We start from the raw sequence: 56,537 nt of genomic DNA on the forward strand, positions 1-56,537 counted from the left end.
AAATGGCAAAAGGTAAGTTTGAGCGCACCAAGCCCCACGTGAACGTGGGCACGATCGGGCACGTGGACCATGGCAAGACGACGCTGACGGCGGCCATTGCCACCGTGCTGTCCAAGAAGTTTGGCGGCGAAGCCAAAGGCTACGACCAGATCGACAACGCGCCGGAAGAAAAGGCGCGCGGCATCACCATCAACACCTCGCACGTTGAATACGAGACCGCCAACCGCCACTACGCCCACGTGGACTGCCCGGGCCACGCCGACTACGTCAAGAACATGATCACCGGTGCTGCGCAGATGGACGGCGCCATCCTGGTGGTCTCCGCTGCCGACGGCCCCATGCCGCAAACGCGCGAGCACATCCTGCTCTCGCGCCAGGTGGGCGTGCCCTACATCATCGTCTTCCTCAACAAGGCCGACATGGTCGATGATGAGGAACTGCTGGAACTGGTCGAAATGGAAGTGCGCGAGCTGCTCTCCAAGTACGACTTCCCCGGCGACGACACCCCCATCATCCGCGGCTCGGCCAAGCTGGCGCTCGAAGGCGACCAGAGCGACATTGGCGAGCCTGCCATCCTCAAGCTGGCTGAGGCGCTGGACACCTACATCCCCACGCCCGAGCGCGCTGTGGACGGTGCCTTCCTGATGCCGGTGGAAGACGTGTTCTCCATCTCCGGGCGTGGCACGGTGGTGACTGGCCGCGTCGAGCGTGGTGTCATCAAGGTGGGCGAGGAAATCGAAATCGTCGGTATCCGCGACACGCAAAAGACCACGGTCACAGGCGTGGAAATGTTCCGCAAGCTGCTCGACCAGGGCCAGGCTGGTGACAACGTCGGTCTGCTGCTGCGCGGCACCAAGCGTGAAGACGTCGAGCGCGGCCAGGTGCTGTGCAAGCCCGGCTCGATCAAGCCGCACACCGAGTTCACCGCCGAGGTGTACGTGCTGAGCAAGGACGAAGGGGGCCGTCACACGCCGTTCTTCAGCAACTACCGCCCGCAGTTCTACTTCCGCACGACCGACGTGACCGGCTCGATCACCTTGCCTGAAGGCAAGGAGATGGTGATGCCTGGCGACAACGTGGCCATCACGGTCAAGCTGATTGCGCCGATCGCCATGGAAGAAGGCCTGCGCTTTGCGATCCGCGAAGGCGGCCGCACGGTGGGCGCCGGTGTGGTGGCCAAGATCATCGCCTGATCGTTGGTGAAAGGAATCTGACCCGTGAGCAAGCAAAAAATCCGCATCCGCCTCAAGGCCTTCGATTACAAGCTGATCGACCAGTCGGCCGCTGAAATCGTCGACACCGCCAAGCGCACTGGCGCCATCGTCAAGGGCCCCGTGCCCTTGCCGACGCGTTTCAAGCGCTTTGACATCCTGCGCTCGCCGCACGTCAACAAGACCAGCCGTGACCAGCTCGAAATCCGCACGCACCAGCGTCTGATGGACATTGTCGATCCGACTGACAAGACTGTTGACGCGCTGATGAAGCTGGATCTGCCCGCTGGCGTGGACGTTGAGATCAAGCTGCAGTAAGCAGCGCCAAGCGTCATCATGCGATCGAGCCCTGCCCGACGCATGATGACCTTGCCCCACAAGGCCTGGCCGTTTTGCGGTCAGGCCTTTTTCGTGGCCAGGGCAATGCCATCGGTGTCGATGGCGCAAGCTGTGCCGCATGTCGCGGACAATGTCCGCGCAAGGCGGCACACAATTTGCTCTGCCATTCACGCACTGCATTACCGGGACCCGCCATGACCATTCACGTCGCGCTCAATCACGTTACCCATTACCGGTACGACAGACTGGTCGAGCTGCATCCACAGGTCGTTCGGCTGCGGCCGGCGCCGCATTGCCGCACACGCATTCTCTCGTTCAGCCAGCGCGTCGAGCCAGCTAACCACTTTTGCAATTGGCAGCAAGATCCCTTTGCCAACTATCTGGCGCGGCTGGTGTTTCCGGAGCGTACGCGCGAATTCAAGGTCACCATCGATCTGGTCGCCGAGATGGCGGTCTACAACCCGTTTGACTTCTTCCTTGAGCCCAGCGCCGAGCATGCACCGTTCGCCTATCCCACCGAGTCGCTCCGGGACCTCACGCCCTACCGTACGCCGGGGCCCCTGACGCCGCGACTGGACGATTATCTGCAGCGTGTCGATCGCACGCCTCGACGTACCGTCGACTTCCTGGTCGATCTCAACCGCATGCTGTATGAAGACATTGCCTACACCATCCGGCTGGAGCCGGGCGTGCAGACGCCTGATGAGACGCTGCGGCTGCGCTCAGGCTCCTGCCGTGACTCGGGCTGGCTGCTGGTGGAGCTGCTGCGCCATCTGGGCTTTGCGGCGCGCTTCGTCTCCGGCTATCTGATCCAGCTGGTGCCCGATGTGAAGGCGCTGGATGGCCCCAGCGGTCCGAGCAGCGACTTTACCGATCTGCATGCCTGGTGCGAGGTCTTTCTTCCAGGAGCAGGCTGGATCGGCCTGGATCCGACGTCCGGACTGCTGGCTGGCGAAGGCCATATCCCGCTGGCATGTACGCCGCAGCCTTCCTCGGCGGCGCCGATCGAAGGAGCGGTCAGCAAGTGTGAAGTCGAGTTCTCGCACAGCATGGGCGTTACGCGCATCCACGAATCGCCGCGCGTGACCAAGCCCTATACCGAGGAGCAATGGCAGGCCGTGCTGGCATTGGGCGAGCAGGTCGAGGCCGATCTGGTCGCCGGCGACGTACGGCTGACCCAGGGCGGAGAACCCACCTTCGTGGCCGACAGCGACCGCGATGCACCAGAATGGAACATCGCCGCGCTGGGACCGACCAAGCGCGGCTATGCCAATGCGCTGGTGCAAAAGCTGCAGGCGCACTATGGGCAAGGTGGTTTTCTGCACTTCGGGCAGGGCAAGTGGTATCCGGGCGAGCAGTTGCCGCGCTGGGCGCTGTCGATCTTCTGGCGCGCCGACGGCGAGCCGGCCTGGCGCAATCCTGAACGCTTTGCCGATGAGCGCGAGCCCTCCAACTACACCAGCGAGGATGCTGAACGGTTCGTGCACGCCCTGGCAGAAACCCTCGGTCTGAGTCCCCAGTACATCCAGCCCGGCTACGAGGACACCTGGTACTTCCTGTGGCGAGAGCGGCGCCTGCCGGTCAACGTCGATCCGTTCGATGCGCGCATCGACGATGAGATGGAACGGGCGCGCCTGCGCCGTCTTGCGATGCAGGGGCTTGAGCATGTCGTGGGCTACGCCCTGCCGTTGATGCCGGGCAGCGCGGCCGGACGCAAAGAGCGCTGCTGGCAGACCGGTCCCTGGTTCCTGCGCGATGAGCGCATGTACCTGATCCCGGGGGACTCGCCGATGGGCTATCGCCTGCCGCTGGATTCGCTGCCCTGGGTCTCCGAAGCCGACTTTCCCTACTTCGTCGATCGCGATCCCTATGCGCCGCGCGGCGACTTGCCCAGCGCCAGCAGCCTGGCTGAGCGCTACGCTGCCAACGCCGCGGCCCCGCAGCGTGTGCCGCTGCAGCCAGTGCCGCAGGATGAGATGTGCGTGCGAGCAGCGCCCGCAACGGGCAACGCAGCCGCTGCGCCATCCACCGTGCAGGCAGATGAACCTGTGGTGCCGATGCCGCGCCGCTTCGAATCCGCGCACTGGGTGGCGCGCACCGCGCTGGTGGCCGAGGTGCGCGAGGGAATTCTTTACGTGTTCATGCCGCCGCTGGCGATGCTGGAGGACTACCTGGACCTGTTGGCAGCCATCGAGGCAACGGCCGAGCGCCTGGCAGTCAAGCTCGTGCTTGAAGGCTATCCACCACCACGCGATCCGCGCCTGAAGGTGCTGCAGGTCACGCCTGATCCGGGGGTTATCGAGGTCAACATCCACCCTGCGGCGAACTGGCAGGAGCTGGTCGAGCACACGGAATTTCTCTATCAGGCGGCGTTCGAGACGCATCTGTGCGCCGAAAAGTTCGCGCTGGATGGCCGTCACACAGGCACGGGCGGAGGCAACCATTTCGTGCTGGGCGGCGCCACGCCGGACGATTCGCCCTTTCTGCGCCGCCCAGAGCTGTTGAGCAGTCTGCTGGGCTACTGGAACAACCATCCCAGCCTGTCCTATCTGTTCAGCGGGTTGTTCATTGGCCCGACCAGTCAGGCGCCACGGCTGGACGAGGCCCGCAACGACCAGCTTTATGAATTGGAGATCGCCATCGCGCAGATCGCGCGCAACCGCCAGGTCCATGGCCAGGAAATGCCGCCGTGGCTGATCGACCGTACCTTGCGCAACATTCTGATCGACGTCACGGGCAATACGCACCGCAGCGAGTTCTCGATCGACAAGCTGTACTCGCCAGATGGGCCGACAGGGCGCCTCGGGCTGCTTGAGTTGCGCGCCTTCGAGATGCCGCCGCACGCGCGCATGAGCATCGTGCAGCAATTGCTGCTGCGCGCTTTGATAGCGCGCTTCTGGAAGGAACCCTATCGCGCGCCCCTGCAGCGCTGGAACACGGCCTTGCATGACCGCTTCATGCTGCCGACCTTCATCTGGATGGATTTTGAGGATGTGCTGGCAGAACTGGCGCTGCCCGAGAACGGCGGCTATCAGTTTGACGCCAAATGGTTCGCTCCGCATTTCGAATTCCGCTTCCCCCAGTTTGGCGACATGGCCGTGGCGGGCATGCAGCTGACGATCCGCAGTGCGCTGGAGCCCTGGCATGTGATGGGCGAGGAGGGCGCCATCGGCGGTACCGTCCGGTATGTCGACTCATCACTGGAGCGGTTGGAGGTCAAGGTCACCGGCATGACCGACAGCCGCTACGTCGTGACCGTGAACGGTCAGACACTGCCGCTGCAGCCGACGGGAACGGTGGGCGAGTGCGTTGCAGGTGTGCGTTACAAGGCGTGGAACCCACCGTCGGCACTGCACCCCACCATCGGTGTGCACGCGCCGCTGACCTTCGATGTCGTCGATACCTGGACGCATCGCAGCCTGGGCGGCTGCCAGTACCACGTGCAGCATCCGGGCGGGGCGAATCCATCGACCTTCCCGATCAACGCCTACGAGGCGGAAGCGCGCAGGCTGGCGCGTTTCTTCCGCATCGGCCATACGCCCGGACGCATGGAAGTGCAGCCGCCGCGACCCAGCCGGGAAATGCCATTCACGCTGGATCTGCGTCGCCATTGAAATCGGCCGCTCACGCGCTGTCGCGGTGCCGGAATTGTGAACAATGCTTGTGCCGCTGATGCAGGCGCGCATGCGGGTTTGCGCAGCTGCGCCGATTTTCGCGGAGAATTGGCAGCTTTTGCAGCTGGCCGGTCCACCGCGCAGGCGCTGGGCCAGCCAGCCGACTCTGATGCCATCACTCATACCTTCGAAGGGGGCGCTGCCAGCGCGTGTTCGTCGTCATGGCTGGCCGCGTGCCCTGCTTCAGGCGCTTGTCATCGTCGCGGCCTTGGTGGCGTGCTATTTTGCGGCGCCGCTGCTGCCCGCCCGCCTGGGCTGGGAAAACGGTGTGATCGAAAACACGCAGGTGGTGCTGCTGCTGTCAGGGGGGCTGCTGGCCGTGCGCTATGCGCTGCACGCGCTGGTGCAGCCGCAGCGCGCATTCTGGTGGGTGATCTCGCCGCTGTGGGGCGTGCTGGCCCTGCGAGAGCTCAGCTGGGGCGCGACGCTGCTGCCACCGTTGCACCTCGATCCGCTGACCGGGCCGACCTTTTCCTCCTCGCAGCAGTTGTTCTACAAGCCCCTGATCACGCCCGCCTTGCTGGTGCTGGTTGCCGGCCTGGTGGTGGTCCTGCTGGTCTGGCGTGCCTACCGCCTGCTGCCGCTGCTGTGGCAGTGCCGGGGTGTGCCATGGTCCGAAATGGCACTGGTCGTGGCGTGCATGCTGGTCTCGACCGCGGCGGAAGGGCACATGGGGCTGTCCATCCAGGGCCTGGGGCATGGTGCGTCGCAGCTGCTGGAGGAGTTTGCCGAACTGCTGGCATATCTCATGCTGCTGGTGGGACAGTGCCGGGTACACCAGGCGCTGGACCATGGCGCAGCGTTGGGCGCGCGTGCGCAAGGCCAGCCCTGACCCTCACGGAGCACGTCCTGCCCCATGCCTATGTCGCTGTTTGACAACGAACTCGCCGCCTCGGATCTGGCCGACAGCCTGATCGAGCCGCTGGCACAGCATCCGCCTGCCGGACATTTCGACACTCTGCGCGGCCGGGCTGGGGGCGATCGGCTGGCGGCGCACTGGAACATCTTTTTCGCGCAGGAAATCGAGCGGCTCAAAGGGGCCGGAGGCATTGCCGATACCGCCTATGCATTGACTGCGCGCCTGGATGAGCTGCAGCAGCAGTTGGCGCGTAACGTCGAGGACAACGGCATCACCTACAACGTGTACTCGGACGCGGTCAGTCGCACCAGGCCGTGGTCGGTCGATCTGTTTCCGGCCATTCTCACGCAGCACGACTGGCTCGGCATCCGAGACGGGGTGCTGCAGCGCGCCGAGCTGCTCAACCGTATCCTGGCCGACGTTTACGGCGAGCAGCGCCTGCTGCGCGATGGCTATCTACCCAGTGCGCTGGTACATGGGCATCCAGGTTATTTCCGCGCGGCCCATGGTATCCGTCCGGCCGGCGGGACGTTCCTGCACATTGCGGCCTTCGACCTGGCGCAGGGCCCGGACGGCAAGTGGTGGGTGATGTCGCAACGCACGCAGGCGCCCTCGGGGCTGGGGTATGCGCTGGAAAACCGCATCATCGTCGCCCGGCTGTTCAAGGATGCCTTCGCACAGCTGCACATCGAGCGGCTAGCCGAGAGTTTTTCCGCACTGGTGCGCAGCCTGGCTGCGCACAGCCCGGCCGGCGATCGGGCGCGCACGGTGCTGCTGACGCCCGGGCCCTACAGCGAAACGTACTTCGAGCACATTTACCTGGCGCGCTACCTCGGCATCACCTTGGTCGAAGGGGGCGACCTCGTGGTGCGCGACCAGCAGGTCTGGCTCAAGACCATGAAGGGGCTGGAGAAGGTCGACGTGATCATCCGCCGCCTGGACGATGACTATCTCGATCCGCTGGAGCTGCGGGCCGACTCCGCGCTGGGCATTCCCGGCATCCTGCAGGCGTGGCGCGCCGGCAACGTCGTGATGGCCAACGCGCCTGGGGCGGGGTTTCTGGAGTCGGCTTCGGTGCTGGGTTTTCTGCCCGCGCTGAGCACGCACCTGCTGGGCGAGCCGCTGAAGCTGCCGTCGGTTGCAAGCTGGTGGTTTGGCGAGCGTGCGGCCATGCACAACCTGCTGCCTGCGCTGTCCGACTACGTTATCAAGCCCACTTTCAATGACCAGGCACGCCGCTTCGTGCCGGCCATCGTCAAGCGCCTCAAGCCTGCAGAGCTGCAGCAGTGGCGCGAGCGCATCGTGGCGCGGCCGGAAGCCCATTCCGCGCAGGCCTGGATGCCGCTGTCGCATACGCCGACGTGGACAGGCGGGAGTGCTTCCCGCAACGAGCATGCGCTGGCGAGCCAGCCGCCGATCGGTATGCGCGCGATGATGATCCGTGTCTTTGCGTTGTCCGACGGGCCGGGACGCTGGCGCGTCGTGCCCGGGGGGCTGACCCGCATCGCGCCGCAGGGGCGCGAGGTGGTGTCCATGTACCGCGGCGGCAGCTCGGCCGATCTCTGGGTGATGACCGATCGGGCGCCAGCGACGCGCACGGCGGCAATGGGTCACCACCGCGTCGACAACGCCGTCACCAGCCGGGCCGCGGAAAACCTGTTCTGGTTCGGGCGCTACTCGGAGCGTCTGGACAATGGTGTGCGCCTGGCGCGCATTGCGCTGGAGTCGCTGGGCAACACGGAGCTGGACCTTTCTGGCAGGACCATGGACTGGCTGCATCAGCTGGCGGTTGAAAATGGCCTTGTGAACGAGGCGACCGCCTCGCCGCGCGTGGCGAGGCTGCTGTTCGAGCGCGCGCTGGTGGCGTCGCTGCCCGACCGGCGCGCCGAGCTCGGCGCCTACAGTGTTGCCACCGTGCTCGATGCCCTGCAGCGCGCGGCGTTTGCGGTGCGTGAGCGCCTGGCTCAGGAGCAGTGGAGCCTGGTCAACCTGGCCCAGCAGCAGTTCTACGCCACGTTGGGCAGCGGGTCGCCACAAACGCGGCAGGCGCTGCAGGCGCTGGTGCAACTCACGGACCAGTCCATGGCCATGACTGGCGCGCAGCTGGACCGCATGACCCGCGACGACGGCTGGCGCATGCTTTCGCTGGGGCGACAGGTTGAGCGCATGGCGACGTTGGGTGCAGCGTTGGCCAGCGCCTTTGCGTGTGGAGTCGTCAACGATGACGCCGGGTTTTCTCTGCTGCTGAGCTTGTTTGACAGCACCATCACCTATCGCTCGCGCTACCAACAGCACCGCGATGCCTATGCCCTCGTCGAACTGCTGGTGCTGGAAGATGAAAATCCCCGCTCCCTGCTGTGGATGTCCAACACCATCATGGGCCGCCTCAAGCGGCTGCCCGGCATTCCTGCGGCCGCCTGGCAAAGTGACGGTGAGCTCGATGGCCTGCCCCATTGCTGGGATGCCCGGCATCTGCTGGCGCTTGCCGATGCGAATGCGCACCAGGCGCTGGCTGCGATCATTGCGCAGGCCGCGCAGGCCGCCCAGCGGCTGTCGGACAGGCTGACGCAGCAATACTTCGTGCATGCGCATGCGCTGACCCAGTCGGTCGGCAGCTGAGCGCGCATGGATCGCAATCGTTACGGATCAAAGAGCAGGCCCCCATGCACCTATCGGTCATTCATGAGACCCGCTACCGCTACGAGGAGGCGGTGCTGCAGGCCCACCACATGGCGTACCTGCGCCCCATGGAGGAAGCCGGCCAGCGCCTGCACGCGTTCGACCTGGAGATAGCGCCTGCGCCTTCGGCACTGGCCTGGAGCACCGATCGCTACGGTCAGCAGCGCTGCTACTTCGAGCTGACCGAGCCTCATGAGGAACTGGTGGTGACGGCACGCAGCAGACTGACGACGCAGCCGCTGCCCGCAGCGATGGTCGGCAAGCTGCCGCACGTGCAGCTGCCCGCAGGCATGCCCTGGGAGGAGGCGGCGCGTGCCATGCAGTACGTGGCGGGCCAGGCGTATGACGCGGCGCGTGAATATGCGCAGCCCTCTGCGCTGGCGCCGGTGCACGATGCCTTCGCGGACTATGCGCGGCAATCGGAGCTGCGCGGCCTGAGCGCCCACCAGGTGGCCGCCGAGCTGTGCCATCGCATCTACCGCGAGTTCAGGTATGAGTCCGAAGCCACCGATGTGAGCACCCCACCGCTGCAGGCGTTGAAGCTTCGTGCCGGGGTGTGCCAGGATTTCGCGCAGGTGATGATTGCCGCGCTGCGCTCACTGGGGCTGCCGGCCCGATACGTCAGCGGCTATCTGCTGACCGAGCCACCGCCCGGGCAGCCGAGGCTGATTGGCGTCGATGCCTCCCACGCCTGGGTCAGCGCCTATTGCCCGCAAGCCGGCTGGCTGGAATTCGACCCGACCAACAACTGCCTGGCTGGCCAGCAACACGTGCGCCTGGCGTATGGCCGCGATTACGGCGACGTCGCACCGCTCAGAGGGGTGATTCGTGGTGGCGGCGCCCATACGTTGAAAGTGGCAGTGACTGTCATGCCGGCGTAAGAAAGGTTCTGTGCGCTGTTGCCCCGGCCCGACGTGCGCTGTGGCGCGCGCATGCGGCTCCTTGCCGGAGGCGCCGCAGTGCGGCATGTACCGTCGCAATGACAACCCCTTGTGCATATAGAAAATCCGTGCCATAATCGGCGGCTTCGTCTTGGCTATCTGCTTGCTGCGAATGCAGTCGTGCGGGGCGCTTTTTCGGAGATTTTCATCAACCTTCTTCCATGCGAGCAGCGTATTAGCCGGTGCTGCACCGGTTGCTGGCGCAACGCAGTTGCCAATTGCAGTAGCTGCGGTGGGAGTTTTGGAGTAATAAACCATGAGTCTGAGCAACTCCCTCGGGTTGCTGGGCCGCAAGGTGGGCATGATGCGTCTGTTCACTGATGACGGGGCATCCATTCCCGTCACGGTGGTGGATGTGTCCAACAACCGTGTGACCCAGATCAAAACCCAAGAGAATGACGGTTACACCGCTTTGCAGGTGACCTACGGGTCGCGCAAGGCCTCGCGTGTGACCAAGCCGGTGGCTGGCCACCTCGCCAAGGCAGGCGTTGAGGCGGGTGAGATCATTCGTGAATTCCGCGTGAGCGAGGAAACTGCCAGCCAGTATGCGCCCGGTGCGGTGCTGCCTGTTGCTGGCCTGTTTTCCGCTGGCCAGAAGGTGGATGTGCAAGGCACTTCCATCGGTAAGGGCTATGCGGGCACCATCAAGCGTCACAACTTTGGTTCGCAGCGTGCCTCGCACGGTAACAGCCGTTCGCACAACGTGCCTGGCTCCATCGGTATGGCGCAGGATCCCGGTCGCATCTTCCCCGGCAAGCGCATGACGGGCCACATGGGCGACGAGACGGTGACCACGCAGAACCTGGACATCGTGCGTGTTGACGAGGCGCGTCAGCTGCTGCTCATCAAGGGCGCCGTTCCCGGCTCCAAGGGTGGTTTCGTGACGGTTCGTCCTGCTGTCAAAGCTTCCGCGAAAGGAGCCCAATAATGCAAGTCGAGCTCCTGAATGAACAAGGCCAGGCTTCGACCTTCGAGGTGCCTGAGGCTTTGTTTGGCCGCGATTACAACGAATCGCTGATCCATCAGCTGGTGGTGGCCTACCAGGCCAATGCCCGTCTTGGCACGCGTGCCCAGAAGGACCGTAGTACGGTCAAGCATTCCACCAAGAAGCCGTTCCGTCAGAAGGGAACCGGCAATGCCCGTGCCGGTATGACATCCTCGCCGATCTGGCGTGGGGGCGGCAAGGTGTTCCCGAACACGCCCGACGAGAACTTCGCGCAGAAGGTCAACAAGAAGCAGTACCGCGCAGGTATTGCCTCCATCCTCTCCAAGCTGGTGGCCGATGGCCGCCTGTCGGTGGTCGAGGATTTCAAGCTGGACAGCCCGAAAACCAAGGCTTTCGTGTCCAAACTCAAGAACCTGAAGGTCGATTCCGCGCTGGTGATCGCCGACGAGGTCGATGAAAACCTGCATCTGGCCTCGCGCAATCTGGCCAACGTGTTCGTCATCGAGCCACGTTACGTGGATCCGCTGTCGCTGGTGCACTTCAAGAAGGTGTTGGTGACCAAGGGTGCCGTCGACAAGCTCAAGGAGATGTTCGCATGAGCCGCATCAACCCGACTCCCAAAGAGCGCCAATTCACCGAAGGTCGTCTGTACCAGGTGCTGGTGGCTCCCATCGTCTCGGAGAAGGCCACGTTCGCGGCCGAGCAGTCCAACGCGGTGACCTTCAAGGTGCTGCGCAATGCCACCAAGGCTGAGATCAAGGCAGCTGTCGAGCTGCTTTTCAAGGTCGAAGTCACGGGTGTCTCCGTTGTCAACATCAAAGGCAAGACCAAGCGTTTCGGACGCACCATTGGCCGCCGCGACCACGTGCGCAAGGCCTATGTGCGCTTGAAGGAAGGCTCTGAGCTGAACCTGTCCGGGGAGGCTGCGTAAACCATGGCTATCATCAAACTCAAACCGCAGACTCCTGGTCAGCGCGGCATGGTGAAGATCTCCCGTGCCCACCTGCACAAGGGGCCTGGTTATGCCCCGCTGCTGGAGCCGCAGTTCCAGAAGGCAGGGCGCAACAACAACGGCCACATCACCACCCGTCACAAGGGCGGTGGCAGCAAGCACCACTACCGCGTCGTCGACTTCCGTCGCAACGACAAGGATGGCATTCCGGCCAAGATCGAACGTATCGAATACGATCCGAACCGCTCTGCCCATCTGGCGCTGGTGCTGTATGCAGATGGCGAACGCCGCTACATCATCGCTCCGCGTGGCGTGGAAGTCGGAGCCACCATTGTCTCGGGCTCGGAAGCGCCGATCAAGGCCGGCAACACCTTGCCTATCCGCAATATTCCGGTGGGTTCGACCATTCACTGCATCGAGCTGCAGCCCGGCGCAGGCGCGCAGATTGCCCGCTCGGCCGGTACCTCGGCCACGCTGCTGGCACGCGAAGGCGTGTATGCGCAGGTTCGCCTGCGCTCTGGTGAAGTGCGCAAGGTGCATATCGAGTGCCGTGCCACCATCGGTGAAGTCGCCAACGAAGAGCACAGCCTGCGCCGTCTGGGCAAGGCAGGTGTGAAACGTCACATGGGCATCCGCCCGACCGTGCGCGGTATGGTGATGAACCCGGTCGATCACCCGCTGGGTGGTGGTGAAGGTCGCTCCAAGGGCGGCAAGCACCCGGTCGATCCGTGGGGCAACCTCACCAAGGGTTATCGCACCCGCAGCAACAAGCGCACGCAAACCTTCATTGTGTCGCGTCGTAAGAAATAAGGGTAGGTGCCATGACACGTTCACTCAAAAAAGGTCCCTTCGTGGATCACCACCTGCTGGCCAAGGTCGAGAAGGCCGTTGCTGGCAAGGACAAGCGCCCGGTCAAGACCTGGTCGCGCCGCTCCATGGTGCTGCCCGAGTTCATCGGTCTGACGATTGCCGTGCACAACGGCAAGCAGCACGTGCCCGTCTATGTGACCGACCAGATGGTCGGCCACAAGCTTGGTGAGTTTGCCTTGACGCGTACGTTCAAGGGCCACCCGGCTGACAAAAAAGCCAAACGTTAAGGAGTAACCACCATGTCTGAAACACGTGCTGTGCTCCGTGGCGTGCGCCTTTCTGCGTACAAAGGCCGCCTCGTGGCCGATCTGATCCGCGGCAAGAAAGTCGATCAGGCCCTCAACATTCTGCAGTTCACGCCCAAGAAAGCGGCCGTGATCATCAAGAAAGTGCTGGAGTCTGCCATCGCCAATGCCGAACACAACGAAGGCGCGGACATCGACGAACTGAAGGTCAAGACCATCTTCGTCGAGGAAGGCACCACGCTCAAGCGCTTTACCGCGCGCGCCAAGGGCCGTGGCAACCGCATCAGCAAGCCGACCTGCCACGTCTACGTGACAGTGGGCAACTAAGCAGGAAGGACGACTATGGGACAGAAAATCAACCCAACCGGTTTCCGCTTGGCGGTGAGCCGTGACTGGTCCAGCCGTTGGTACGCCAACAACCGCGACTTTGCGGGCATGCTGGCCGAGGACATTGAGGTGCGCCAGTACCTCAAGAAAAAGCTCAAGAACGCGCAGGTCTCGCGCGTGCTGATCGAGCGTCCCGCCAAGAACGCACGCATCACCATCCACTCGGCCCGCCCGGGTGTGGTGATTGGCAAGAAGGGCGAGGATATCGAGAACCTGAAGAAGGAACTCACGCGCATGCTGGGCGTGCCGGTTGCGGTGAACATCGAGGAGGTGCGCAAGCCCGAAATCGATGCGCAGCTGATCGCCGACAGCATCACGCAGCAGCTCGAAAAGCGCATCATGTTCCGCCGTGCGATGAAGCGCGCCATGCAGAACGCCATGCGTCTGGGTGCCCAGGGCATCAAGATCATGTCGGCAGGCCGTCTCAATGGCATTGAAATTGCCCGCACCGAGTGGTATCGCGAAGGCCGTGTGCCACTGCATACGCTGCGTGCGAACATCGACTACGCCACGTCCGAAGCTTCCACCACCTACGGCATCATCGGTGTCAAGGTGTGGGTCTACAAGGGCGATACGCTGGGCCGCAACGACCTGCCTGCCGCCGAGCCGCGCGAAGACGAGCGTCGCCCTCGTGGCCGTCGTCCCGCCGGCGACCGTGGCGATCGCCGCAATGACCGTGGTGACCGCCGCGGACGTGGCAGCAATGCTGCGCCTTCGGATGGCAGTGACAAACCCGCAGAAGCCATTTCTGCATCTACCGCCGTTAAGCGCGCACCTGAAAGCGCGCCCGCGACAGCTGCGGACGGACAAGGAGAATAACCATGCTGCAACCTGCTCGCCGCAAGTACCGCAAAGAGCAAAAAGGCCGCAACACCGGTATCGCAACCCGTGGCAACACGGTAGCGTTCGGTGAGTACGGCCTGAAGTCGACCGACCGCGGCCGTCTGACGGCACGCCAGATCGAATCGGCACGTCGTGCCATTACCCGCCACGTCAAGCGCGGCGGTCGCATCTGGATCCGCGTGTTCCCCGATAAGCCGATTTCCACCAAGCCCGCTGAAGTGCGGATGGGTAACGGTAAGGGCAATCCGGACTACTACGTCGCCGAGATCCAGCCTGGCAAGGTGATCTACGAGATCACGGGTGTGCCGGAGGAACTGGCACGTGAGGCATTCCGCCTGGCCGCTGCCAAGCTGCCGCTGCGCACCACTTTCGTTGCTCGCCAGCTGGGCGCTTGATCAGGAGATAGACCATGGCAAAAACCAAGCAATCCACTGACAAGCAAGCCAGGGCACAAGCGCTGCGCGAAAAGGATGTCGCCGGCCTGCGCGAGGAAATCGTGTCGCTGCAGAAGGCCCACTTCGGCCTGCGCATGCAAGCTGCAACGCAGCAGTTGTCCAACAACAACGTGCTGCGTCAGACGCGCCGCGACATCGCGCGTGCCAAGACGATTCTGAACCAGAAGCTGGCTGCCGAGCAGGCTGCCAAAGCCAACTAAGGAACCGCCCAATGACGGAAGAAACCAAATCCCTCAAGCGCACCTTGGTCGGCAAGGTGGTCAGCGACAAGCGTGCCAAGACTGTCACCGTGCTCGTCGAGCGTCGTGTCAAGCACCCGATCTACGGCAAAATTGTCGTGCGCTCGAGCAAGTACCATGCGCATGACGAACAAGGCCAGTACAAGCTGGGTGACACAATCGAGATCACCGAAAGCCGTCCTATCTCCAAGACCAAGGCCTGGGTTGCTACCCGCCTGGTCGAGAAGGCCGGTCTGGTCTGATCCACGTATTCAGCGCCTCGCAAGCCCGCTCACCGAGCGGGCTTTTTCATGCGCGCAGCCTCGCTGGCCCTGACGCAGGGACGAGCGCACGTTTGATGCCGTATCGTGAAATCCTTTCCAGCGCTCCGAAATGGGCGCTGTGTTGCGCTGCAGTACGTCTTTTGTGAAATGGATTTTGATTTCATATTGAAGAATTGTTTTCATAAGTAGCTGATAAATAAACAAATAAATTAAATCTTGTATAAGACATAAGAATGTGGCTTCAGCGCCGACTGGCCTACGATTGAGCCCATCACCATCGCAACCACAAGGAGTAACCCGATGACGAAATCGCTCAATCGTGAACAGCAAATCGCAGCCCTGGAGAAGGACTGGGCTGAGAACCCGCGCTGGAAGGGCGTCAAGCGCGCCTATTCCGCAGCAGACGTGGTGCGTCTGCGTGGCAGCAAGCTGATTGACCATACGCTGGCGCGTGAAGGTGCAGAAAAGCTCTGGGCCAGGGTCAACGGGGCAGCCAAAAAGGGGTACGTGAATGCGTTTGGCGCCATCACTGCTGGCCAGGCGATGCAACAGGCCAAGGCAGGTCTGGAGGCGGTCTATCTTTCTGGCTGGCAGGTGGCTGCGGATGGCAATACGTCGGAGACCATGTATCCCGACCAGTCGCTGTATGCCTATGACTCGGTGCCGACCATGGTGCGCCGCATCAACAACACCTTTAAGCGTGCCGACGAGATCCAGTGGGCCAAGGGCATCAATCCGGGAGATGCGGAGTTCGTGGACTACTTCCTGCCTATCGTGGCGGATGCCGAAGCCGGATTTGGCGGCGTGCTCAACGCCTTCGAGCTGATGAAGAACATGATTGTGGCCGGTGCGGCCGGGGTACACTTCGAGGACCAGCTGGCCGCGGTGAAGAAATGCGGCCACATGGGTGGCAAGGTGCTGGTGCCGACGCAGGAGGCTGTCGAGAAGCTTGTTGCAGCGCGTTTTGCTGCCGACGTGCTCGGCGTGCCCACCATCGTGCTGGCACGCACGGACGCAGAGGCGGCCAATCTCATTACCAGCGATCACGACGCGAATGACCAACCCTTCCTGACTGGCGAGCGCACGCAGGAAGGCTTCTTCCGGGTCAAGAACGGCCTGGAACAGGCCATCAGTCGCGGCGTGGCCTATGCGCCGTATGCCGATTTGGTCTGGTGCGAGACAGGCACGCCTGATCTGGGCTTTGCACGGGAATTCGCGCAGGCTGTGCATGCGGCATGCCCGGGCAAGCTGCTTTCCTACAATTGCTCGCCATCGTTCAACTGGAAGAAGAACCTGGACGACAGGACCATCGCGTCCTTCCAGGACGAGCTGTCGGCGCTGGGCTACAAGTTCCAGTTCATCACGTTGGCGGGCATCCACATCAACTGGTTCAACACCTTCCAGTTCGCCCATGCCTATGCCCGCGGCGAAGGGATGAAACACTATGTGGAGATGGTGCAGGAGCCCGAATTCGCCGCGCGCGAGAAGGGCTACACCTTTGTGTCCCACCAGCAGGAAGTCGGCGCAGGCTATTTCGACGACGTGACCACCGTCATCCAGGGCGGCAGCTCCAGCGTCAAGGCACTGGCCGGCTCGACGGAAGAAGCGCAGTTCCACTGATCCCGATAGCGCTTCGGACTGAAAAAGGAGCTTGCCTGGCAAGCTCCTTTTCGATTCTGTTGCCGGGCAGCCAGTTGCAGGCGTCGTCCGGCGAGGCCGATCATCGCCGGTCGCGGTGTGCTTGAGGTGCGGCGGGGGAAAAGCCGCAATGATTGGGGTCCGAGGGCATAGGTGTGCTGGGCGTGTCGGAATCGGGATAGAGCGCGTGCAGAGTTGCCAGCGTCACCTGCCTGAGTGACGCCTGCAGGCTGAGCGCTGGACTGTTCGCAGGCGCATCGGCGCCTCCATCGGCGCTTGTCTGCCGCAGCTGGTGCCACAGCGCGTGAAAATGCGCGTTTCCCAGCGAGGCGATCTGCGTGTTCAGCGCCTCGTTCCAGTGCGCCGGGGCCTGGGTTTGCGTGTAGCTGCCACGCCCGCGGCCGAAATGGGCAATGGCGAGGTACTTGAGCAGGCTGGCATGCAGCAGGGCGTCGAGAAACGCGTCCGAGAGTTCGACCTGGTGCTGTGTTTGCGCGCGGGCCCTGTTGATGCCCAGTGCGGCACCCGCAAAGGTGACGGCGCCAGCCAGTGCCCCGAGCAGCGCGCCGGCGCCCATGGTCAGCCCGCCCGCGGCCAGATCCGCACCCAGGCCGCCGGCGGCCCCGGTGGTCAGTGCACCGAGCAGCCCCATCTGGCGTGTATCCAGCGGCGTGTGCACCGTGAAGTACTCGCGCAGCTGTGCGTGGATTTCCGCTTCCGTGCTGCCGTCAAGGTGGTGCAGGCGCAGCAGGGTCTGTGTCGTCTGCTGGTCGACTTCGCGCAGATGCGCCAGCAGTGCCTGCATCGCCTTGTCCTCCGGCGAATCCCTGCTGTCTGCCTTGCCCTGCTGGATGGCCTGCGTCAACAGCCGCCAGCTCAATGCCGCGCCGGGCTCCGCTACCGGCTCCTTCCAGCGTGCGGCATGCGCCAGCAGCTCGGCAATGGCGCGCATGCTGGCATCCAGCCTGGCATGGTTGGCCCGCTCCCATTCGCGCATGATGCGTGCATACCCGGCCTGCTTGTCCGGCGGGATGGCCGACGCGACCGCTTGGAACAGGCGCTGCTCGTGTAGCCAGCTGCGCGTGAAGGCATCAAGCGCCACGACCTTGCGCACCATCGGCGCATAGGCCGCCATGGCTTGCGTCCAAGTCTGCAGATCCTGCGCCTCCTTGCGGGCATCGGGCGCTCCAATCTGGTTGAGTAGCACGATGACGGGCTTGTCCAGCCAGCGCAGCAGGTGCATCTCCGCATCCAGGTAACCGGCATCGGCGGGATCTTCGGCGGCGTTGACGAGGTAGAGCACGACATCGGCGTTGCTGCGCGCCGCTTGCATGGCACGCTGACTCATCCAGAAGGGCTTGTCACGCCAGCGGTCCCACAGGTTGGAGAGAAACCAGCCCATGGGGTTGTTGTGTTGCCGCAGGCGCTGGTAGAGCCGCACCGAATCTCCGAAGCCTGGCGTATCCCACAGGGTCAGGCGGTCACCTTCGGGCGTTTGCAGCATTACGTGCGCATCGGCGCTGTCCGTCACGTGGGGAGCATCGCGGATGTCTCCCACATCCTGTCCGAGCAGGGTGCGTGTCAGGGTGGTCTTGCCGATGTTGGTGTGCGAAATCAGGCACCACTGCACCTGCGTGCCGTGGGCCGCGGGCGTCAGCACATGCGCTGGTGCGGTCGGTGCGGGCGTGCTCATGGTGTTGGTGGGTGATCGATGAACACCGCGTGCTGGCCGTGTGCCTGCACGAACAGCTGCCAGAGATGGCGTCGCTCGGCCAGGCGCTGCTGGGCGCCTGCGTCGGGGCCCAGACGCTGCGCCAGCTCCTGGCCGTAGATCCACACGGCACGCGCGCCTGGCACACGCGCCTCGAACTGCCGCAGCACGGCGCCATGGGCTTCTTCCTCTGGCGTGGCTGCAAGGTTGAACAGCAGCACCGAGAGGCTGGGTACGCGCGCCTCCACGGTCTGGCGAAAGTAGCTGCCGGCATCCGCGTACTCCAGCGTTGGCGCGATGTGCAAGTGCGCTGCTGCTCCAAACTGCGTGCGCACATAGCGCTGCAGCTCGGCCTGGCGCTGCGTCGTCATCTGCAGGCTGAACGGGTACAGCGCGATGACTGTCGCATCACTGGTGAAGTCGCGCGCCAGTGCCTGGAAGTAAGCCGTATCCAGCGGCAGGTGCAGCATGTGCGCGCTGCTGGCGGCGCGCACACTGTGCCAGAGCGCCAGCAGCAACCGCGGCAGCACGACGACCAGCACCAGCAACAGGCTGTAGGCAATGATCCACTGCCTGCCGTTCTGTTGCTGGCCGGCGGGCCAACTCTGCAGCAGCTCGATCTGCTCCAGCGACCAGCTTGGCTGGCCCAGCAGGGCCTGGGCGGGCCAGCTCAGCAAGTTGGTCAGCAGGTGCACCTGCGGAGCACCCAGCCAGGTACTCTCCCAGCCAATGCGGTACTCGGTAAACAGGCCCGTGACGATCAGGCCCAGCACCACGCCCAGGGCCAGCGCCGCAGCACTCAGGTGCAGCATGGCCTGCAGACGCCGCGTCTGGCGCGCTTGCTGGTAGGGCGCCCAGTCCTGCAGAAAGCGTTGGTAGATGCCGCGCAGGCTTTCGTCCTTTAGGCGAGCGGAGGTGCGCGACCACCATTGCGTCCATGGCGCTGTGTCGCGCGCTAGCACGCGGCGGCCTTGTCGCAGCGCCACCAGGGCGCGCGCGAGCATCACCGCGTACATCGCCAGATTCCACGCCAGAATTGCCAGCAGCGGCGCCGTCAGCAGGTTCAGGCGGTGGGGTTCGGTAATCTTTTCGCTGGCAAATCCCAGTATTAGCGCGAGCAAGGGAATGATCCACAACCATGGCACGCGATGTTCGCCGGGGTCGCGAAGCAGCGCGATCTTGGGGTTCTGGCGGGTGGCGTGCGCCAGCAGGTGTTCAGCGCGGCGCACGGCCAGCCGTTCGAGCTGGCGCTCCTGACCAGCCTTGACGGTGCCGCGCTGCTCGAACAGCGCTTGCTCTGTGGCCGCCTGGCGCTGCGCCGTATCAAGCAGGGCGGGCTCGTCCGCTGGCGCGGTTTCGATGGCCTTGGCCAGCAACACATCGCGGTACTGTCGCTCGTTCATGATGAAGGCATGCCCGGGCAATGGGCCTTGGGCAAGGAATAAATCATTGCCTTATCATAATCGGTCTTTTTTTGACGACTGCCTTATGACCAAAGAGCTTGAGCGCGCCAGCCCCGCGCCCGTGGAACAAGAGGAGGGCGTGCCGGTTTCGGTCAAGATCCGCGAGCGCCTGCGGGCGCAGGGGCGGCGCTTCAACGCCAATGACAACATTGCCGACTGTCTGGAGCCGGGCGATCTCGACAGGCTGCTGGACGAGGTCGAGGCCAAGATGCAGGGCGTGCTCGACAGCATGGTGATTGACACCGCAGGCGACCACAATACCCGCAGCACTGCCAGGCGCGTGGCCAAGATGTATCTAACCGAGGTGTTCAAGGGCCGTTACGTGCCCGTGCCGGCGATCACCGAATTTCCCAACGCCGAGCACCTCAACGAGCTGATGATCGTCGGCCCCATCACCGTGCGCAGCGCGTGCAGCCACCATCTGTGTCCGGTCATCGGTAAGGTCTGGATTGGCGTGCTGCCCAACCAGAACACCAACGTCATCGGTCTGTCCAAGTACGCACGGCTGGTAGACTGGGTCATGGGACGCCCGCAGATCCAGGAGGAAGCGGTGGTGCAGCTGGCCGACCTCATCATGGAGCGCACGCAGCCTGATGGGTTGGCCATCGTCATGGAAGCCAGCCATTTCTGCATGTCCTGGCGCGGAGTCAAGGAGATGGACAGCAAGATGCTCAACTCGGTGATGCGTGGAGTATTCCTCAAGGATGCGAATCTGCGGCGGGAGTTTCTCTCGCTGATCCCCAGGCGTTCATCCTGAGCCGTCTGTATGCATCGTTTCCAAGGAGGCCTGCCGACATGCTGGTGCAACTGATTTATGCGAGTGTGGTGGCCGACAGCAGCGCTGCGGCTGTGGACACGATTCTTGCGCAGGGCCGGCGCCACAACGAAGAGCGCGGCATTACCGGCGTGCTCTGTCACGGCTACGGCGTGTTCCTGCAGGCCATCGAGGGCGAGCGTGCTGCCGTCAACCAGACCTATGCCCAGGTGCTGCGCGATGCGCGCCACCGCGATGCGCAGCTGCTGTATTTCGGCGAGATCTGCGAGCGCAATTTCTCCAACTGGTGGCTGGGCCAGGTCCGGCTGGAAAAGCTCAGCCCGCCATTCGTGCTGAAGTATGTGGAGCGCCTGCCGCTGACGCCCGGGCAGCTGTGCGGCACCTCGGCACGGGCCATGGTGCTGGATCTGGTTGCCACTGCCGCAGTGGCCCATCGTTGATGGCGTCGCGGCACAGGTTGTGCGCCTGACGGCAGCGCAGCAGAAGGCGGCTTGCCCTCATTGCAAGTTCTCAGAAGTTCTCCCACTCCTGCTCACCAGGGTCGGGCGCGGATTTGCGCGCTGGCGGCGATTGCTGCGGCAAGCCCGGCGCGGAATGCTGCTGCGTCCCGCGCGCGGCGCGTGCGGATTGTTCCTGCGCCTGCTGCACGGGCGCGCCAGCTCGCGTCGCGCTTTCGCCATCCGATTTAGATGTGAAAGGGGGCAAGGCAGCGGTGCTGCCTTGCGTCAGGTGGAAGACTTCTACGGATTGCACCAGTTCCTGGGCCTGTTGACTGAGGCTGGCCGCTGCCGCCGCGCTTTCCTCGACCAGCGCTGCGTTGCGCTGGGTGACGTGGTCAAGCTGGGCAATGGCCTCGCCCACCTGGGTGACGCCGGCGCTTTGCTCGGTACTGGCGGCGCTGATTTCCCCCACCAGGTCCGTGACCCGGTGAATGCTTTGCACGATTTCTTCCATCGACTTGACGGCATTGGCAACCATTTCCGCACCGGACGCCACACGCTGGGCGTTGGTGGCAATCAACGCCTTGACCTCCTTGGAGGACTCGGCGCTGCGCTTGGCCAGGCTGCGCACCTCATTGGCAACGACTGCAAAGCCCCGACCCTGCTCGCCGGCACGTGCTGCCTCCACGGCGGCATTGAGTGCGAGGATGTTGGTCTGGAATGCAATCGCGTCGATGACGCCAATGATGTCCTCAATCTGGCGGCCACTTTCCAGAATGTCCTGCATCGTGCGCTCTGCCTGCAGCATTGCCTGACTGCCCTCGTTGGCGGTCTTTGCCGTGTCGATGGCGACCTTGTTCGCCAGCTGCGCGTGGTCGGCGTTCTGGTGCACGGTCGAACCCAGTTCCTCCATCGAAGCGGCAATCTCCTCCAGCGAGCTGGCCTGCTGCTCGGTGCGGCTGGACAGGTCGTTGTTGCCCTGCGCGATCTGTTCGCTAGCGGCTGCCACACCTTGTGCATTGCTGCGCACCCGCGCCACCACGCTGGCCAGACGGGTGCGCATGGTCTCCAGGGCATGCAGCAGCTGTCCCATTTCGTCCCGACTGGTGACGTGGACTGGCTGGCTCAGATCACCGCGCGCGACGGCTTGCATTCTCTCCACCGCCAGCTGGGTGGGGCGGGTGATGCTGCGGATGATCCACGCCGCTGCAGCGGATGCCAGCACCACAGCCAACAGCAGCATGATGCCGACCTGCCGCAGTGCCAGCCGGTAAGTGCTCTCGACCGCGGCGAAGGCCGCATCGGCCTGGCGGGCATTCCATTGCTGTAATGAACTGATGTGCTCTTCGACGCGCGCGAATGCCTCGTCCAGCGGACCTGCGTAGTAATCGCGCGCGGCCTGCAGCAGGTTTGGGTCGACGGTGCCGTCGGTGACGTTATTTTGCACGAGCTGGGTCATCAGCTCCAGCAAGCGGTTGCGGGCCGCATCGTAGGCATTGCGACTTTCCAGGTAGGCCGCGAGCATGGCGGACGCTTCCACGCTGTTGCTGGCACGCTCGAAGGCGTCTTCGAAAGCGACTACTTCTGTCTGACGCGTCTGCAGCTGCGCCATGGCCTGATCGTAGGCCCCCTGGGTACGCACCGAGGGAAGCCGCGCTTCGACGCGGCGCACGCGATTGAGCGCAGCAGACAGGTCGCTGACAGCCAGGATGCTGGGCAGCCAGCGCTGATTGACTTCGACGCTGCGGACGTTGACGTTGTGCAGCTGCCGCAGCGCCACCAGCCCCAGCACCATCGTCAGCAGCACCAGTAACGCAAATGCGCCAATGAGCTTGGACCGTATCGAAAGATTGGAAAGAGACATGAGCGTGTGTCCAGAAGTTCGGCGTAGCGTGGGAGTGGTTCAGACCGGCGTGGGCGTGTGCCGTGCTGCCTGTACAGTTTGCGCGTGGCCGCGGCGATCTGCCACAGCATCGCCTGAATGGCGTGGGACCGACCGGCAGCCAGATTTCAAGAGGCAATTATCAGTGCGTTCACGCATCGCGCGCGCAGTGCCCAACGAATTGTAAATAAATGTTTGTCTCTGTGGAAAGAATCTGACTGCGCCGACGCCGGTTGCGCACGGCGTTGCAGCGAGCTGGGGCGGAGGTTCAGCGATTGCGCATCCAGTCTGCTGTATGGAGAAAGCTTTCGGTGAGGCGCTCGCGCAGCGCCTGCGGTACTTGCGTCTCACGCATGGCTTGGTCCATGCATGCTACCCATTCATCGCGCTCCCGAACGCCGATCGAATATGGCATGTGCCGCATGCGCAGGCGAGGGTGGCCGAAGCGCTCGACGTAATAGTCAGGTCCGCCCAGCCAACCGCACAAGAACCAGAACAGCCGTTCGCGCGCGCGCTCCAACGATTCCCCGTGCGCGCGTCGCAGGGCCTGGTAGGCCGGCTCGATCTCCATCAGGTCGTAAAAGCGCTCCACCAGCGTACGCACGCTTGCCTCGCCGCCGAGCCATTCGAACGGCGTGGGGGCTGGTGCCGGCTCTTCAATCTGGTGCATCGGTGCGGGGGGTGGCAATCTGCGTGTGCGCTATGACCCGGTCATCACCCAGCACAATCAGGGCAAACAGCAGTTCTTCCAGCGATTGCGCTCTGGCGGTTCGGCGCGCAAGCAGGGGGGTGGCCTGCGGATCAAGCACGACGAAGTCGGCTTCCGCGCCAACTTGCAGGTTGCCGACCACGCCTTCCAGGCCCAGTGCGCGCGCGGCAGCACCCGTGTGGTGCCACCACAGCTGCGAGGGCTGCAGCGACAGACCTTGCTTGGTGTGGCCTTCACGGCCGACGTAATAGGCCGCGAGCATGGTGTGGAAGGGACTGAAGCTGGTCCCCCCGCCGACATCGCTGGCCAGTCCCCAGGGCATGCCCGTGCGTTCGGCTGCTGCAAAGTCGAAGAATCCGCTGCCCAGAAACAGGTTGCTGGTCGGGCTCACGGCCGCTGCGGCTTGACGCACGCGCATCTCTGCGCGGTCCTCGTCATCAAGGTGGATGCAGTGTGCATAGATGGCACGCTCGCGCACCAGCCCGGCGCGCACGTAGACGTCCAGGTAGGAGCGTGCTGCCGGGTACAGCTGTTGCACCCAGCGCACCTCGTCGTGGTTCTCTGCGACGTGACTCTGGATCCACGTGTCGGGAAAGCGCGCTGCCAGCGCACCTGCGCCTTCGAGCTGCTGCGGCGAGCTGGTGGGGGCAAAACGTGGCGTGATCGCATATCCCAAGCGTGCCTTGTTGTGCCAGCGTTCGATCAACGCCTGCGTATCGCGCAGGCTTTGCGCAGTGGCATCGCGCACGCCGTCGGGACTGTGGCGATCCTGCAGCACCTTGCCGGTGACCAGGCGCAGGCCACGCGCCAGGGCGGCGGAAAACAGCGCATCGACCGATTGCGGGTGGGAGGTGGAAAAAACCAGTGCGGTGGTCACGCCCTGGCGCAGCAGCTCATCCAGAAAGAACTGCGCGACCGATTGCGCATGCGCAAAGTCTGCGAACGCACGTTCGGCAGGAAAGGTGTAATTCTCCAGCCATGGCAACAGGCCATCGGCTGGCGCGCCAATGATGTCTGTTTGCGGATAGTGAATATGCAGGTCAATGAAGCCCGGCGCAATGAGCTTGCCGGGCCAGTGCGTCACTGCCAGCTGGGGATATCTTGTGCGCAGTGTGGCGTAATCGCCCACGTCCGCGATGGAGGCGCACCGCTGCCCAGGCGACGGGGGGCGCACGACCAGCAAGCCATCGGATTCATGGATGGGCCGACCTCCGGCATCGAAGCGCAGCAGGGCGCCGCGGTAGCCCTGCAGGGCGGCGGGGTTCGAGGCGGTCATTGCGGCCTAGCGGAAGCGGGCGGCGGGGCCGTTCAGACCGTCGAGCCCAGAAGCTTTTGCAGCTCGCCGGACTCGTACAGTTCCATCATGATGTCCGAGCCGCCGATGAACTCACCCTGCACGTACAGCTGCGGGATGGTTGGCCACTGGCTGTACTCCTTGATGCCCTGGCGGATTTCCTGATCCTCCAGCACGTTGACGGTCACCAGCGTCTTCAGATCCACACCGCAGGCCTTGAGAATCTGGGTGGCGCGGCCGGAGAAGCCGCACATCGGAAAGCTCGCCGTGCCTTTCATGAACAGCACGACGGGGTTGTTTTTGACCAACTGGTCGATTCGTTGTTGTACATCGCTCATGGGAAGCGCTCCTGCGGCCATGCCGCAACGGGTAGAAGTGGAACATGCCAGCAACAGGTCTGCGCACGGTGCATGCGCAACTTATGCCGTCAATGGCGCGATTGTGACAAACAACACCGGCTTGTGTGCACTGACGTGGCCATAGCCGATAAAAATGGCGGAGACTTGGGCGTTGTACGGGAAAGCGGTTGCGCAACGCATACGGGGATCGTCGGCAGGTGCAGAGGAAGAGGCGGTAAACCATTGCCCCGCGGCTGCGACCTCCACAGCGCTGCGCGCCTGCTGGCAGGGTTTGCAGATATTCCCTAGGGCGCAGGCGCCGCGCGTGAACACCATTGCTGCAAGTCGGCATCCAGTGGACACGTCAGCGCCACCTCCGCACCGGTCGCGGGATGGGCAAAGCGTAGCTGCCATGCATGCAGGAACATGCGCTGCAGACCGGATTTTGCCAACCGCCTGTTCCAGTCGAAATCGCCATACTTGTCGTCGCCTGCGATCGGGTGGCCGGCACTGGCCGTGTGCACGCGGATCTGGTGGGTGCGGCCGGTCTTGATGGTGACCTCGATCAGGCTGGTGGCTGGCAGGCCAGTCTGTGTCTGCGCCGCAAAGCGTTGCTGCACGCGCACCAGCGAGAGAGCGCGCATGGCATCGGGATCCTCTGCCGTGGTGGTGCGCACACGCCGCTCGCCATCGGGCAGCAAGAACTTGTGCAGCGGCGTGTCGAGCACCTTCAGCCGGTCGGGCCAATGCCCCTTGACCAGTGCCAGATAGGTCTTGCCGGTGGTGCGGGCGCGGAACTGGTCCTGCAGCCGCGTCAGCGCGCTGCGTCTCTTGGCGATCAACAGAATGCCGGAGGTTTCCCGGTCCAGCCGGTGCACCAGCTCCAGGTAGCGCGCCTGCGGGCGCGCTGCGCGCAACTGCTCGATGACGCCGGAGCTGACGCCACTGCCGCCATGCACGGCCACACCGGCCGGCTTGTCGATGGCCAGCAGCCAGTCATCCTCAAGCAGAACGGGAAATTCCCGCCGGGGCGCTGGCGGCTGAGTTGGTGCAGGTGGCGTCGCGCCTTGGCGCAGCGGTGGAATGCGGATGACGTCGGCCGCGGCAAGGCGTGTCTCCGCCTGCGCGCGCGCCTTGTTCACGCGCACCTGACCGCTGCGGATGAGCCGGTACACGTGGCTCTTGGGGACGCCCTTGAGGGTGCGAAACAGGAAGTTGTCCAGACGCTGGCCCTCCCATTCCTCGCCGACGGTGAGCCATTGCACAAGCGGTGCGGGGGAGGGAGCGGAGGCAGACATGGCAGCGAAAAAACAATAGAACTGGGGTGCGGGCGCTTGCCCTTATAATCGGCAAGCCCATCCCGGAATACCGAACGGTCAGGCGCTGCGAGTGTAGTGCATGAAGTTTGCGCAATCGCCTAGGTGGCCTGCTGGCGCACGTTGTGGCCGCAGTGCAGGTCCGTTTGCGAGAAGCCATGGGGGTGTGGCAGTTGCCAGAGCGGCATGGCGTGCCATAAGCCATAAACAAACTGAGGCGCGATGTGCCGCATTGGCCTTGTGAGAGCCTCGAAACTCGGAATTTCCCGCATGGGCGATACCAATGTCTGATGGGTGCCGTTGGCACCCCTATTCCGGGCGCCTGCTGATTGGCGCCATCCGGCTTGCAGACTTGCATCGCTCGTGCCCTTGAACCGTCTCCATTCATGTTGCTGGTAATCATGGCGTTGGCCTTGCTGGCGTGGTTGTTCAGGCAGCCACGTGGCAAAGGTGCGCCTGTGCCTGTGCGCGCCATGGCGTGCACGGCGCATCGGCTGCGGATTCGGCGCGCGGCGCATGGCAGGCATTGGTCGGCCCTGCGTGGCGGCGCGCATCCTGCCGTTGCCGCGATCCGGCCGCTTGCCCCTCCCCCTGATTGCGCATCCTGACTGCACGCAATCGTGCAGGCAGGGTCTCGGGGTAATCTGGAACTGTTTCTTCCGACGTTTTCGTTGACGACGCTGCACAAGGCCCTGGCCATGGCGCGGGCTGCCGTTGGGCCGTCCGCATGTAGGAAACTGCTGCTGCAGCGGCATGGCCCGGACGCGTTGGCCGTACGCTGCAACACACGTCGTGAAGGAATGCCTCATGAAGAGGATGTTGATCAATGCCACGCACGCGGAAGAGCGTCGCCTGGCAATTGTTGATGGTCAGAAGCTGCTGGACTATGAGATCGAGTACAGCGGGCGCGAGCAGCGCAAGGGCAATATCTACAAGGCGGTTGTCACGCGCGTCGAGCCGAGCTTGGAAGCCTGCTTCGTCGACTACGGCGAGGAACGCCAGGGCTTTCTGCCATTCAAGGAAATCTCCCGCCAGTATTTTGCCGAGGGTGTTGCCGTCAGCCAGGCCCGGATCAGCGATGTGATCCGCGAAGGCCAGGAGCTGCTGGTGCAGGTCGAAAAGGAAGAGCGCGGCAACAAGGGGGCGGCGCTGACGACCTTCATCAGCCTGGCAGGGCGCTATGTGGTGCTGATGCCCAACAACCCGCGTGGCGGCGGCGTCTCGCGCCGCATCGAGGGCAATGAGCGCAACGAGCTCAAGGAGGCGATGGACCAGCTTGAATACCCCAAGGGCATGTCCATCATCGCGCGCACGGCCGGCATCGGGCGCACGGCCGAAGAGCTGCAGTGGGACCTGAACTACCTGCTCAAGCTCTGGAAGGCCATCGAGGAGGCGGCCGCCGACAAGGCGCCCAACCTGATCTATCAGGAGTCGAACCTGGTGATTCGTGCCATCCGTGACTACTTCAGCCCGGATATCGGCGAAATCCTCATCGACACGGATGCCATCTACGATCAGGCGGCCGGTTTCATGTCCTACGTGATGCCGGAAAACGCCGCGCGCGTCAAGCGCTACCGCGACCCGGCGGCGCTGTTCTCGCGGTTCCAGATCGAACACCAGATCGAGTCGGCCTATGCACGCACCGTGCAGCTGCCCTCGGGTGGCGCCATCGTGATCGACCAGACCGAGGCGCTGGTGGCCGTGGACGTGAACTCGGCGCGTTCGATCAAGGGCGGTGACATCGAGGAGACAGCCACCCGTACCAACCTGGAAGCCGCTGACGAGATCGCCCGCCAGCTGCGCCTGCGCGATCTGGGCGGGCTGGTCGTGATCGACTTCATCGACATGGAGGACGCCAAGAATCGCCGCGAGGTGGAAAACCGTTTGCGCGAGGCGTTGCGCCAGGACCGGGCCCGGGTGCAGTTTGGCTCGATCAGCAAGTTTGGGCTGCTGGAAATGAGCCGCCAGCGCCTCAAGCCCGCGCTCTCGGAAGGCGCCTCCATCCCGTGCCCGCGGTGTGGCGGTACAGGCCACGTGCGCGACATCGAAAGCTCGGCGCTGCAGATCCTGCGCGTGGTGCAGGAAGAGTCCATGAAGGACAACACCGCCGCCGTGCACTGCCAGGTGCCGGTGGAGGTGGCCAGCTACCTGCTCAACGAGAAGCGCACCGAAGTCACCAAGATCGAGATCCAGCAGCGCGTCAACGTGCAGATCGTGGCCAACAAGACGCTGGAGACGCCCAACTATCGGCTCGAGCGCCTCAAGGCCGACGACAGCCGTCTTGATGACACGGTGCCCAGCTACAAGTTGGCCGAAGAAATCGAAGATCCACTGGTGACGGCGCGCCGCTCCAAGGAGCCGACCAATCGCCAGACGCCGCTGATCAAGACCTTGATGCACGACGCACCGCCGCCGGTCGTCGCCCCCAAGGCTGCGGCAGAGCCCGCATCAGCTGCGGCACCTGCAGCGGTGAGCGCGCCTGCGGCTGTGCCCATCGCGTCAAAGCTGTTGGGATGGCTGGAGCGCATCAAGGCCATGCTCAGTCTCGGCGGCCCGACAGTGGCCAAGACCGAGGAGACGGCCAAGACTGCGGCGGCCACACCCACAGGTCCTGGCGCTGCATCGGGCGCAGACAGTGGCGAGCGCAAGCGCTCCGGAGAGCGTCGCCAGGACGGGCGTGGCCGTGGCACGCGCAATGGGCAAGGTAGCAGAAATGGTGGCCGCAGCAGCGCCAATGCCACGCAGGATGGCGACGCGCCACGGCGCGAGCGTGGCGACAGGGCAGAGCGTGCGGATAACCAGGAGGGGCGGGAAGCCCGTGGCGAGCGCAGCCGCTCTCGCTCCGAACGCAGGCCGCGCGGCGAAGCCGGCAGCGTGGAGAGTGCCGCCGCCCAGACAGTTGGCACTTCCGCGCAATCGGTAGCCGATGCAGAGAATGAACAGGGCAGCCGTCGCGGCAGTCGCCAGCGTGGTCGCAGGCAGGGGGGCGCAGAGCGTGACGAGGCGCAGGCAGGCGACAGCGAACGCAGCCGCGCGCGCCCGCGCCGCGACGCCGAGCGGCCGCAGGAGGCGTCCAGCCCCAGCGACGAGCAGGTTGTGCTGAACGATGGAGCCGTTTCTGCGGAGCAGCCGGATGCGCAGGTGCGCGAGGAGCGCCGTGAGCGTCGCTCCCGCGACCGTTACGGGCGTGACCGGCGTCGTTCGGATCGTGCTGATGCGCCATCCGAGTCGACGCAGTCGCAGGCGGACAGCGCCCCTGCGGCCGATGCTGTGGAAGCGTCCGCTGTCGGCACATCCCCGGTTGCGACCGAGGATGGTTCGCAGACTCCTCGCAGCCGCAGCTATTTTGCCGATCGTGCCGCCGCAGTGGTGGTGACGGACGCCGCACCAGCGCCAGCCGCTGAGGCGCCCGAAACGCAGCAGACTGCCACGGCGGCGGTCGAACCCGAGCCGGTTGCGCAGGCGCCCGCCAGCATGGAACCGGCCGAAACCGTCGTAAGCACGGTTGATCAGCCCGCCGCCGAAAGTGGGCAGGAAGCCCGATTCGTGCTGGATGTCCAGGCCCTTGCTGCAGTAGTGGAAAGTGCTGGCCTGCAATGGGTACATACCGATCCGCAGAAGGCAGCGCAAGTGCGTCAGGCCATTGAGTCGGCCCCGAAGCCGGTGCACGTGCCACGGCCACGGCCGCCTGCTGTGGTGGTTGACACGCAGCCCTTGCAGCTGGTGGAGACCCGCAAGGACCTGCGTGAGGTGCGTTTCCCGTTCGATCAGCAGGCTTGAGGGCCTACAGTGCCAGCCCGCAGGCAGTGGCTTTGACGCCGCCTGCGGGCTTTCTGCACATGAGTGCTTGAAGTGCCGTCATGGCCCGCAGCGCCTTTGCCTGGCTGCGCGGCGCATGAAAAGAGCGTAAACAGGTTCTTAAACCCATTCTTGGCAAGGAGATCGGCAGGCGAGGGCGGAGTTGAGGGAAAATCAGCCCCATGCTGTTTCTGCTCTCTCCCGCCAAGTCGCTGGATTACGACAGCCCTGTCGATCCGGCCCTGCCCGCCACCGAGCCGCTGTTTACCCGGCAGTCGGAAACCATCATGGCTGCGCTGCGCACCCGGTCCGCGCAGGAATTGCAGCAACTCATGGGCATCAGTGCCAAGCTGGCGGAACTGAATGTGCAGCGCAATCGGGCCTGGAGCGCACGCCACGGCCCGCAGAATGCGCGCCAGGCGGTGCTGGCGTTCAACGGTGATGTGTACGAGGGACTGCAGGCGGCCAGCCTGGGCGCGGACGAACTGCAGTGGGCGCAGGAGCACGTGTTGATTCTCAGTGGGCTTTACGGCGCCTTGCGGCCCCTGGACTGGCTGCAGCCGTACCGGCTGGAGATGGGAACGCGTCTTGCCGTCGGCAAGGCGGAAAACCTCTACCAGTTCTGGGCGGAACCGCTGGCGCGCTACCTGACCGAACGGCTGCAGGCGCAGAAAACACCGGTGATCGTCAATCTCGCCTCCAACGAGTACTTCAAGGCGGTGGACCGCAAGCGCCTGAAGGCACGCGTGATCGATTGCGTCTTTCAGGACGAGAAGGCGGGACAGTACAAGATCATCAGTTTTCTTGCCAAGCGCGCGCGCGGGCTGATGGCGCGCTACGCCATTGCGCACCGCATCGACCATCCGGACGCGCTGAAGGATTTCGACGCTGAAGGCTACCGCTTTGCGCCGCAACAGTCCTCGGCGGACAAGTTGGTGTTTTTCCGCCCCGAGCAGGCCAGGCCCTGAGTGGGCCGCTGCGCCAGTTCCTCTCGTCGCCACATTCCGGAGATACGGTGCCATGACCAAGAACTCCAGCGCCAGCAATCCGCTGCTGGCTTCCGTCACACCCGAGCTGCGGGCCTGGATCGTGTCGCAGGCGCAGGCAGGGGTATCGGCGCCCAAAGTGCTCAAGGCCATGCTGGATGTCGGCTGGAAAGAGGATGTGGCGCTTGCAGCCATGGAGGCGGTGCTGACCGAGCATCTGCAAGCCGGTGCGGCGGTGGAGTCGAAAGCCTCTACTGTCACGGTTGGGCAGGCAAATGATGCACAGCAGGGCTTGCCGCCTGCAGTGGCAGTGCCAGATCTGGCGCTGGACGACCTGCCAGGATGGCTGGACGCCGGTGACCGTCAGGTGCGTGTGCTCATGCACATGCGGTTGCCGCGAGTGGTGGTGCTTGACGGGCTGCTGACCCCGCAGGAGTGCGAAGCCATCATTGCGCTGGCCAGGCCGCGCATGAAGCGCTCGCTGACCATCAACAGCAAGAGCGCCGAGGGTGGCGACGAGGTCAACGACGACCGCACCAGTGAAGGCATGTTCTTCGAACGGGGCGAGCACCCGGTTGTGGCGGCGCTGGAGCGGCGCATTGCGTACCTGCTGAACTGGCCGCTTGAAAACGGCGAGGGGCTGCAGGTGCTGCGCTATGGCCCGGGAGCCGAGTACAAGCCGCATTACGACTATTTCGAGCCGGGCCTGCCGAGTACCCCCGCGCTGCTGCGCCGTGGTGGTCAGCGCGTCGGCACCATGCTGGTGTATCTCAACACGCCGGACAACGGCGGAGGCACCATCTTCCCTAACGCCAATCTGGAAATCGCCGCCCAACAGGGGATGGCCGTGTTCTTCAGCTACGACCGGCCCCATCCGGTCTCGCAGTCGCTGCATGGCGGCTCGCCCGTGATCAAGGGTGAGAAATGGGTGGCCACCAAGTGGCTGCGCGAGCGCGAGTTCGTCTAAAAACCGTATTCAGTGCACGACTGGGAGAAGACGCGCCAGCCGTGTGACACTGTCGTTACGTGTCGTGGCGTTCTTTGCGCCAGCGCTGCACCAGCGGCGGCACCAGTTCCGTAGCGCGGCCTGCGAGGAACTGGTAGTCCTGCGGGGGATGGGCCACATCCAGCGCAATCAACACCTTCTCGGCGTGCGCCGGGGCCTCACGCACCAGCCCTGCAACCGGAAATACCGACAGCGAGGTGCCGACCACCAGCATTTTGTCGGCGCGGCTGATTGCCTCCATCGCCTCATCCAGGCGCAGCACAGGCTCGCCGAACCACACGACATGCGGGCGCAGCTGACTGCCATCCGGCGCCAGGTCGCCCGGCTCGATGTCGGGCTTGGTCAGGGGCACGACCAGATCCGCGTTGATGCTGCTCTGGCCTTTGATGATTTCCCCATGCACGTGGATCACGTTGCTGGAGCCTGCGCGCTCGTGCAAGTCGTCGATGTTCTGGGTAACCACCGTGACTTCATAGTCGCGCTCAAGCTGCGCAATGGCGTGGTGGGCCGCATTGGGCTGGGCTGCCAGCACCTCGTGGCGGCGCTGGTTGTAGAACCTGAGCACAAGCTCTGGATTGGCTGCAAAACCTTCGGGCGTGGCCACCTCGTCAATGCGGTACTCGTGCCAGTAGCCGTCAAAGTCACGGAAGGTGCGCAACCCGCTCTCGGCGCTGATGCCTGCGCCCGAGAAAACGACGATACGAGGTTTCATGTCAGCGCTTCCTGTACATGACGCGCAAAAAAGCCGCTTTGAAAAGCGGCTTTCTTCAAACGATGTTTTGTCATTCAACCAATGACCTCAAGTGTCATTGGTAGGCGCGATTGGATTCGAACCAACGACCCCCACCATGTCAAGGTGGTGCTCTAACCAACTGAGCTACGCGCCTGTGCGTCGAATCCGAGATTCTAGTACAAAAAATCGGTCGGTCTGAGAAAATTTGGGGAAATTCTCCAACCTTCCACGCGCGGGGTACTTGGCGCTGTCAGTTGGCGCCGCCCGCGCGTGCTGGGATAATGGCAGCTTTGCCGATTTCGCTGGCCACTTCTCTGGCGAAAGTGCCGCAGTAACGACCATGACGACTTTCAGCCCCGAACTTCTGTTGCCCGCCGGCTCGCTTGAGAAAATGCGCGCTGCCTATGACTTTGGCGCAGATGCGGTGTACGCGGGCCAGCCGCGCTACAGCCTGCGGGCGCGCAACAACGACTTCCGGCTGGAGCAGCTCAAGCAGGGCATCGAGGAAGCGCATGCGCGCGGCAAGAAGTTCTTTGTCACCAGCAACCTGCTGGCGCACAACGACAAGGTGCGTACCTACCTGCGCGACATCGAGCCCATCATCGCTCTCAACCCGGATGCGCTGATCATGGCCGATCCGGGCCTGATCATGCTGGTGCACGAGAAGTGGCCGCACATTCCGATTCACCTGTCGGTGCAGGCCAACACTACCAACTCTGCGTCGGTGAAGTTCTGGCAGAAGGTGGGTGTCTCGCGCATCATCCTCTCGCGCGAGCTCAGCCTCAAGGAGATCGAGCAGATCCGCCAGGATTGCCCGGACATGGAAATCGAGGTGTTCGTGCACGGCGCGCTGTGCATTGCCTATTCCGGGCGCTGCCTGTTGTCTGGCTATTTCAACCATCGCGATCCGAATCAGGGCACCTGTACCAACGCCTGCCGCTGGGACTACAAGACCCATGCAGCGGATGTCGACCCCAACACTGGCGAGGCGCTGGCCACCGCGAAGATGGATGCAGGTTTCAACTTCCAGGCCATGCAGGAAGAGGGCGACAAGGCCTTTGCTGCGTGCGGCGACGGGCGGCGCCATCCCAAGGCTGACCAGGTCTACCTGATCGAGGAGATCGGTCGCCCCGGCGAGCTGATGCCCATCATGGAAGATGAGCACGGCACCTACATTCTCAACAGCAAGGACTTGCGTGCGGTCGAGCATGTGGAGCGGCTGACGAAGATCGGCGTCGATTCACTCAAGATCGAGGGCCGCACCAAGAGCCTGTACTACGTGGCGCGCACGGCGCAGGTCTATCGCCGCGCCATTGATGACGCAGTCGCCGGCCGGCCTTTCGATCCGACGCTGATCACCGAGCTGGAAGGGCTGGCCAACCGTGGCTACACCGGCGGCCTGCTGGAGCGGCGGCCTGCCAATGACTACCAGAATTATGAGACTGGGCATTCGGTGGCCAAGCGCAGCCAGTTCGTGGGCGAGGTGCGCGGCGTGCGCGCCGACGGCTGGGTCGAAGTGGAAACCAAGAACCGCTTTGCCGTTGGCGACACGCTGGAGATCATCCATCCCAGTGGCAACCGCCTGGTCAAGCTGGAAACCATGCAGGACGCAGATGGCCAGAGCATCCAGGTGGCAGCAGGCAACCCGCTGCGGGTCTGGTTGCCGATCGACGGGCCGGTCGAGGGCGCGCTGGTTGCCAGGCTGCTGCAGCCTCAGGCGCAGGAGGCGGTGGCGGTGTGACGGAGCTGGCCTCGGACCATGCGGTGAAGAAGCGCACACCGCTGAAGATTGCGCTCATCGGCATGCCAGCCATTGGCAAGACGACCATCGGGCGCAAGCTAGCGCGTTGCTATGGCTATGCATTTGTCGATCTCGATCATGTGATCGAGGAGCGCATCGGCTGCAGTATTCGCGAGTATTTCGAATGCATGGGCGAGCCGGCGTTTCGTGACATCGAAGCGACGGTGCTGGCACAGCAGGTCGCACGGGCCGAGCCGCTGGTGCTGTCCACCGGTGGAGGCATCGTGCTGCGGCCCGAGAACCGCGCCCAGTTGCGCTGCCACTGCCATGTTGTCTACCTGCACGCGCTGCCGGAAGCGCTGCTGCGGCGCGTACGCCATGACCGCACCCGTCCACTTCTGCAGGTGCACGATCCCTTGCGGCGCCTGCAGGAACTGTACGTCACGCGCCATCCGCTTTACCTTGAGACGGCCGACGTGCAGGTGCAGGCAGATGTCGGCAGCATGCGTCAGACACTGCAGACCATCGAGCGGCAGCTGGCATCGCTGGGTGTGCCGCCACCGGTGGCAAGCGGCTGAACGTTCCGCTGTGTACTGCGTAGCGCGCCATAGACATCCTTTTTTTGACTTTTCCAGACGAGTTGTTCATGTCCCTTCTTGACGATCCGGCGACCTGCGTCGATACCATCGATATTGCGCTGGGCGAGCGCTCCTATCCGATTCTGATTGGCCAGGGCGCGCCGCTGTGGCAGCAGGCCGTGCAACACTTCCCGGCTGGCACCAGCGCCACCATCGTCACCAACACTACCGTTGCACCACTGTATGCCGAACAGTTGCGGGCGCAGCTGGCGCCGCACTATCCCAGGGTGGATTTGGTGGTGTTGCCCGATGGCGAAGCGCACAAGAACTGGCAGACACTGAACCTGATCTTCGATGCCATGCTGGGCAGTGGTGCGGACCGCAAGGCGGTGCTGTATGCGCTGGGCGGCGGCGTGATCGGCGACATGACGGGCTTTGCCGCCGCGTGCTACATGCGCGGCGTGCCATTTGTGCAGGTGCCAACGACGCTGCTGGCGCAGGTGGATTCTTCCGTGGGTGGCAAGACGGCCATCAATCACCCGCTGGGCAAGAACATGATCGGCGCGTTCTACCAGCCGCGGCTGGTGGTTTGCGATCTAGCCACCCTTAAGACTCTGCCGCAGCCTGAACTCAGCGCCGGGCTGGCCGAAGTCATCAAGTACGGCCCAATCTACGACATGGACTTCTTTGCCTGGCTGGAGCAGAACATCGCCGCGCTGAAGGCTCAGGACGGGGCTGCGCTGCGCCATGCGGTGCGGCGCAGCTGCGAGATCAAGGCTGCCGTCGTGAGTGCCGATGAGACGGAAAGCGGTCTGCGTGAAATCCTCAACTTTGGCCATACCTTCGGCCATGCCATTGAGGCCGGCATGGGCTATGGTGCCTGGCTGCACGGCCACGCCGTGGCCGCAGGCATGGTGCTGGCCACGCAACTCTCGCAAAAGCTGGGCTATCTTCCCGACGACCGCTTTCTGCAGCGGCTGCTTGCGCTGCTGGAGAAAGCGCAACTGCCGGTTCAGGCTCCGGTGCTGGATGCGGCGCGCAACGCCGAGCGCTACCTGGCGCTGATGCGCGTGGACAAGAAGACGCAGGGCGGCGCCATTCGCTTCGTGCTGCTCAATCCGCCGGGCAAGGCGCATACGGAAAAGATCGATGACGCCATCGTGGCAGACCTGCTCAACGCCAGCATCGCCGCATGAGTGCAGCCGTGCCCGCCCCCTATGCTTGTCAGGCGAGCCAGTCGCGCGGGCGGCGCATTGCCGAGCCCGCGGCGCCTACGCGCACGGACTTCCAGCGCGACCGCGACCGTATCGTGCACTCCTCGGCGTTCCGGCGGCTGGTCTACAAGACGCAGGTGTTTCTGAACCACGAAGGCGACATGTTCCGCACGCGGCTGACGCATTCGCTGGAAGTGGCGCAGGTGGCGCGCTCGATCGCCCGCCCGCTGGGGCTGGATGAGGACCTGGTCGAAGCCATTGCGCTGGCGCACGACCTGGGGCATACGCCGTTTGGCCACGCCGGTCAGGACGCACTGCACGCCTGCATGCGTGAATTTGGCGGCTTTGAGCACAACCTGCAAAGCCTGCGCGTGGTGGATGTGCTGGAGCAGCGCTATCCGCAATTCGACGGGCTGAACCTCACGTTCGAGACGCGCGAGGGCATTCTCAAGCATTGCTCGGCGGCCAACGCGCGCACCATTGAGGCGCGCGAGCCGGGCGGCATCGCCAGAAGGTTTCTGGACAAGCGCTGGCCAAGCCCCAGCCTGGAGGCACAGCTGTGCAACCTTGCCGATTCCATCGCCTACAACGCGCATGACATCGACGATGGCATCCGCTCCGGGCTGCTGCGCGCCGAACAGTTGAAGGACGTGGCGCTGTTTGCCGAGCACCACGAGCAGGCCGCGCGCGAGTATCCGGCGCTGCGTGCCGCGCCCAAGCGCTGGCTGTATGAGACCATTCGGCGCATGCTCAGCGCACAGATCTATGATGTGATTGCCACCACGCGCGAGCATCTGGCCGAACACCAGCCCGCCTCGGTCAATGCCGTGCGGCAGCTGCCGCCCCTGGTGCGGTTCAGTGCGCAGATGCAGCAGCAGGCGGTGCAGTTGAAGCAGACGCTGTTTGCCAATCTCTATCGGCATCCGCAGGTGATGGCAACGACCGGCCGTGCGCAGCAGGCCATTACCGACCTGTTTGCGCTGTATCGCCGCCAGCCCGAGCGGATGAAGCCGGAATTTGCCAGCCGCGCGGGGCAGGCCGCGGACGACCGTGCGCTCGCGCGCGTCGTCTCGGACTTCATTGCGGGCATGACGGACCGGTTCGCACTGGCCGAGCATGCGCGCTGGAGCGGCTATCGTATCCTGGAGGAACAAGGCAGCTAGGCAAGGGTGTCGCCTCGGCGTCGGCCAGCAGGAGCTGGTCATCTGCGCGGAAGCCGGTACAAAGGCCAGCGGACAGCCACGTTGAACAGATGCCTAGCTCGCAGCCGATGTTGGCTTGTGCGCGGAGGCGTCGGTTGCCTGGGCACTGGTTTCCTCCGCAGACGGACCGGGCAGGGCCGCGTGATCCGCCGCCTGGGCCGGTTCGTCGGCGGTTTCGTCCCGCTCCAGTGTCGCCGCAGGCATGGCCTTGCCGGGCTGTATGCCCAGCGCCTTGAGCTGCTCGGCCTGGCGGATGACATTGCCGCGCTGGCCCGCCAGGCGGTGCATGGCCTGCTGCCAGCTGCTTTGTGCTGCACCTAGCTGCTGGCCGAGCTTTTCCAGTGTTTCCACAAAGGCGACCAGCTTGTCGTAGAGCTCGGCGCCACGCCGCGCAATCTCCTGCGCGTTGCGCGTCTGTGCTTCCTGCCGCCACAGGTGAGCGATGGTGCGCAGCACGAACAGCAATGTAGTCGGCGAGACCAGCAGCACATTGCGTTCCCAGGCCTGCTGGGCCAGCCGCTCGTCTTCGGCGAGGGCGAGCAGGAAGGCTGGCTCAATCGGCACGAACAGAATGACGAAGTCCAGTGACTGCAGTCCGTGCAACTGGTGGTAGTTACGCTCACCAAGCTGACGGATGTGCGTGCGCAGCGAGTCCACATGCTGGCGCAGCGCCAGGCGCCGCTCGCGCGCGCGGGCGGCTTCGTCGTTATCCAACGCTGCGATCTCCGCATCCATGGTTGCGCCCCCAGCGCCATCGCTGCTCAGCGCGACATAGCGCGTATAGGCAGTCAGCGAAACCTTGGCATCGATGACGATATGCCGGTTCTGTGGCAGGTGCAGCACCACGTCGGGCTGGCTGCGCCCGCCATCGGTGGCATAGCTGACCTGCGTCTGGTAATCATGGCCGGCGCGCAGGCCAGCCTGCTCGAGAATGCGCTCGAGTACCGCCTCGCCCCAGTTGCCCTGCGTCTTGGTCGAGCCCTTGAGCGCCTGCGCCAGCTGCTGCGCTTCGCGTGCCAGGCGCTGGTTCATCCCGAGCAGATCCTGCACCTGCTGGGACAGCGCCGCGCGCTGCTTGCCCTCGGCGTCATAGAACTGCTCGATGCGGCCCTGAAACGACTGCAGGCGCTCGCGCAGCGGCGCGAGCAGCTCGCCGAGCTGCTGCTGGTTGTGTGCGGTAAAGCGCTGGGCTTTTTCTTCCAGAATGGTTTGTGCCAGATGCTGAAACTGTATGCGCAGGTCTTCGCGTGCCTTTTCGAGAAACTGCAGCCGTTCGCTGGCCTGCTGGCTTTGCTCCTCGTGCAGCACGCTCAGTGCGGCATGTTCGCTTTGCAGCCGTGCCAGTGCCTCCTGTGCGGCAAGCGTGGCTGCTTGCTGCGCGGCCAGCTGTGCCTCAAGCGGAGCAATGCGCTGGGCGCGTTCCTGCCATTGGGCGCGCTCGTCGCGGGCGCTGTCCAGTGCCTCGCGCCATTGCATGGCCTGCGTCTGCAGCTGCTGCAAGTCGGCGCGCAGCAGGGCCTGCTGCGCCTGCCAGAGTGCGCGCTCGCGCTCGCTCTGCTGTTGCCAGTCGGATTGCTGCCTGGCCAGCGTCTTGCGCGACTGCCAGGCGGCCAGCGCATAGCCGACGACTGTGCCGGCCAGCAGGCCACAGAGGAGCAGCGATGCGATGGCCGCCCAGGCGGGCAGGCCCAAGAAGGCTGAGCCGGCAGTATTCATGTGACGGGCGTCAGCGTCTTGCCGTCTCTGAAGAAAGCGATGAGGTTGTCGGCCGCGAGGTTGGCCATAGCCAGGCGGGTGGGAATGGTGGCACTGGCGATGTGCGGAGTCAGCACGACGTTGTCCAGCGCCAGCAGTTCCTTGGCAAAGTTTGGCTCGTTCTCGAACACATCCAGTCCTGCGCCGGCAATGCGCTTTTCGGCCAGGGCGCGGGCGAGCGCCACGTCGTCGACGATGCCGCCGCGTGCAATGTTGATCAGCGTGGCGGTCGGTTTCATGCGGGCAATCTCTGCGGCACCGATCAGATGGTACGCCTCGGGCGTATAAGGCAGCACCAGCACGACGTGATCGGCCTTTTCCAGCACTTCCTCCTTGGTGGGGGCGTAATGTGCCTTGAGCTCCTGCTCGGTCGCGGCATCAAGTTGTGAGCGGTTGTGGTAGATCAGCTGCATGCCAAAGCCGTGCACGCCACGACGCGCGATGGCCCGGCCGATGCGGCCCATGCCGATGATGCCCAGCGTGGTGCCGTGCACGTCCGCGCCGACCAGCGTGTCGTAACGCCATTTGCCCCATTTGCCGTCGCGCAGGTAGCGTTCGGCCTCGGTGATGCGGCGGGCTGTGGCCATCAGCAAGGCAAAGCCGAAGTCAGCCGTGGTCTCGGTCAATACATCCGGGGTGTTGGTGCCGACCACGCCGGCCGCACGAAGGGCGGCCACGTCCAGGTTGTTGTAGCCGACGGACATGTTCGCGACGATCTTCAGGCGCGGCGCCTGCGCCAGCACGCGGGCATCCACAGTTTGCGCGCCGGTGAGGAATGCACCGTCCTTGTCGGACAGGCGGCGCACGAACTCCTCACCACTCCAGGCGTCGGTACCTGTGTTGGCTTCGACATCGAAATGCTCCTGCAGTCGGGCGATGACCTCGGGAAATACGGGGCTGGCAACAAGGATTCGGGGTTTGGACATGGCAGTTCTACAGATGCGGGAGTGGAACAGGGCAAGTTGGGCACGATAGCAAAGATTTGCTGAGTGCTGTGCGCCAACAGCCAAAAACCATAATGTGGCGCCAAGGGGAGGCAGCATCCGAAGCATCGTCTGTATCTGTAGCGAAGGTACAGACAGACAGGACGCCCCGGGTTTTCCCTTGGTTGGTGTGCGAAGATACCTGTTTAGAATGCGCCTCGGGTTTCGGTTGCACTTGCAGCCGGGAGGTTTTTTGCATTGGTCGGGCCGCCAGTGCAGATTTTTTGTGTCTGTATGAACCTCATGACCTCGCGGCCTGCATGCCTGGGCCTGGCGCCCGCTTTTTCCCATTTTCTGACTGTTCTGGCCCGGCTCGATGCGTGGCCGAACGCGATTGCGTCAGTTGCCAGCTTTGCTGCAGCGCGCGAGGCCGGCGCATGACGATGGTTGCCTTTTTGCTGCTGGCCTGCGCGGGGCCTTGGGTGGCATGGCGACTGGCGCTGCTGCCATGGGCTGCCGCGCGCTATCTGCCGGTCTTGCTGCCGCTGGCGCTGTTGTGCCTTTTGCTGCAATGGTTGCCCGCCACTGCGCACGGGCAGGTGCTACTGCAGGCCGTGCCCTGGGTGCCGGCGCTGGGGGTAGCGTTGGCATTGCGGCTGGATGGCTTTGCCATGCTATTCGCGCTGCTGATCACCGGCATCGGCACGCTGGTCACGGTGTATGCGACGGCCTACTTTGCCCATGAGAGCACGCGTGAACGTGCGCGCTTCGTATTGCTGATCCAGCTCTTCATGGCAGCCATGCTGGGGGCCGTCCTTGCCGATGATGTGATAGTGCTGTTCGTGTTCTGGGAAGCGACCAGCCTGCTGTCGTTTCTGCTCATCGGCTTTCACGCGACCTCGGCGCCCGCGCGCAAGGCGGCGCTGCAATCGCTGCTCATCACGGCTGGTGGCGGGCTGGCGCTGCTTGCCAGCCTGCTGCTGCTGGGCATGCAGTTGCAGACCTGGCGCCTTTCCGAGATGGCTGTGCGCGCGCCGGCGTTGCTGGACAGCGCCTGGCTGGTGCCGGCCGTGGTATTGCTGCTGCTCGGCGCATTGACCAAGTCCGCGCAATTCCCGTTTCACTTCTGGCTGCCGCAGGCCATGGCGGCACCGACCCCTGCATCGGCCTACCTGCATTCGGCCACCATGGTCAAGCTTGGCATCTACCTGCTGGCACGCTTTGATGCCCTGCTGGCGCCAGTAGCGTGGCTGGGGCCGACGCTGCTGGTAGTGGGCTGCCTGACCATGCTGGTATCGGCACTGGGGGCCTTGCGCGCACGGGAGATCAAGGCGGTGCTGGCGCAGTCCACGGTGGCCTCACTCGGCATCCTTGTGATGCTGCTTGGTCTGGGCGGGCCTTCGGCAGCGGTGGCGCTGTGTGTCTTCATCCTGGCGCACGCACTGTACAAGGCCGCACTGTTTTTCGTTGCCGGCACGGTGATCCATGCCACGCACACCAATGAGCTGCTCGCGCTGGGGGGACTCAGGCGCCAGCTGCCGTGGACGGCGGCGGCGGCGCTGCTGGCAGGCTTGTCGATGGCGGGGCTGCCTCCTTTGTTCGGCTTTGTGGCCAAGGAAGCGCTGTTTGAGGCGCAGCTTGGCAGCGGTGCAGGCTGGTGGGTGGTGGCTGTGGCTGTGGGGGTCAATGGCGTGATGGTGGCGATTGCCGGCATGATCGCCTGGTGGCCATTCTGGCGCGGGACGGTGCCTGCGGATGCGCTGCACCACGGGGAGACGCCGGGGCTGGTCATCGGCCCACTGTTGCTGGGAGCCGCCGGTTTGCTCGCTGGCGCACTGGCGCCACAGGTGGGCCACTGGCTGCTGGTGCCGGCGGCCAGTGCCATACAGGCACAGGCGTTGGATGTGCATCTGGCGCTGTGGCATGGCTGGACCCCGTTGCTCGGGCTGTCCGCAATGGTTCTGGTGTCGGGCGCAGTGGTACTGGCGCTCTGGCCGCGCTGCCAGATGGCACTGTTGCAAGTGCGCTGGCTGCAGCGCATCGATGGCAACGCCATGTATTTGCGCGTGGTCGATGCGCTGCTGGCATTGGCACGCGTGTGTACGCGCTGGCTGCAAAACGGCGACATGCGCCGCTACACATTGCTCACCACTGTGGCACTGGTTGCAGTGATGGTTTGGCTGCTGGTGCGGATGGCCTCGTGGCAGCCGCTGGTTGCGAGCGGGCGCGTACAGCCGCTGTCTGCTGCGCTACTGGCCTTTGGCGTGATCGGCGCACTGGTGGCCGTGCGCACGCGCAGCCTGGTGGCAGCACTGGTAGGTGTAGGCGTAATTGGTTATGGCTCGGCGCTCTTTTACCTGTTGCATGGCGCCCCAGATCTGGCGCTGACGCAGTTCGCCGTTGAGACGCTGGCGCTGGTGGTACTGATGGCGGTGCTGGTGCGACTGCCAGACGCAGCGCCCCATACCCGCAGTCGCCGCCAGCGCCGGGTGGATGCGGCGGTTGCGGTCGCGTTCGGGCTGGTGGTGTTCGTGGCGCTGGCCAGCATGCTGGCGCAGCCGTTTGACATGCGACTGTCGGAGTTCTTCAGCGCCAGCAGCTACGTGGATGCACATGGGCAGAACGTGGTCAACGTCATCATCGTTGACTATCGCGCGCTCGATACGCTTGGGGAGATCACCGTGGTGGCGCTGGCAACGCTCGGCGCCTGGGGGTTGCTGCGCCGCCACCGTCACCTGACGAAAAGAAAGGGTAAGGCATGACCTCGCTGATTTTTCGCACAACGACCCGGCTGCTGTTCTGGGCCATGCTGGTGGCGTCGCTGGTCATCCTCTGGCGCGGTCACAACCAGCCCGGCGGAGGTTTCGTCGGCGGGCTGGTTGCGGCCATGGCATTTGGTGTGGTGGCGATGGCGCAGGGCGTGGAGGCTGCGCGGCGCAGGCTGCGCGTGCACCCGGTGGCACTGGCGGGCCTGGGGGTGGCGCTGGCTGCCCTCAGCGGTCTGCCGGGGATGGCGCTGGGGCAGGGGTTTCTGGCGCACCAGTGGCTGATCTTCGACAGCGGTTTCAAGATCGGTACGACGCTGGTGTTTGACGTCGGCGTGTACGGTGCAGTGATGGGCGGCATGCTGTGCCTGATCCTGCGCCTGTATGAAACGGATGCAACCAGCGACCTGGCGGCTGGGAACCAGGAGCAATGCCGATGAGCCTGATCTATGCAGGCGGCGTCGCTGCCATCATGGCCATTGGCCTTTATCTGCTGCTCTCGCGCCACATCGTGCGGATGCTGTACGGCGTCATGCTGATTTCGGCAGGGGTGAATCTGGCCATTTTCCTTGCCGGGCGCATTGACGCCAATGCGCCGCCTGTGATCGCGGACGGCCAGACCGCACTGGCTGCGGGGGCGGCCAATCCACTGCCGCAGGCGCTGGTGCTGACGGCCATTGTCATTGGCTTCTCACTGGTGGCATTCACCGCGGCACTCGCATTGAGGACATGGCGCAGCAGCGGCACGCTCGACAGCCGTGCGCTGAGCGACGCAGAGGCGCTGGGCAGCCCCTGGTCGGCGGCGGATGGGCGCGATGCCACGCCAGGAGAACGCGCATGAATGTGCTGATCGGGCACGCCATTGTCTGGCCGGTCCTGTTGCCGCTGACGGCTGCTGCCGTGTGCATGCTGTGCTGGCGTCTGCCGCGCGTGCAGCAGGTCGTGCACTTGCTGGCACTGACGCTTTTGCTGGCCGCAGCCTGGCTGTTGCTCGTGCAGGTGCAGCGCCACGGCGTGGTGGCCACCACCTTCGGAGGCTGGGCGCCACCGTTTGGCATTAGCTTCGTGGCCGACCGCTTTGGTGCGGCCATGGTGGTGATCACCGCGGTGCTGGCGCTGGCAGCGGGCATCTTCGGGCTTGCCAGCACGCACCAGCGCCATGTGCGCAACGGCGTCTTCCCGCTTCTGCTGGCAATGCTGGCGGCTGTCAACGGCGCATTCCTGACCGGGGATATCTTCAACCTCTACGTCTGGTTCGAGATCATGCTGATCGCCGCGCTGGGCCTGCTGGTACTCGATCAGGGCCGGGCCCAGCTCGACGGCGCAATGAAGTACGCGGTGTTGAATCTGCTGAGCACGCTGTTGTTCCTGCTGGCAATTGCCCTGCTGTATGGCGTTACGGGCACGCTCAACATGGCAGATCTGGCGCAGGTGTTGCCCGCCACGCCAATGCGGGCGGCGCTGGCGGTGTCGGCCGCGCTTTTCCTGGTGGGCTTTGCCATCAAGGCTGGCTGCTTTCCGATGTTCTTCTGGCTGCCTGCCTCCTACCACACGCTGCCGGTGGCAGTGCTGGCCCTGTTTGCCGGACTGCTGACCAAGGTCGGCGTGTTTGCCTGCTACCGCGTGTTTACCTTGCTGCTCGAGAATGGCCCGGCGCTGCGCGATGTGATGGCCTGGATGGCAGCGGGAACCATGCTGTTTGGCGTGTTCGGTGCGGCCGTGCAGTGGGATGTGCGGCGCATCCTGTCGTTTCACATCATCAGCCAGATCGGCTACATCCTGCTGGGGCTGGCGCTGGGTTCGGCGGCAGGGCTGGCGGGCGGCATCTTCTACATCCTGCACCACATCATCGTCAAGGCCAACCTGTTCTTGATTGCGGGGGCGATGTACCGTGCCAGCGGCACCTACGATCTGCGGCGCATGGGGGGGCTGGCGCGCAGCCAGCCGCTGCTGGCCTTGCTGTTTGCCATTCCGGCGCTTTCGCTGGCGGGCATCCCGCCGCTTTCGGGCTTCTGGGCCAAGTTTCTGGTGATCGATGCGACACTGCGCGCTGGCGGCGGCTGGCTGGCTGCGGTGGCGCTGTTTGTGGGCCTGTTGACGATTTTCTCGATGAGCAAGATTTGGATCGAGGCATTCTGGAAGCGCGCGCCGGTGCTGCGCACCCGTCCGCGTCGGTTGCCGCTCAGCATGATGGTGCCTATCGCCGCACTGGCGACCATTACCGTGTGGATCGGCATGGCACCGCAAACGCTCGTGGCGTACTCCACCCTGGCAGCACAGTCACTTGAAGATGTCAGCCCCTACATCCAGGCAACGTTTGGCGCGCGTGCGCACGGACAGGAGGCAGGGCGATGACGTCGCTTCGTGCAATGCTGTGGCGAGGCCTGGCCTGCCTCAGGCTGGCTGTGATTTTCCTGCGTGAACTGGCCTTGTCGTCCTGGGCCGTGGCGCGGGCGGCGTTTGCGCGTCAGCCTGCGCTGGCACCGGCAATCATCGCCATGCCGCTGCGCCTGCGTACCGAGATGGGGATTGCCACGTTGGCCAATCTGGTGTCGCTCACGCCTGGTACCACGTCGTTGCATGTCAGCCAGGACCACCGCACGTTGTATGTGCACTGCCTGGACGGCAGCGATGTGCAGGGGGTGATCAATGGCATTCGCCGCAGTTTCGAAGATGTGATCTTGGAGATCGAAGCATGATCGAGTGGATTGCGTGGAGCAGCCGTTTGGTCGACGTTGTCGCGCAGGGGCTGCTCGTGCTCATGGCGCTGCCGATCGCGTTGACGCTGGTGCGACTGCTCAAGGGCCCGAGCGTAGCGGACCGCTTCGTGGCGCTGGACATGCTCTCGGGCATCGCGGTTGCTTGCGCGGCACTGGTGATGCTGGTGACGGGGCGCCGCGAGTTCCTTGACGTCGGCCTCGGTCTTGCGATTTTCGGCTTCGTGGGCACCTGCGCCCTGGCGGCATTTCTAGAGCGTCGCGCACATCGGAGGTAGTGGCATGCTGACCCTTGTCGTGGCCTTGCTCGCGCTGATGCTCAAGTTGGCCGGATTTGTCTTTCTGTTTGCGGCAGCGCTGGGCGTGCTGCGCTTTCACGACCCCCTGCAGCGCATGCACGCCAGCACCAAGGCCGGCACCATTGGCGCAGGCTTGCTGGTAGCGGGGGCAGCGCTGGCCAATGGCAGCACCGGCACCCTGGTGGTGGCAGCGCTGGCCATTGTTTTTCTGATCTTCACGGTTCCCGTGGCCGGGCATTTGCTGGGCCGCGCCATCTACCTGTGTGGCACACCGTTGCAAGGTCTGGGGCAGGCCGATGCCCTGCGTGGTGTGCTGCCGCGTGCCGACCAAATTTCCACTTCATCAAAAGCATCTGGAGGAGTCCGCGATGAGCAATGATAACGAGGCGCTGGCGCGCATGGACGGGCGCATGCCCCGTGGCGTGATCAAGGGCAAGCTGATACTGCTGGTGGCTGCCTGCCTGTCCTATCTACTGTATCTGGCGCTGCCCTATGAGGACAGTGTCAACAAGGGGCTGGCGCTGCTGCTGTTCGTGGCCATTATGTGGTTTACCGAGGCGGTACACATCACGGTGACGGCGCTGATGATCCCGGTCATTGCGGTGGCCATTGGCATGCCAGATGTGACCACCAAAAGTGCGCTGAGCACCTTTGCCGATCCCATCATCTTCCTGTTCTTTGGCGGCTTTGCGCTGGCCACGGCGCTGCACAGCCAGAAGCTCGACAAGAAGATCGCGATGTGGCTGATTGCTATGTCGGGCTCGAACCTCGCCATCGCTACGCTGGCCATTTTTGCGGTCACGGCGTTTCTGTCGATGTGGATCAGCAATACCGCAACCGCAGCAATGATGCTGCCGCTGGCGCTGGGCATGTTGACCACGCTGGACAGGGAGAAGGATCGCAGCACGTTTGTTTTCATCTTGCTGGGGATTGCCTATTCGGCCAGCATCGGTGGTCTGGGCTCGCTGGTAGGCTCGCCGCCCAATGCCATTGCCGCACGGGCGCTGGACATGGACTTCGCCGGCTGGATGCGCGTGGGACTGCCGATGATGCTGGTGCTGCTGCCGCTGATGCTGCTGTCGATGTTCGTCGTGCTGCGGCCCAACCTTAACCGCAAGGTGCAAGTCGAGATCGAAGAGATTCCCTGGACGCCGTTGCGTGTGATCGCCATGCTGATCTTCGTCTGCACGGCTGCAGCCTGGATCTGCAGCTCCTGGATCTCCAGCTGGCTGGGTATTACCTCGACCGACAGCTGGATTGCGCTGCTTGCGGCGATTGCGGTGGTGGTCACGGGCACGGCTACCTGGAAGCAGGTGTCTGACAATACCGAGTGGGGGGTGCTGTTTCTCTTCGGCGGCGGGCTGACGCTGAGCGCGCTGCTGCAAAGCTCCGGCACTTCTCTGGTGCTGGGTCAGCAGGTCGCGCAGACTTTTGGCGACGCGCATCCGCTGCTGGTGATTCTGATCGTGGCGGTGTTCATCAATATCCTGACCGAATTCACCAGCAATACCGCGTCCGCAGCGCTGCTGGTGCCGGTGTTTGCCGCCATTGCGGTGGAGATGGGCATGCCGCGCGAGGTGATGGTGCTGGTCATCGGCATTGGCGCGTCCTGTGCCTTCATGCTGCCAGTGGCCACGCCTCCCAATGCCATCGTGTTTGGTACAGGACTGATCAGACAGCGAGAGATGATCTCCGTTGGCGCGGTGCTGAACGTGTTCTGCGTGGCAGTCATCACGCTGTGGGCTTACTTCTTCCTGATGTAGGCAACGCCACGGGGCTGCTGCCGGGTCTGATTCGGAGTTCAGTCAGCCCGGCAGGGTAAGTTGCTGCAACCGTGTCCGCAGTGCCTCAGGTAGCGCGGTGGGGCGGCGCGAGCTGCGATCGACATACACGTGTACGAAGTGCCCGCGTGCAGCGCACAGCGGCGCGCCTTCTGCAAAGATGCCCACCTCGTAGCGCACGCTGGAGCGCCCAATTCGTGTCACACGCAGGCCGGCATCGACCCTTTGCGGAAACGCCAGCGGCGCAAAGTAGTTGCACTGCGTCTCGACCACCAGTCCGATCACACTGCCGTGATCGAGATCCAGCGCACGGTGGCGGATCAGGTGTGCGTTGACGGCGGTATCGAACCAGCTGTAGTAGACGACGTTGTTGACATGGCCGTAGATGTCATTGTCGCTCCAGCGCGTGGTGATGGGCTCGAAAGCGGCGTACCGGTCGCGGCCTTCGGGTTGCGGGAGATGGGCGGATGTGTGCATGGGTGGGCGCAGGACGTGCAGGGCTCTCGACGGCTGTGCCCACAGCGTGCTGTCAGGGCGTGGGCGAGGCGGATGCGGGCATTTTCAGCCGCATCGCGCTGGCGATGGCCGCGAGTATCGAGAACATTGTCGCCAAGGCGAAAGCCATTGCAGGCCCACTGGTGGCCTGCGGTGGTGGCCACAGGGCGAACACCCCGGCCGCCAGTGCCGCCCCCAGTGACTGCCCGGTCAGGCGTGCCGTGCCCAGCATGCCGCCTGCCGCGCCGCTGCGACGGCGCGGTCCGCTAGTGAGGATGATGTGGTTGTTGGGCGACTGAAAGAGTCCGAATCCCACCCCGCACAGCGCCAGCGCGCTGGCCATGGCCCAGAACGGCGCATCTAGGGGTAGCAGCGCGAGCATGGCCAGACCCAGCGCCATGAGTGCCATGCCGATGCCGCCAAGCAGCCCGCCGGGCACGCGTCCAATCAACCGTCCGGCGATAGGTGCGCTGATGACGATGCAGATGGGCCATATGCTGACCAGCACGCCGGTCTTCAGCGGAGGGTAATGCAGCAGGCTCAGTGCCAGGAAAGGCAGGGCGATGAACGCCAGCATCTGTGCACAGAACGCCATCACGGAGGCGCACATCGACAAGGCGAATACCGGAATGCGCAGCAGATCCAGCGGCAGCAGCGGGTCAGGCCGGTGCCACTGGCGCCGCACGTACCATGCCCACACAACCAGTGCCAGCAAAAGCGCGGTTGCGCTGCGCTTGCCACTATCGGTCAGCTGCCACGCAGCCATGCCGTGTGTGGCGAGCCCATCAATGGCCCAGAAAAGCAGCCCGAAAGCCACCATGTTGAGTACCACGTCCAGCCATGCAAGCGGCGCATGCGCGCTGCGCTCGCTGGCTGGCAGCGCGCGTCGCCCCAACCACACCACCAGCGCTGCCAGCGGTACATGGATGCCAAACAGCCAGTGCCAGTCCGCCACGGAGAGGATGGCTGCGGCAATCGAGGGGCCTGCGACCGATGAGACGGCCACCGTCAGCGAGTTCAGTGCGATGCCCCGGCCAAGCAATGCACTGGGATACACCTGTCGCACCAGCGCCGCATTGACGCCCATGACTGCGGCACCGGCCACGCCCTGCACAATGCGGCACAGCACCAACTGCCAGAGGCTTTGCGCCAGCGTCGAGCACAGTGCCCCAGCACCGAACAGCACCATGCCGGCCAGGTACACGCGCCGGTAACCGATGCGCTCGCCCAGCGAAGCCATGGGCAGCAACAGGCCAAGTACTGCCAGTTGATAGCCGGTAACGACCCAGACGGTGGCCGCCGCAGTGGCACCGAGCGCGGTGGCAATGCGCGGCAAGGCCAGCGTAATGAGCGATACGTCCAGCACCACCAGCACCAGCCCCAGCAGAATCACCAGCACCGCGCGGTGGCGTTGCGCGGCAGGCAGGCCATCGGCGGGGGCAGTCACGGTGCTGAACGGAGAATGCATGCAGGAGGGGGCGGATAACGGGCTGCAAAGCGGCGATTGTCGGTGATTGCGCGCAAGCCTGCTGTAGGGTGTGCCTGCTTGCAGACGGTCTACGCTATGCCAGAACCCACTGGGTGACGGTATGGATGATCAACCCCACAAGGCCACCGACCAGCGTGCCGTTGATGCGAATGTATTGCAGGTCACGGCCCAGGTGGCTTTCGACCTCTTCGATCAATTCGCGCGTGTTCCATTGACCCACGCGTTCGCTGACGTAACGGCGCATCGCAGGGCGGTAACGTTCGATGATCTGCGGGCCGACTTCCTGCACCTGGGCGTTGATCCAGTGGCGCATTTCCGCGTTGTTCTGTAGTTCACGCCCGAGGTGGGACAGGCTGGCTTCGAGGCGCTGACGCGTGCGTGATTCGGGCCGCGCAAGATCACCAGCCAGCCAGCGCAGCATGTCGGACCAGACCTTGTCGAGATAGGTATTGAGCGCCGGATGCTCCAGCAGATGGTCGCGCATCTGGCTGGCGCGCTTCTGCAGTTGCGGATCCTGCTTGAGACGCGTGATCCAGTCGTGGATGGTGTGGTCGAAACGCTGGCGCAACGGGTGCTCGGGCGACTCGCCCATCTCTGCGAGATTGCGCGCGACTGCGCGCAGGATCTTGCGGGTGGTCAGTCGCGCCGCCGCCTGATCCAGCGCCAGATAGCGCAGCGCCTTGAGTTCGCGCGCAATGGCCTGGGTGATTTCCTGTTGCGCCGTCTCGCTCTCGATCAGCCGGCCCAGCTGCGAGAGGATTTCATCGAGCAGTTCCTGGTGGCGTTGCTCGGCGGTCAGCGCATCCAGGAGGGATGCGGCGCTGGCCGAGACATCCACCTGTTGCAGCGCAGTGCGGACATTGCGCGTGAAGAAGGCGCGCACACGCGCGTCGTCCATGGCGTCAAAGCCAAACCGGGCCGTCGCCAGCAGCGGCTGTGTGAGTGTGCGCAGGTTCTCCGGCTTTTGCAGCCAGTCGGCCAGCCAGGCGGCTGCATCCCATTGCGCAAGGCGGCTGCGCACATGCGCACCGCCGAGAAAGTTGCGGTCAAGAAATTCCGCCAGGCCATCGCCCAGGCGCTGCTGGTTTCTGGCCAGCACGGCTGTGTGCGGGATGGGCAGCCCCATGGGATGGCGAAACAGCGCCACGACTGCAAACCAATCGGCCAATGCTCCGACCATGCCCGCCTCGGCAAAGGCGGCGACATAGGGCCAGACAGGATGGTGCTGCCGCAGCGCGGTGGCGACGATGTAGAGGAGCGTGACAAGCAGCAGCAGGGCTGGAGCGAGGAAATGGCGCATGCAGTCGGAGCGTCGTAATCGCGTTCTTGGGGCTTGTACGCTGGCGCCCGCAGCGCAGTTGCGGCTAAACTGGTTGCCCGAATTCCTGCCAAAAACAGAGCCCTGATAGTGGAGCCATTGCCTTGGCTGGCTCTGCGTTGGGCAGGGCGGGACACACCCTCGGTTTCACAGTGCGCCGCTTGCGGCCAGAGAGCAAGACGTATGCAATTGATCGACGCCATTGTCCACCAACGCGAGGAGCTGGTCGCTATCCGCCGTGATTTGCATGCCCATCCGGAGCTGTGCTTCGAGGAACTACGCACCGCCGATCGGGTGGTCGAGTGCCTGACGCAATGGGGCATCCCGCATCACCGGGGGCTGGGCAAGACCGGGGTGGTCGGCATCGTGCATGGGCGCGACGGCGGGGCCAGTGGCCGGGCCATCGGCCTGCGCGCCGACATGGATGCGCTGCCGATGCAGGAGTTCAACCGCTTCCCGCATGCCAGCCGCAATCCCGGCAAGATGCACGCATGCGGCCATGACGGACATACCACCATGCTGCTGGGGGCTGCGCAGTACTGGGCGCACGGTCACAACCGGCATTTCGACGGCACGGTCTATCTGATTTTCCAGCCGGCCGAAGAAGGCGGCGGCGGCGCGCGGGAAATGGTCAAGGAGGGGCTGTTCACGCAGTTCCCGATGCAGGCCGTGTTCGGCATGCACAACTGGCCGGGCATGCGGGCGGGCACCATGGCCGCCAGCGCCGGGCCGGTGATGGCTTCTTCCAACGAGTTCAGTGTGACGCTGCGGGGCAAGGGCGGCCATGCGGCGATGCCGCACATGACCATCGACCCGATGCCGGTGGCCTGCCAGATGGTGTTGGCATTCCAGACCATCGTCAGCCGCAATGTCAAACCGCTGGATGCGGCCGTGGTGTCCGTGACCATGGTGCATGGCGGCGAGGCGACCAACGTCGTGCCCCATGCCTGTACGCTGCGCGGGACGGTGCGCACGTTCCGCGTGGAGGTACTGGATCTGATCGAGCAACGCATGCGCAAGATCGCCCATGAGTTGGCAGGCGCCTTTGATTGCGAGGCCGACTTCTCCTTCGTTCGCAACTATCCTGCCACCGTCAACACGGCCGCAGAGGCGGCATTTGCGCGCCGTGTCATGGCTGAAGTGGTCGGTGCCGACAATGCGCTGGAGCAGGAGCCATCGCTGGCGGCCGAGGACTTTGCCTTCATGCTGCAGGAAAGACCCGGTGCCTACTGCTTCATCGCCAATGGGGATGGCGCCCATCGCGACGCCGGCCATGGCGCGGGGCCGTGCACACTGCACAACCCCAGTTACGACTTCAACGACGCGCTGCTGCCGCTGGGCGCAACGTTCTGGGTGCGCCTGGCCGAGCGTTGGTTTGCCGAGCCGGCTTGAACATCTGTTGACGGACCTTGCGCTCGTCGCGTTGGCCTGCACGGGGCGGCATGGCGCAGCGCCGGGCGTCTCGCCCGCAGTGCCTGGCCAGTTTTTGACCTTTGTTCACGCGGTCACGCTGGCCCGACGCGACGAAATCCCTGTTGAAAGCGGGTTCGCCTGACAGCGGCGATGTCAGCCAATGTCAGAATACCGCGCATGATCCGCCCGATTGCATTTTCCTTTCCCGGTCTGAAACCTGCGGCCCATGTGGCGACTGCGCGCTGGTGTGCGGCGCCGCGCCAGCGATGGCGGGGGCGTGGCGCGCTGGCGCTGGCCTGTGTCACGCTGGGGTTGCAGGGGTGCGCGGGGCTTGGTGGGGCGGACGCTGCGGATTCTGCCCAGGAGGATCCGTCAGGCATTGTCGTGACACAGGCTGACCCGTCCTTTGACATCGACGTGCGCAGTGACGACGGCGGCATCGCCAGTCATCTCGAGCGCCATCTGACCCTGCAGCGCTATACCCGTTTTCCCGATCTGCGGGAGACGGAGTTCAATCGATTGTTGGCCGAGGCCGATGAGAATGCGCGCGATCTGCTCGCAGCGCTGGGTTACTTCAATCCGACCCTTTCGCTGCGTGTGGAGCAAGCGCAGGCTGGTGTCCAGCCGCCCCGCACCATCGTCATTGAGGTTGAGCCTGGGCCGCAGACCACGGTGGCCGAGCGCACGGTCGCGTTTGCGGAGCCGATGAACAGCGACGCCCGCGCCGCAGGGCAGCGTGAGCGCATCGTCAGTGGCTGGTCATTGACGACGGGCAGCGGCTTTACCCAGAGCGACTGGGACTCAGCCAAGAGCCGGGGGCTGCGCGAGTTGCAGAAGTTGCGCTATCCCACCGCGCAGATCGCCCAGAGCCAGGCGAGCGTGCGCGCCGAGGACAACACGGCCAGCCTGTACGTGCTTTATGACGCTGGGCCACTCTACCGGTTTGGCGACCTGCAACTCGAAGGTGTGCAGCGGTATGACCCGCAGGGTGTGCGCAACATCGCCCGCATCCCGGAAGGACAGGAATACAGTGAAGAGGCCTTGCTCGATGCCCAGCAGCGCCTGGCTGCCAGCGGTTATTTCGATTCCGCCTTTCTGATGCTGGACACGCAAAGCGATCCGGACCATGCCACCGTCATCGCGCGGGTGCGGGAGGCCAAGTACCAGAAGGTGGTGTTCGGTGTCGGCTTGACGACGGACGCGGGGCCGCGCCTGTCGATCGATCACACCCACAACAAGCTCTGGCCGCTGGGCTGGCGTGCCGTCAGCCGGCTCGCGCTGGACCAGCACACGCAGGAAGCGTCCACACTCTGGACGGCCATGCCTAATCGCGAAGGCTGGTCGTGGTTCACCGGCGGTGAGCTGGGTCGCTCGGAAATCGGTGATTTCAAGGCCAATTCGGTGTCCGTCGTCGGCGGGCGCAGCAAGCAGGTCGGCCACATCGACCGGCGCTACTACCTGCAGTACGACTTCTCCAAGGTCGAGGGCGGGGATGCGCCGGGCAGTTCGTCGTCGATCATGGCCAACTACGCGTGGACGGGGCGCTACTTCAACAACCGCAACAACCCCACCGAAGGCTTTGGCATCGGTGCCGAAGGCGGCATCGGCTTTACCCTCACGCCGCAGCGTGAACCTTTCCTGCGCACCCACCTGCGCGGGCTGTATCTTCTGCCGGTCGGCGCGGCCAACGAGGTCGGGCGGCGCAGCCGCATTGCGCTGCGCAGCGATGTCGGGGCGATCTGGGCCGACGATGGCACTGAAGTGCCTGCCACGCTGCTGTTTCTCACTGGTGGTGATACCACGGTGCGCGGCTATGGCTACGAGAGCATCGGCTCGCGCTCCGAAAGCGGGCGGCTCTATGGCGGGCGCTATTTGGGCGTGGGCAGTGTCGAGTGGCAGCGGCCGATGACGATGTTCGGCAACCAGACCGACTGGGAATACGCGCTGTTCGTCGATACGGGCTTCGTCTCCAATGACATCGACGCGGTGTCGCTGTACACCGGCGTCGGCACGGGCATCCGCTGGAACAGCCCCGTCGGTCCCATGCAGGCCGACGTGGCCTACGGTATCGACAAGGAACAACTGCGGCTGCACCTGCGCCTGGGCTTTACTTTCTGACGCAGCAGTGCGCATCCCCTGCGCAGGTTGCCATTTGCCATGACTGATCAATCTCCCGACCCATCCTTTCAACACGTCGCCAGCGCGCCTGCCACACCGCCACGCAGGCGCTGGCTGCGGCGCCTGCTGTGGCTGCTTGTCGCGCTATTGTTGGTCGTCGCAGCGGCAATCGGCGGCCTGCTCTGGTGGGCCTCCTCCAGCCAGTCACTGGCCGGCGCGCTGGCGCTGGCGCAGCGCTTGCTGCCGCAGGGGCAGACATTGCAGTACGAGGGCGTGCAGGGCTCTATCTCTGGCGGCGGCCATATCACCCGTCTGCGCTACGCGATGCCGGGCACGCAAGTCGAGGTGCAGGATTTCACGCTCGACTGGTCGCTGTCCCAGCTGTGGCACCGTGCCTTGCACGTTCGCACGTTGCAGGCCGAGCGTATTCACGTCCGGCTGACGCCACAGCCTGAAACGCCGGAACCAGAAGGCCCGCCGTTTCGCATGCCCGAGCAGCTCACGCTGCCCATCGCCGTCACGCTGCCGCTGCGCGTTGGCAGCGTCGAGATCGAGACCGTCGCGCAGGACGGCACCGCTGCCACGCAGACGATCGAGAACGTGGCGGCGCAGTACAGCTACGACCACGATTGGCATGCGCTGCAACTTGACAGTCTGCAATACCAGGACAGCCGCCTCCGGGGCCGGCTGCGGTTGCATGCGCAGCAGCTGGACGTGCAGGCCCGCGTGGGCGCGTGGCTGCGCAATCTCGCGCCGCAGGCGCCAGCCACCCTGCACGCGGTGCTGCAGGCCGACGGCTCACTGGCCGGGGGGGAGGCGGCGCAGCTGCAGGTGCGCCTGGACGCGCGTGAGCAGGCCCTCTCCACCGCAGTGCCGCAGGGAGATGACTTGCTGACGCTGCAGGAGGGCACGGCCGATGCGGCGGGCGCCCCGGCACAGCTGCAGGGACAGGCGGAACTGCACCCCTGGCGCAGCCAGCCAGTGCAGCAGGCGGAACTCGCGCTGGCGCACCTCAATGCCCAGGCCTTTGCCGCCGCTGCGCCGCACACCGACGTGAACGGCACGTTGCAGCTGCGCCCCCTGGCCGCTGCCGAGGCACAGCAGGCATGGCAGCTGCAAGCGGATGTGCGCAACGCCAGTGCGGGTCAGTGGGACGAAGGCCTGCTGCCGGTCCAGCAACTGCAGGCTGATATGGCTTACGCCCCCACGCAGCTGCGCATTGCCCAGTTGCAGCTGCTGCTGGCTGCTGCTGGCGAGCGCGAGCCTGGCCGCGTCACCCTGCGGGGGCAGGCGGACCCCCAGCAGTTGGCGCAGGCCGAGGCATCGCTGGCGCTGGAGGCGGTTGACATGCAGGCACTGATGCGCACGCTGCCGCAGACGCAGCTTGGCGGCACTGTCTCCCTGGCGCCGCTGGATGGCGGCGCGCCCGTGCCCGCGGATCTGGCGCAGGCACGCTGGGCCGTGGCCGCCGACCTCAGCAATGCCCAGCCGGGCATGCTTGACCAGCAGCGCCTGCCGGTGCGTGAATTGCTTGCCAAGGCGCAGATCACGCCCGAGCGCTGGAGCGCCGAGACGCTGCAGGCGCACATCGGCGATGGAAGCGTGACGTTGCAGGGGCATTACGCGCCGCAGACCCGTGCGCTGGAGGTGCAAGGGCTGGTGCAGGCGCTGCCGCTGGTGCAGATGCACAGTGAACTGGCGGCAGGCCAGGTACCGGACCTGGGCGGTAGCCTGACC

The 56,537-nt window shown here is 64.3% G+C and carries 51 protein-coding genes and 1 tRNA gene (1 of these 52 running past the window's edge); 37 read left to right on the forward strand and 15 right to left on the reverse strand.

What is annotated here, in order from left to right:
* The first annotated feature begins 2 nt into the window (after window positions 1–2).
* The 16 genes from tuf (at window position 3) to rpsQ (ending at window position 14,882) form a co-directional block, all read left to right on the forward strand.
* Window positions 3–1,193: an elongation factor Tu gene (gene tuf, locus AAV94_RS04045; RefSeq protein WP_046741049.1), complete on the forward strand. Its 1,191-nt coding sequence runs from the start codon at window positions 3–5 to the stop codon at window positions 1,191–1,193.
* A 24-nt stretch (window positions 1,194–1,217) separates the two neighbouring features.
* Window positions 1,218–1,529 carry a 30S ribosomal protein S10 gene (gene rpsJ / locus AAV94_RS04050; protein ID WP_046741059.1) on the forward strand — a complete coding sequence of 104 codons (312 nt, stop codon included), beginning with the start codon at window positions 1,218–1,220 and terminating at the stop codon, window positions 1,527–1,529.
* Between the two features lie 215 nt (window positions 1,530–1,744).
* Window positions 1,745–5,164: a transglutaminase family protein gene (locus AAV94_RS04055; protein WP_046741060.1), complete on the forward strand. Its 3,420-nt coding sequence runs from the start codon at window positions 1,745–1,747 to the stop codon at window positions 5,162–5,164.
* 169 nt (window positions 5,165–5,333) lie between these two features.
* Window positions 5,334–6,056: a hypothetical protein gene (locus AAV94_RS04060; protein WP_156454338.1), complete on the forward strand. Its 723-nt coding sequence runs from the start codon at window positions 5,334–5,336 to the stop codon at window positions 6,054–6,056.
* A gap of 24 nt (window positions 6,057–6,080) precedes the next feature.
* A complete protein-coding gene (locus tag AAV94_RS04065; protein ID WP_084824728.1) occupies window positions 6,081–8,702 on the forward strand; it encodes a circularly permuted type 2 ATP-grasp protein in 2,622 nt (873 codons plus the stop codon).
* A 44-nt stretch (window positions 8,703–8,746) separates the two neighbouring features.
* The gene (locus AAV94_RS04070) at window positions 8,747–9,643 is read left to right on the forward strand and encodes a transglutaminase family protein (RefSeq protein ID WP_046741061.1); all 897 of its coding nucleotides are present in this window, start codon (window positions 8,747–8,749) and stop codon (window positions 9,641–9,643) included.
* A 316-nt stretch (window positions 9,644–9,959) separates the two neighbouring features.
* On the forward strand, window positions 9,960–10,631 hold the full coding sequence (rplC, locus tag AAV94_RS04075) for a 50S ribosomal protein L3 (protein ID WP_046741062.1): 672 nt from the start codon (window positions 9,960–9,962) through the stop codon (window positions 10,629–10,631).
* Window positions 10,631–11,248: a 50S ribosomal protein L4 gene (gene rplD / locus AAV94_RS04080; RefSeq protein ID WP_046741063.1), complete on the forward strand. Its 618-nt coding sequence runs from the start codon at window positions 10,631–10,633 to the stop codon at window positions 11,246–11,248. The genes rplC and rplD overlap by 1 nt, the downstream gene beginning before the upstream one ends.
* Window positions 11,245–11,580 carry a 50S ribosomal protein L23 gene (rplW, locus tag AAV94_RS04085; protein WP_046741064.1) on the forward strand — a complete coding sequence of 112 codons (336 nt, stop codon included), beginning with the start codon at window positions 11,245–11,247 and terminating at the stop codon, window positions 11,578–11,580. Before rplD ends, rplW begins: the two co-directional genes overlap by 4 nt.
* 3 nt (window positions 11,581–11,583) lie before the next feature.
* On the forward strand, window positions 11,584–12,411 hold the full coding sequence (rplB, locus tag AAV94_RS04090; protein ID WP_046741065.1) for a 50S ribosomal protein L2: 828 nt from the start codon (window positions 11,584–11,586) through the stop codon (window positions 12,409–12,411).
* An 11-nt stretch (window positions 12,412–12,422) separates the two neighbouring features.
* The gene (gene rpsS, locus AAV94_RS04095; RefSeq protein ID WP_046741066.1) at window positions 12,423–12,698 is read left to right on the forward strand and encodes a 30S ribosomal protein S19; all 276 of its coding nucleotides are present in this window, start codon (window positions 12,423–12,425) and stop codon (window positions 12,696–12,698) included.
* Window positions 12,699–12,710: 12 nt separating this feature from the next.
* Window positions 12,711–13,043 (forward strand): 50S ribosomal protein L22, encoded by a 333-nt coding sequence (gene rplV / locus AAV94_RS04100; protein ID WP_046741067.1) that lies wholly within the window; start codon window positions 12,711–12,713, stop codon window positions 13,041–13,043.
* Window positions 13,044–13,058: 15 nt separating this feature from the next.
* Entirely contained in the window at window positions 13,059–13,922 is an 864-nt protein-coding gene (gene rpsC, locus AAV94_RS04105) for a 30S ribosomal protein S3 (protein ID WP_046741068.1), read from the forward strand.
* Between the two features lie 2 nt (window positions 13,923–13,924).
* A complete protein-coding gene (gene rplP / locus AAV94_RS04110) occupies window positions 13,925–14,341 on the forward strand; it encodes a 50S ribosomal protein L16 (protein ID WP_046741069.1) in 417 nt (138 codons plus the stop codon).
* A 14-nt stretch (window positions 14,342–14,355) separates the two neighbouring features.
* Window positions 14,356–14,601: a 50S ribosomal protein L29 gene (gene rpmC, locus AAV94_RS04115; RefSeq protein WP_046741070.1), complete on the forward strand. Its 246-nt coding sequence runs from the start codon at window positions 14,356–14,358 to the stop codon at window positions 14,599–14,601.
* A gap of 11 nt (window positions 14,602–14,612) precedes the next feature.
* On the forward strand, window positions 14,613–14,882 hold the full coding sequence (gene rpsQ / locus AAV94_RS04120) for a 30S ribosomal protein S17 (protein WP_046741071.1): 270 nt from the start codon (window positions 14,613–14,615) through the stop codon (window positions 14,880–14,882).
* Window positions 14,883–14,891: 9 nt separating this feature from the next.
* Here the strand turns inward: rpsQ and AAV94_RS14820 are convergent, their stop codons facing one another.
* Window positions 14,892–15,086, reverse strand: coding sequence for a hypothetical protein (locus AAV94_RS14820; protein ID WP_156454339.1), 195 nt, complete (start codon window positions 15,084–15,086; stop codon window positions 14,892–14,894).
* Between the two features lie 117 nt (window positions 15,087–15,203).
* Between AAV94_RS14820 and aceA the strand changes: the two genes are divergently transcribed.
* Window positions 15,204–16,523, forward strand: a complete 1,320-nt coding sequence (aceA, locus tag AAV94_RS04125; RefSeq protein WP_046741072.1) for an isocitrate lyase — start codon at window positions 15,204–15,206, stop codon at window positions 16,521–16,523.
* Between the two features lie 100 nt (window positions 16,524–16,623).
* On the opposite strand, the gene AAV94_RS04130 is transcribed toward aceA, so the two are convergent.
* Window positions 16,624–18,234 carry a DUF3482 domain-containing protein gene (locus AAV94_RS04130; protein WP_084824729.1) on the reverse strand — a complete coding sequence of 537 codons (1,611 nt, stop codon included), beginning with the start codon at window positions 18,232–18,234 and terminating at the stop codon, window positions 16,624–16,626.
* Complete coding sequence (locus AAV94_RS04135) at window positions 18,231–19,655, reverse strand: DUF2868 domain-containing protein (protein ID WP_046741073.1); 1,425 nt, start codon at window positions 19,653–19,655, stop codon at window positions 18,231–18,233. Before AAV94_RS04135 ends, AAV94_RS04130 begins: the two co-directional genes overlap by 4 nt.
* A gap of 85 nt (window positions 19,656–19,740) precedes the next feature.
* Between AAV94_RS04135 and folE the strand changes: the two genes are divergently transcribed.
* Window positions 19,741–20,472 carry a GTP cyclohydrolase I gene (gene folE, locus AAV94_RS04140; protein WP_046741074.1) on the forward strand — a complete coding sequence of 244 codons (732 nt, stop codon included), beginning with the start codon at window positions 19,741–19,743 and terminating at the stop codon, window positions 20,470–20,472.
* A 38-nt stretch (window positions 20,473–20,510) separates the two neighbouring features.
* Entirely contained in the window at window positions 20,511–20,930 is a 420-nt protein-coding gene (locus tag AAV94_RS04145; protein WP_046741075.1) for a BLUF domain-containing protein, read from the forward strand.
* Between the two features lie 70 nt (window positions 20,931–21,000).
* Here the strand turns inward: AAV94_RS04145 and AAV94_RS04150 are convergent, their stop codons facing one another.
* The 5 genes from AAV94_RS04150 to AAV94_RS04175 all read right to left on the reverse strand — a co-directional run bounded on the left by AAV94_RS04150 (window position 21,001) and on the right by AAV94_RS04175 (window position 26,451).
* Window positions 21,001–22,794 carry a methyl-accepting chemotaxis protein gene (locus AAV94_RS04150; RefSeq protein ID WP_046741076.1) on the reverse strand — a complete coding sequence of 598 codons (1,794 nt, stop codon included), beginning with the start codon at window positions 22,792–22,794 and terminating at the stop codon, window positions 21,001–21,003.
* 286 nt (window positions 22,795–23,080) lie between these two features.
* Window positions 23,081–23,482: a group II truncated hemoglobin gene (locus tag AAV94_RS04155; RefSeq protein ID WP_046741077.1), complete on the reverse strand. Its 402-nt coding sequence runs from the start codon at window positions 23,480–23,482 to the stop codon at window positions 23,081–23,083.
* A complete protein-coding gene (guaD, locus tag AAV94_RS04160) occupies window positions 23,469–24,797 on the reverse strand; it encodes a guanine deaminase (protein ID WP_046741078.1) in 1,329 nt (442 codons plus the stop codon). Before guaD ends, AAV94_RS04155 begins: the two co-directional genes overlap by 14 nt.
* A 32-nt stretch (window positions 24,798–24,829) precedes the next feature.
* On the reverse strand, window positions 24,830–25,153 hold the full coding sequence (gene grxD, locus AAV94_RS04165) for a Grx4 family monothiol glutaredoxin (protein ID WP_046741079.1): 324 nt from the start codon (window positions 25,151–25,153) through the stop codon (window positions 24,830–24,832).
* Between the two features lie 305 nt (window positions 25,154–25,458).
* Window positions 25,459–26,451: an RluA family pseudouridine synthase gene (locus AAV94_RS04175; protein WP_046741081.1), complete on the reverse strand. Its 993-nt coding sequence runs from the start codon at window positions 26,449–26,451 to the stop codon at window positions 25,459–25,461.
* A gap of 825 nt (window positions 26,452–27,276) precedes the next feature.
* Between AAV94_RS04175 and AAV94_RS04180 the strand changes: the two genes are divergently transcribed.
* The 3 genes from AAV94_RS04180 to AAV94_RS04190 all read left to right on the forward strand — a co-directional run bounded on the left by AAV94_RS04180 (window position 27,277) and on the right by AAV94_RS04190 (window position 32,220).
* A complete protein-coding gene (locus AAV94_RS04180) occupies window positions 27,277–30,249 on the forward strand; it encodes an Rne/Rng family ribonuclease (RefSeq protein WP_046741082.1) in 2,973 nt (990 codons plus the stop codon).
* Between the two features lie 200 nt (window positions 30,250–30,449).
* A complete protein-coding gene (gene yaaA, locus AAV94_RS04185; protein ID WP_046741083.1) occupies window positions 30,450–31,235 on the forward strand; it encodes a peroxide stress protein YaaA in 786 nt (261 codons plus the stop codon).
* Window positions 31,236–31,287: 52 nt separating this feature from the next.
* On the forward strand, window positions 31,288–32,220 hold the full coding sequence (locus tag AAV94_RS04190) for a 2OG-Fe(II) oxygenase (protein WP_046741084.1): 933 nt from the start codon (window positions 31,288–31,290) through the stop codon (window positions 32,218–32,220).
* A gap of 55 nt (window positions 32,221–32,275) precedes the next feature.
* Here the strand turns inward: AAV94_RS04190 and AAV94_RS04195 are convergent, their stop codons facing one another.
* A complete protein-coding gene (locus AAV94_RS04195; protein WP_046741085.1) occupies window positions 32,276–32,971 on the reverse strand; it encodes an SIR2 family NAD-dependent protein deacylase in 696 nt (231 codons plus the stop codon).
* 98 nt (window positions 32,972–33,069) lie between these two features.
* Window positions 33,070–33,146, reverse strand: a tRNA-Val gene (locus tag AAV94_RS04200).
* Window positions 33,147–33,332: 186 nt separating this feature from the next.
* On the opposite strand from AAV94_RS04200, the gene trhP reads away from it, so the two are divergent.
* From trhP to AAV94_RS04220, 4 genes are all read left to right on the forward strand, one after another.
* Window positions 33,333–34,733: a prephenate-dependent tRNA uridine(34) hydroxylase TrhP gene (trhP, locus tag AAV94_RS04205; RefSeq protein WP_046741139.1), complete on the forward strand. Its 1,401-nt coding sequence runs from the start codon at window positions 33,333–33,335 to the stop codon at window positions 34,731–34,733.
* Complete coding sequence (locus AAV94_RS04210) at window positions 34,730–35,311, forward strand: shikimate kinase (RefSeq protein WP_231731228.1); 582 nt, start codon at window positions 34,730–34,732, stop codon at window positions 35,309–35,311. Before trhP ends, AAV94_RS04210 begins: the two co-directional genes overlap by 4 nt.
* A gap of 68 nt (window positions 35,312–35,379) precedes the next feature.
* Complete coding sequence (aroB, locus tag AAV94_RS04215; RefSeq protein WP_046741086.1) at window positions 35,380–36,507, forward strand: 3-dehydroquinate synthase; 1,128 nt, start codon at window positions 35,380–35,382, stop codon at window positions 36,505–36,507.
* Window positions 36,504–37,688 carry a deoxyguanosinetriphosphate triphosphohydrolase gene (locus AAV94_RS04220; protein ID WP_046741087.1) on the forward strand — a complete coding sequence of 395 codons (1,185 nt, stop codon included), beginning with the start codon at window positions 36,504–36,506 and terminating at the stop codon, window positions 37,686–37,688. The genes aroB and AAV94_RS04220 overlap by 4 nt, the downstream gene beginning before the upstream one ends.
* A 93-nt stretch (window positions 37,689–37,781) precedes the next feature.
* On the opposite strand, the gene rmuC is transcribed toward AAV94_RS04220, so the two are convergent.
* Both rmuC and AAV94_RS04230 read right to left on the reverse strand, forming a co-directional pair.
* Window positions 37,782–39,443 carry a DNA recombination protein RmuC gene (gene rmuC / locus AAV94_RS04225; protein WP_084824730.1) on the reverse strand — a complete coding sequence of 554 codons (1,662 nt, stop codon included), beginning with the start codon at window positions 39,441–39,443 and terminating at the stop codon, window positions 37,782–37,784.
* Complete coding sequence (locus AAV94_RS04230; protein WP_046741088.1) at window positions 39,440–40,408, reverse strand: 2-hydroxyacid dehydrogenase; 969 nt, start codon at window positions 40,406–40,408, stop codon at window positions 39,440–39,442. The genes rmuC and AAV94_RS04230 overlap by 4 nt, the downstream gene beginning before the upstream one ends.
* 434 nt (window positions 40,409–40,842) lie before the next feature.
* Here AAV94_RS04230 and mbhE point away from each other — a divergent pair, with 434 nt between their 5' ends.
* From mbhE to AAV94_RS04270, 8 genes are read left to right on the forward strand one after another with little or no spacing between them, the layout of a single operon-like run.
* Window positions 40,843–43,167, forward strand: a complete 2,325-nt coding sequence (mbhE, locus tag AAV94_RS04235) for a hydrogen gas-evolving membrane-bound hydrogenase subunit E (protein WP_046741089.1) — start codon at window positions 40,843–40,845, stop codon at window positions 43,165–43,167.
* Entirely contained in the window at window positions 43,164–43,610 is a 447-nt protein-coding gene (locus AAV94_RS04240) for an MnhB domain-containing protein (protein ID WP_046741090.1), read from the forward strand. Before mbhE ends, AAV94_RS04240 begins: the two co-directional genes overlap by 4 nt.
* A complete protein-coding gene (locus AAV94_RS04245; RefSeq protein ID WP_046741091.1) occupies window positions 43,607–44,011 on the forward strand; it encodes an NADH-quinone oxidoreductase subunit K in 405 nt (134 codons plus the stop codon). Before AAV94_RS04240 ends, AAV94_RS04245 begins: the two co-directional genes overlap by 4 nt.
* Window positions 44,008–45,525 (forward strand): proton-conducting transporter transmembrane domain-containing protein, encoded by a 1,518-nt coding sequence (locus AAV94_RS04250; protein ID WP_046741092.1) that lies wholly within the window; start codon window positions 44,008–44,010, stop codon window positions 45,523–45,525. The genes AAV94_RS04245 and AAV94_RS04250 overlap by 4 nt, the downstream gene beginning before the upstream one ends.
* Complete coding sequence (locus AAV94_RS04255; protein ID WP_084824732.1) at window positions 45,522–45,869, forward strand: Na+/H+ antiporter subunit E; 348 nt, start codon at window positions 45,522–45,524, stop codon at window positions 45,867–45,869. The genes AAV94_RS04250 and AAV94_RS04255 overlap by 4 nt, the downstream gene beginning before the upstream one ends.
* Window positions 45,866–46,165: a monovalent cation/H+ antiporter complex subunit F gene (locus tag AAV94_RS04260; RefSeq protein ID WP_046741094.1), complete on the forward strand. Its 300-nt coding sequence runs from the start codon at window positions 45,866–45,868 to the stop codon at window positions 46,163–46,165. The genes AAV94_RS04255 and AAV94_RS04260 overlap by 4 nt, the downstream gene beginning before the upstream one ends.
* 4 nt (window positions 46,166–46,169) lie before the next feature.
* Entirely contained in the window at window positions 46,170–46,565 is a 396-nt protein-coding gene (locus tag AAV94_RS04265) for a cation:proton antiporter (protein WP_046741095.1), read from the forward strand.
* Entirely contained in the window at window positions 46,555–47,949 is a 1,395-nt protein-coding gene (locus AAV94_RS04270) for an SLC13 family permease (RefSeq protein WP_046741096.1), read from the forward strand. Before AAV94_RS04265 ends, AAV94_RS04270 begins: the two co-directional genes overlap by 11 nt.
* 42 nt (window positions 47,950–47,991) lie before the next feature.
* Here the strand turns inward: AAV94_RS04270 and AAV94_RS04275 are convergent, their stop codons facing one another.
* The 3 genes from AAV94_RS04275 to AAV94_RS04285 form a co-directional block, all read right to left on the reverse strand.
* Window positions 47,992–48,444: an acyl-CoA thioesterase gene (locus tag AAV94_RS04275; protein ID WP_046741097.1), complete on the reverse strand. Its 453-nt coding sequence runs from the start codon at window positions 48,442–48,444 to the stop codon at window positions 47,992–47,994.
* Between the two features lie 52 nt (window positions 48,445–48,496).
* The gene (locus tag AAV94_RS04280; protein ID WP_046741098.1) at window positions 48,497–49,930 is read right to left on the reverse strand and encodes an MFS transporter; all 1,434 of its coding nucleotides are present in this window, start codon (window positions 49,928–49,930) and stop codon (window positions 48,497–48,499) included.
* A 94-nt stretch (window positions 49,931–50,024) separates the two neighbouring features.
* On the reverse strand, window positions 50,025–51,251 hold the full coding sequence (locus AAV94_RS04285) for a DUF445 domain-containing protein (protein ID WP_046741099.1): 1,227 nt from the start codon (window positions 51,249–51,251) through the stop codon (window positions 50,025–50,027).
* A 201-nt stretch (window positions 51,252–51,452) separates the two neighbouring features.
* Here AAV94_RS04285 and AAV94_RS04290 point away from each other — a divergent pair, with 201 nt between their 5' ends.
* The 3 genes from AAV94_RS04290 to AAV94_RS04300 all read left to right on the forward strand — a co-directional run.
* Window positions 51,453–52,661 carry a M20 aminoacylase family protein gene (locus AAV94_RS04290; RefSeq protein WP_046741100.1) on the forward strand — a complete coding sequence of 403 codons (1,209 nt, stop codon included), beginning with the start codon at window positions 51,453–51,455 and terminating at the stop codon, window positions 52,659–52,661.
* Between the two features lie 198 nt (window positions 52,662–52,859).
* Window positions 52,860–54,800 carry an autotransporter assembly complex protein TamA gene (locus tag AAV94_RS04295; RefSeq protein ID WP_084824733.1) on the forward strand — a complete coding sequence of 647 codons (1,941 nt, stop codon included), beginning with the start codon at window positions 52,860–52,862 and terminating at the stop codon, window positions 54,798–54,800.
* A gap of 39 nt (window positions 54,801–54,839) precedes the next feature.
* Window positions 54,840–56,537: the 5' end (the start) of a translocation/assembly module TamB domain-containing protein gene (locus AAV94_RS04300; RefSeq protein ID WP_046741101.1), read on the forward strand. The gene runs 2,712 nt beyond the window's last position; the window shows 1,698 of its 4,410 coding nt (coding positions 1–1,698); its start codon is at window positions 54,840–54,842; the stop codon falls past the right edge of the window.

Origin of the sequence: Lampropedia cohaerens, assembly GCF_001005215.1 — a bacterium.
GTDB classification, from domain to species: domain Bacteria; phylum Pseudomonadota; class Gammaproteobacteria; order Burkholderiales; family Burkholderiaceae_C; genus Lampropedia; species Lampropedia cohaerens.

Coding starts and splice junctions, on each gene's coding strand:
- tuf (WP_046741049.1), top strand. CDS start 3: ATGGCAAAAGGTAAGTTTGAGCGCACCAAGCCCCACGTGAACGTGGGC.
- AAV94_RS04285 (WP_046741099.1), bottom strand. CDS start 51,251: ATGCGCCATTTCCTCGCTCCAGCCCTGCTGCTGCTTGTCACGCTCCTC.
- rplW (WP_046741064.1), top strand. CDS start 11,245: ATGAGCCGCATCAACCCGACTCCCAAAGAGCGCCAATTCACCGAAGGT.
- AAV94_RS04175 (WP_046741081.1), bottom strand. CDS start 26,451: ATGTCTGCCTCCGCTCCCTCCCCCGCACCGCTTGTGCAATGGCTCACC.
- yaaA (WP_046741083.1), top strand. CDS start 30,450: ATGCTGTTTCTGCTCTCTCCCGCCAAGTCGCTGGATTACGACAGCCCT.
- AAV94_RS04245 (WP_046741091.1), top strand. CDS start 43,607: ATGAGCCTGATCTATGCAGGCGGCGTCGCTGCCATCATGGCCATTGGC.
- AAV94_RS04060 (WP_156454338.1), top strand. CDS start 5,334: ATGCCATCACTCATACCTTCGAAGGGGGCGCTGCCAGCGCGTGTTCGT.
- rpsQ (WP_046741071.1), top strand. CDS start 14,613: ATGACGGAAGAAACCAAATCCCTCAAGCGCACCTTGGTCGGCAAGGTG.
- rplC (WP_046741062.1), top strand. CDS start 9,960: ATGAGTCTGAGCAACTCCCTCGGGTTGCTGGGCCGCAAGGTGGGCATG.
- rpsC (WP_046741068.1), top strand. CDS start 13,059: ATGGGACAGAAAATCAACCCAACCGGTTTCCGCTTGGCGGTGAGCCGT.
- aceA (WP_046741072.1), top strand. CDS start 15,204: ATGACGAAATCGCTCAATCGTGAACAGCAAATCGCAGCCCTGGAGAAG.
- AAV94_RS04290 (WP_046741100.1), top strand. CDS start 51,453: ATGCAATTGATCGACGCCATTGTCCACCAACGCGAGGAGCTGGTCGCT.
- AAV94_RS04280 (WP_046741098.1), bottom strand. CDS start 49,930: ATGCATTCTCCGTTCAGCACCGTGACTGCCCCCGCCGATGGCCTGCCT.
- AAV94_RS04190 (WP_046741084.1), top strand. CDS start 31,288: ATGACCAAGAACTCCAGCGCCAGCAATCCGCTGCTGGCTTCCGTCACA.
- grxD (WP_046741079.1), bottom strand. CDS start 25,153: ATGAGCGATGTACAACAACGAATCGACCAGTTGGTCAAAAACAACCCC.
- AAV94_RS04130 (WP_084824729.1), bottom strand. CDS start 18,234: ATGAGCACGCCCGCACCGACCGCACCAGCGCATGTGCTGACGCCCGCG.
- AAV94_RS04195 (WP_046741085.1), bottom strand. CDS start 32,971: ATGAAACCTCGTATCGTCGTTTTCTCGGGCGCAGGCATCAGCGCCGAG.
- AAV94_RS04135 (WP_046741073.1), bottom strand. CDS start 19,655: ATGAACGAGCGACAGTACCGCGATGTGTTGCTGGCCAAGGCCATCGAA.
- folE (WP_046741074.1), top strand. CDS start 19,741: ATGACCAAAGAGCTTGAGCGCGCCAGCCCCGCGCCCGTGGAACAAGAG.
- rplP (WP_046741069.1), top strand. CDS start 13,925: ATGCTGCAACCTGCTCGCCGCAAGTACCGCAAAGAGCAAAAAGGCCGC.
- rmuC (WP_084824730.1), bottom strand. CDS start 39,443: ATGAATACTGCCGGCTCAGCCTTCTTGGGCCTGCCCGCCTGGGCGGCC.
- AAV94_RS04260 (WP_046741094.1), top strand. CDS start 45,866: ATGATCGAGTGGATTGCGTGGAGCAGCCGTTTGGTCGACGTTGTCGCG.
- AAV94_RS04265 (WP_046741095.1), top strand. CDS start 46,170: ATGCTGACCCTTGTCGTGGCCTTGCTCGCGCTGATGCTCAAGTTGGCC.
- AAV94_RS04295 (WP_084824733.1), top strand. CDS start 52,860: ATGATCCGCCCGATTGCATTTTCCTTTCCCGGTCTGAAACCTGCGGCC.
- AAV94_RS04220 (WP_046741087.1), top strand. CDS start 36,504: ATGAGTGCAGCCGTGCCCGCCCCCTATGCTTGTCAGGCGAGCCAGTCG.
- AAV94_RS04070 (WP_046741061.1), top strand. CDS start 8,747: ATGCACCTATCGGTCATTCATGAGACCCGCTACCGCTACGAGGAGGCG.
- mbhE (WP_046741089.1), top strand. CDS start 40,843: ATGACGATGGTTGCCTTTTTGCTGCTGGCCTGCGCGGGGCCTTGGGTG.
- AAV94_RS04065 (WP_084824728.1), top strand. CDS start 6,081: ATGCCTATGTCGCTGTTTGACAACGAACTCGCCGCCTCGGATCTGGCC.
- aroB (WP_046741086.1), top strand. CDS start 35,380: ATGTCCCTTCTTGACGATCCGGCGACCTGCGTCGATACCATCGATATT.
- AAV94_RS14820 (WP_156454339.1), bottom strand. CDS start 15,086: ATGAAAACAATTCTTCAATATGAAATCAAAATCCATTTCACAAAAGAC.
- AAV94_RS04270 (WP_046741096.1), top strand. CDS start 46,555: ATGAGCAATGATAACGAGGCGCTGGCGCGCATGGACGGGCGCATGCCC.
- rpmC (WP_046741070.1), top strand. CDS start 14,356: ATGGCAAAAACCAAGCAATCCACTGACAAGCAAGCCAGGGCACAAGCG.
- trhP (WP_046741139.1), top strand. CDS start 33,333: ATGACGACTTTCAGCCCCGAACTTCTGTTGCCCGCCGGCTCGCTTGAG.
- rplD (WP_046741063.1), top strand. CDS start 10,631: ATGCAAGTCGAGCTCCTGAATGAACAAGGCCAGGCTTCGACCTTCGAG.
- AAV94_RS04275 (WP_046741097.1), bottom strand. CDS start 48,444: ATGCACACATCCGCCCATCTCCCGCAACCCGAAGGCCGCGACCGGTAC.
- rplV (WP_046741067.1), top strand. CDS start 12,711: ATGTCTGAAACACGTGCTGTGCTCCGTGGCGTGCGCCTTTCTGCGTAC.
- AAV94_RS04055 (WP_046741060.1), top strand. CDS start 1,745: ATGACCATTCACGTCGCGCTCAATCACGTTACCCATTACCGGTACGAC.
- AAV94_RS04150 (WP_046741076.1), bottom strand. CDS start 22,794: ATGTCTCTTTCCAATCTTTCGATACGGTCCAAGCTCATTGGCGCATTT.
- AAV94_RS04145 (WP_046741075.1), top strand. CDS start 20,511: ATGCTGGTGCAACTGATTTATGCGAGTGTGGTGGCCGACAGCAGCGCT.
- AAV94_RS04155 (WP_046741077.1), bottom strand. CDS start 23,482: ATGCACCAGATTGAAGAGCCGGCACCAGCCCCCACGCCGTTCGAATGG.
- AAV94_RS04250 (WP_046741092.1), top strand. CDS start 44,008: ATGAATGTGCTGATCGGGCACGCCATTGTCTGGCCGGTCCTGTTGCCG.
- AAV94_RS04255 (WP_084824732.1), top strand. CDS start 45,522: ATGACGTCGCTTCGTGCAATGCTGTGGCGAGGCCTGGCCTGCCTCAGG.
- rplB (WP_046741065.1), top strand. CDS start 11,584: ATGGCTATCATCAAACTCAAACCGCAGACTCCTGGTCAGCGCGGCATG.
- AAV94_RS04240 (WP_046741090.1), top strand. CDS start 43,164: ATGACCTCGCTGATTTTTCGCACAACGACCCGGCTGCTGTTCTGGGCC.
- guaD (WP_046741078.1), bottom strand. CDS start 24,797: ATGACCGCCTCGAACCCCGCCGCCCTGCAGGGCTACCGCGGCGCCCTG.
- AAV94_RS04230 (WP_046741088.1), bottom strand. CDS start 40,408: ATGTCCAAACCCCGAATCCTTGTTGCCAGCCCCGTATTTCCCGAGGTC.
- rpsS (WP_046741066.1), top strand. CDS start 12,423: ATGACACGTTCACTCAAAAAAGGTCCCTTCGTGGATCACCACCTGCTG.
- AAV94_RS04180 (WP_046741082.1), top strand. CDS start 27,277: ATGAAGAGGATGTTGATCAATGCCACGCACGCGGAAGAGCGTCGCCTG.